Origin of the sequence: Paenibacillus sp. OK003 (genome assembly GCF_900109515.1) — a bacterium.
Lineage (GTDB): Bacteria > Bacillota > Bacilli > Paenibacillales > Paenibacillaceae > Paenibacillus > Paenibacillus marchantiae.
Genome location: NZ_FOBD01000011.1, coordinates 57,672 through 115,342, shown reverse-complemented (window position 1 = coordinate 115,342; position 57,671 = coordinate 57,672). Strand labels below are relative to the sequence as shown.

Genomic DNA, 57,671 nt, shown 5'->3' with positions numbered 1-57,671 from the left:
GCTGGAGATGCATGCCGAACCTGATTTACAGCGTGGTAGTGTGGTGAAACGCAGACTGGCAGAAGCTTTTGACCAGAAAGATCGGGGCATTGTGTTTTCGTTCCATTCCGGACTGGGACTGTTATGTAAAGAGCCTATTTTGACTGTACCATCTGCCCAGAGTTTATATGATGAGTTGGAAGGGCTGCTGGGAGAATGGAATATTCACATGTACGCGGCAGCAGGTCAACCTGTAAACTCCACAGCAGACATCGCACATTCCTATAATCAGGCCAACGGCGTATTGGGCGGACGTTTCCTGTTCGCGGAACGACGTATTATGTTATGGAACGAAGGCGAGAAGAGCAAAAGTGCTTCTGGGCCGGTTATTGCGCTGGATGAAGTTAGTGGTGAACCGGATGAAGCAGAATTGGCGGACAAGCTGTATTATGCGCTCGACATTCGGAGCAGCGAGTCCGTGATGCGTGTGCTGACCGAAATCGAGGAACGTCTGATCCCCCATCATCAGACAGAACAGGCGATTAAGACGGCGTTCTCCCAAGTGTTTTCATTGGCTATCAACAAACTTGCGGCAACGAATCAGCATATGCAATCCATTATGCAGGAGCATTCCGTTCTAATTACGGAGGTCTACCATCAATTAACGTTACTGGATCTCAAAGTAATGGCTGCTCAACACCTGAACCGGCTTATTCAGCGCATGGGTGGAGGAAGCAAGGATACGGTACTGAAACAAATGATTGAATTTATCCGTCGTAATCCCGGCGAAAATCTCAAGCTGGAGGTACTCGCTGAGGTATTTAACTACAATAGCAGTTATTTGGGCAAGCTGTTCAAAAACCATACCGGGGAATATTTCAATGCATTTCTCGATAAGGTTCGAATGGAGAAAGCGAAGGAACTTCTCGATGAAGGCTTAAAGGTGCACCAGGTTGCCGCGAGGGTGGGGTATGCCAACGTGGATTACTTCCACGGCAAATTCAAGAAGTATGTAGGGGAATCGCCTTCCGCTTATAAACATGCAAGAGAGCTTGCCAGATCACAGTCCAAGGATTCCTCAGGAGAGCCGGAACGGAAGTAGCCCATAATTTTCAGAGCGGAGTACTTCTGACGGTTGGCATTTCTCCCGATTAGTTTATTGTAAAACGTTTTCGAACTTATACTCTATTTGAAGGACCTTTGAGGTCCTTTTTTCTTTGTAGTTTTACATCAAGTAAACGATTTCTATAAAACGTTTTCGATCATTACCATTTTCAAAATAAATTCCCTTTTAATTTCATTAATTAATAATAGAAGGCGTCATTATCACTAATTTTATAGAAATAAAATCGGATTATATAGGGGGATATCTAATTTTCATATGATTTTCTCTAAAATCCAGCTGGTATTTTGAAAACGCTCTATCAGGTATGATTATTTTATAAATTAGAGGAGGGGGAACGGAGATGGAAACGCTAACAGAAAAATCCGCTTCCGCGAAAAAAAGCAGTGACCCCAATCCGTCAACACCAAAACGGCGGAACAGAATTTGGGACAGTATGAAACAGCAAAAGTATCTCTACCTCATGTCATTGCCATTCGTAGCTTGGGTTTTTGTATTTAACTATCTGCCACTATGGGGATGGACGATGGCTTTCCAAAATTATAAACCGGCCAGATCGTTCGGTGATCAACAGTGGGTTGGTTTTAAACACTTTGCAGAGCTGTTCAGTGATGATCGCTTCTATCTGGTACTTCGAAATACGCTTGCAATGAGCTTGATGGGACTGGTTGTCGGTTTTATCGTGCCGATTTTCTTCGCGATTCTCTTGAATGAGATGAAAGGTATGTTCTTCAAGCGCGCCGTGCAAACGGTATCATATCTGCCTCACTTTGTATCCTGGGTCGTAGTGGCAGGGATTATTACCAAGATGCTCTCCACTGATGGCGGGATTATCAATGACCTTTTGGTAAACCTAAACATTATCGATCAGCCGATCCAATTCATGGCTAAAGGGAACCTGTTCTGGTACATTGTAACCGCTTCAGATATGTGGAAGGAAACCGGTTGGAATGCCATTATCTATTTGGCGGCCATTACCGGTATTGACCAGGAGCTTTACGAAGCATCCCGGGTAGACGGAGCAAACCGCTGGAGACAAATGTGGCATATCACGTTGCCTGGCATACGGACCACGATTTCCGTACTTTTCATCATGTCGATCGGGCATCTGATCAGTATCGGTTTCGAGAAGCAATTTTTGCTGCAAAACAGTCTGGTGCTAGACTACTCGGAAGTGCTTGATCTATACGCGCTCAACTATGGTTTGAATATGGGACGATTCTCGTATGGTACAGCCATAGGCATATTCAACTCCGTTGTCAGTATCATCCTTCTGTTTACAGCGAACGGATTGTTCAAAAAATTCACCAAAGAAAGCATCATGTAGGGAGGGGACGACATTATGGCGAACAAAGCATTCAATGCTACTCGGGGCGATAAGCTGTTCGATATATTCAACATCCTCGCGATGACCCTGGTGCTGATTGTAACACTGTATCCATTCTTGAACGTACTGGCTATCTCACTTAATAACTCGACAGATACCGTACGTGGTGGAATTTACTTGTGGCCTCGTGATTTCACATTGCAAAACTACAAAACGATTTTCCAATACGAGGGATTGCTGCAAGGTTTGCAGGTATCCATTCTACGTACCATTGTAGGTACCGTGCTCGGCTTGATCAGTTCCTCAATGATCGCATTTACACTGAGTCGTCCTGACTTCAAGTTGAGAAAGTTTGTTTCTACAACACTTGCACTCACGATGTATTTCTCCGGTGGTCTGATTCCGGTGTACATCCTGATGCGTGACCTGAACCTGATCGGTACATTCTGGGTATATGTATTGCCAGGTATGATCAGTGCGTTTAACGTGTTCATCATTCGTTCCTTCATTGACGGCTTGCCGTATGCCTTGCAGGAATCAGCGAAGCTGGATGGTGCGAATGACTTTAAGATCTATTACAAAATCATTTTGCCACTCTGTAAACCGGTACTTGCAACCATCGCGTTGTTCCTGGCTGTAGGCCAGTGGAATGCCTGGTTCGATACGTATCTGTATAATGGTTCGAAGGCTCATCTGACCACGCTCCAGTACGAGCTGATGAAAGTACTGCAAAGTACACAGCAAGGCTCGGGAGCTGGACGTAACGCCAATGACATGGCACAGCAAATGACACAGATTTCACCGGAATCCATCAAAATGGCGATCACGATCGTTGTTACGGTTCCTATTCTGATTGTGTATCCATTCCTGCAAAAGTATTTTGTGGGTGGTATGACATTGGGTGCAGTAAAAGCTTAAGCAAGTTTATACAGGCCGCCACATAGATAGAGCGGCCGTATAATAAAAGAAGCATCAGGATGCCCGAAGCGCAGCCATACGGCCTGCGCTTCACCGTATAGGGCTGCGGAGTGGCATTCATGAAGCTATAGACAGGGACAAAAAAGTCCCGGATAGACAGACATATGAAACGGGAGGATTACCATTATGGCAAGAAACAAAATGAAGATTGCACTGGCTCCAGTGCTTGCGATGTCTTTGCTCGCAGGTTGCGGTGGAGGAAACAGCGGCGAAACGTCGTTTAAGGACACTAGCGGTGATACGTCTCCGATTACTTTTGACTTTTTTAGCGTCGATCCCAGTCCGAACTGGAACGGTATGAAGGATGAAGTGGGGAAAGTCCTTACAGAGAAAACAGGAGTAACCCTTAACGGTGAATTTGCCGTCAGTGGTGGTCAGGATAAAGTATCCTTGATGGCAGCAAGCGGAGAATATCCGGATATCGTGTCACCCAAAGGAGAGCTGAGCAAGCTCGTGGATGCTGGGGCAATGGTCGATCTGACTGATCTGATCGAGCAATATGCCCCCAATCTGAAGAAGCTGTATGGTAATTACATGGACCGGCTGAAATATAGCAACGAAGATCAAGGAATTTATGTACTGCCTACGTATTATGCGGTAGATCAGAAGTATTTTGATGCAGGCGGCGGATTTGGGATTCAGCAGCGTGTATTGAAAGAGCTGGGATATCCTGAAGTGCGTACACTGCAAGATTATGAGAAGGTACTGAAGGCATACAAAGAGAAACATCCAACGATTGATGGTCAGCCGACAATCCCGTTAACATTGGACGCAGATGACTGGAGAATCATGATTACGGTGACAAATCCGGCATTCTTCGCAACAGGCGCTCCGGATGACGGTGAGTACTATATTGATCCTGAGACCTATGAGGCAAGTCTGCATTACAAACGTCCGGAAGAGAAAGAGTATTTCCGTTGGCTGAACCATATGTATGCGGAAGGACTGCTTGATCAGGACAGCTTCGTACAGAAAACGGATCAATACAAATCCAAAATTGCAAGTGGTCGTGTTCTGGGCGTCATTGACCAGGATTGGGGTTATTCCGATGCGGAAAACGCATTGAAAGCAGCGGGCAAAGATGAAGCGACCTATTCACACTTCCCGGTAACTCTGTCTAAAGATATCAAGGATCATTCCTTCCAGGACCCTGGTTTTGTATCAGGATGGGGTGTAGGGATTACAACATCGAATCCGGACCCGGTTCGCACAATTAAATTCTTTGATTACCTGGCCTCTGATGAAGGTCAAGTGCTGATGAACTGGGGTATTGAAGGCAAGCAGTACGAAGTGAAAGATGGCAAACGTGTGATTCCTGCCGATGTGCTGGACCAAAAAACGAATAATGCTGCCGTATTCCAGAAAGAAACAGGGATTGGCCTCTATACCAATATGTCTGGTCACTATGGCGATGGTGTCAAGGATTCCACGGATAACTATTACACAACGAATTTCCCTGAACAGATTGTAGCGGCCTATTCCGATGCGGAGAAAGAGACACTCAAAGCATACGGCGCAACAACGTGGAAAGATCTGTTCCCAAGTGAAGATGAGTTCCCGGTCAAACCATGGGGAGCAGCGTACAATATGCCGACTCCAGGAGACTCGGATTACAACGTTATTTTCCAAAAAACACAGGATATTATCCGTAAACGGATTCCAGAAGCGATCCTTAGTTCCCCTGAACAATTCGATGCCATTTATGATGGGATGATTGCCGAGCTGAATAAAGCCGGAGCAGAGGACATGGAAAAACAATACACTGAACTGGTGCAAAGCCGTGTTCAATTGTGGAGCGGTGAAGCGAGCAACTAATACGTTTCAGCAGACTATTTTTTCGAGAAAAAGGGCCCAGGGAACTGGGTTCTTTTTTATACCTAAAACGTTTTCCAAAAAACGTTTTCAATTTTGTATATTCACTATTGACAAGGACTTTTGGAGGGATTATTATTCAAATATGAAAGCACTTTCATTTATGATTTACCAAGGCGTATACACGAATCTCTTCAGTCAGAAAGAGTATAGATCGGTTGCTCAAAATGCTGAGAAGAGTGAGTGTTTTTCACTACATTTAGAAAACGCTTTTTATGTTATAAAATCAAACGTTTCACAATGAGAATCACCCGAATACGGTATGTGCAGGTCAGCCTGTTCTACAATAGATAGCTTCATTTTATCCATAAGGGGGATTACACATGAAGGGCAAAACACCAAAAACATTCGCGATGCTTCTGTTAGCCAGCGCTCTTGCCATTACAGCAGGATGCAGCGGTAGCGGAGGAGGAACTACGGCTTCAGAGACACCAACGGACACAGGGGATACGACCAGTCCAATCACCTTTACGTTCTTTGGTGCTGACGCAAGTCCTAACTGGAACAACATGAAGGACGCAGTTGGCCAAGAAATTACGAAACAAACAGGTGTTACAATTGAAGCCGAGTATGATGTGAATAATGGTGGCGACCAGAAGATACCTTTGATGGCTGCCAGCGGTGAATACCCTGATATTATCTATCCTAAAGGTAACTTGTCTAAGCTTGTGGATGCAGGCGCGATGCTTGACCTGACAGATCTGATTGACAAATATGCACCAAACCTGAAGAAAATTTATGGGGACCAGATGAACCGTCTGAAATACAGTTTGGAAGATCAGTCCATATACACGATCCCAACGAACATGGGTGTAGATAATGTTGCATTTGATGCTACAGGCGGATTCGAGATTCAGCAAAAGGTATTGAAAGAACTCGGCTACCCAGAAGTGAAAACGCTTGAGGATTACGAGAAAGTGCTAAAAGAATATTATGCTAAACATCCAACCATTGACGGACAGCCGACCATTCCGCTGACGCTGAATGCAGATGACTGGAAGATTATGATTACGGTAACGAATCCAGCCTTCCAGGCAACTGGAGCACCGGATGATGGTGAATATTATATTAACCCTGAAACGTATGAAGCGATGTTGCACTATAAACGTCCAGAGGAGAAAGAATACTTCCGCTGGTTGAACAAAATGTACAATGAAGGCATTCTTGACAAAGATACATTTGTGCAGAAGGATGACCAATACAAATCCAAAATTGCAAGCGGTCGGGTACTGGGGCTGATTGACCAGGAATGGAACTATGGTGAAGCTGAGAATGCTTTGAAATCAGTTAACAATGGCGAGAATACGTACGCTCATTTCTCTGTATCCCTCAACAAGGATATTGTGGATCATACGTTCCAACCAACCGGATTCGATGGATATGGCATCGGAATTTCCAAAACTGCAAAAGACCCTGTACGTATTATCAAATTTATGGATTGGCTCGCTTCGGATGAAGGCCAGGTGCTGAGAAACTGGGGGATTGAAGGCCAACAATACAAAGTGGAAAATGGCCAACGTATCATTCCTCAGGATGTACAGGACCGCAAGACCAATGACAACTCTGCATTCACCAAAGAAACAGGAGTCGGTATGTACAACATCTTCAGCGCTAGATATGGCGATGGTGTGAAAGATTCCACAGGTAACTACTACACAACGAACTTCCCTGAGCAGATCCAGGCAGGTTATACTGCGGCAGAGAAGGAAACATTGAAAGCCTATGGCATTACAACGTGGAAAGATTTCTATCCTTCTGAAGACGACTTGAAGCTGAAAGATTGGGGCGCAGCATATAACATGCCTGTACCTTCAGATACGGATTATAACGTAACGTTCCAGAAAACGCAGGACATTATCCGCAAACGTATTCCTGAAGCCATCCTTGCCAAACCTGAGAAATTCGACCAAGTGTATGATGATCTCCTGGCAGAGCTTGATAAAGCAGGTGCGGTAGACATGGAGAAACAATATACCGTTTGGGTCAAGGAACGTGTATCACTCTGGACAGGTAAAGACGTGAAATAATACTGAAAATAAGCATGATAATTAAGCATTTTCAAAGCAAAAGAGGTCCCCGGAAAGGGCCTTTTTTGTTGTTGACGAAAGGGTGAGGATAACATATAATCGTTAATGTAAGCACTTTCAGTAAGCGTTTTAAACTATTTATCGAAAACGTTTTACGGATGTTAGAAGAGAGTTTTAGTATTGATAAAAAAGAGTACAAATTTAATTTTTAGTAAGCGCATACAGAAATGTATCTTCCAGTGGTATCCTCAGGCCTAAAGCCTGTTATACAGATAAAACCTTCATAATAATAGGGGGACTAGACAATGAGAGGCAAAATGAAAGGCAATACACCTAAGACGTTTGCAATGTTGATGCTCGCAAGTGCGTTGTTGGTTACAGCTGGCTGCGGAAATTCGGGAAGCAAAGATGCTACACCTACCGAAGGCTCGGATGATACAAAACCGATAACACTGTCTTTCTTCGGTGCGGATGCCAGTCCGAACTGGGCGAATATGAAAGATGATATTGGTCAGGCCATTATTGAAAAAACAGGTGTTACTATTAATGCGGAATATGCTGTATCCGGTGGGAATGACAAGATATCCTTGATGGCTGCCAGCGGTGAAGTTCCGGATATGATTTATGCCAAAGGAGACATTAACAAGCTGGTGGATGCAGGTAATATGGTCGATTTGACAGACCTTATTGATAAATACGGTCCCAATTTGAAGAAAGTATATGGCGATTACATGGATCGACTCAAATACAGTAATGAGGATCAAGCAATATATGTATTGCCAACCGTTGGTGCAGTGGACCAACAAACATTTGATGCGGGCGGTGGCTTTGAAATTCAGCAGAGAGTTTTGGAAGAGCTCGGTTACCCAGAAGTAAAGACACTCAATGATTATGAGAAAGTGTTAAAAGAATATTACGCTAAACATCCAACAACAGATGGTCAACCGACGATTCCATTGACATTGGACGCTGATGACTGGCGTATTATGATAACAGTAACTAATCCTGCTTTTCAGGCAACAGGAGCACCTGATGACGGCGAATATTACATTGATCCTGAAACGTATGAAGCCCAGTTGCATTACAAGCGTCCGGAGGAGAAGGAATACTTCCGTTGGCTGAACAAAATGTACAATGAAGGACTGCTCGACAAGGATGCCTTTGTTCAAAAAAGTGATCAGTATAAATCTAAAATCGCCAGTGGTCGTGTTCTTGGTCTGATTGATCAGGAATGGGGTTATAGCGATGCGGAAAATGCTCTGAAGGGGGAAGGCAAGGATGACTATACGTATGCTCACTTCCCGGTTACTTTGAACAAGGATATTAAGGATCACTCCATGCAAGATACCGGTTTTATGAGTGGATGGGGTATTGGCATTACAACCAGCAATCCGGATCCGGTACGTACGATTAAATTCCTCGATTGGTTGGCCTCTGATGAAGGACAGGTTTTAAGAAACTGGGGTGTAGAAGGGAAACAATATAATGTGGAAGATGGCAAGCGTGTAATCCCGGCCGATGTTCAGAAGCGTAAAAATGATGATAATGCTTCGTTTACTAAGGAAAGCGGAGTTGGCCTGTATAATATCTTTAGTGCGCACTACGGGGATGGAGTGAAAGATTCAACAGATAATTATTACACTACCAATTTCCCTGATCAGATTGTTGCAGGATACTCTGATGCGGAGAAGAAAACGTTGAAAGCTTATGGTGCAACAACATGGCTGGACCTATTTCCAAAAGCAGACGAATTCCCGGTGAAACCATGGGGAGCAGCTTGGAACATCTCTGTGCCTTCTGATAGTGATTACAACGTAGTTTTCCAGAAAACTCAGGACATCATTCGTAAGAGTATTCCAAAAGCTGTCCTAACCCCTGCTGACCAATTCGACAGTGTGTATGATAACATGCTTGCTGAACTTGATAAAGCTGGTGCAGTAAAAATGGAGCAGGAGTACACAGGTTACGTTCAAGCACGAGTGGAATTGTGGAATGGACAAAACACAAAATAATAACTTTTAAATGGAGGATTTCCCGGAAGGGAGGTCCTTCTTTTTTATATTGACATTCATTATAAATGAAAAGGTAAATGTGAGGATATACGTTGACGCACTGATAAAAATCCAATATAATTTTTTGTAATATTGTAAGCACTTTCAGGTAAAATGATACAGATCAAAAGACAGATATCAGAGTGTATATTTCATTCTGGAATGCGAGAAAAAACATCTTTTTACTTATTACCGAAAACGTTTTAGAATTATGCAAAATAGCTGATTCAGGAATAGGAGTAATCTATGTCCCCATTTAATGAGAGAACACAAGAAAACCGTCTGTGGTATCGTCAGCCGGCTACTCGCTGGGAAGAGGCGTTGCCCATCGGCAATGGTCGCCTTGGCGGTATGGTGTATGGCGGAGCGGCGTATGAACAAATTCAGTTAAATGAAGATACATTGTGGTCCGGATTTCCACGTGACACCATCCAGTACAGCAGTCAGCGATACCTGAAGCAGACCCGGGAACTGATCATGTCAGGGCAATACAGCGAAGCTGAACAATTGCTGAACCGCGAGATGCTGGGACGTGATGTGGAAGCTTATCAGCCGATGGGTCACTTTAAGTTGCAGCACACTGAACTGGGTGGGATCCCGTACGATGAATTTGAGCGTGAGCTTGATCTCCCCAGCGGGATTACAACGACGAAGTATTCGTATAAAGGCATTCGTTATGTACGTGAAGTATACGCCAGTGCGCCGGATGATCTCATGGTATGTACCATCACTGCTGATCGTGAGGGAGCTGTAAACGTCAGTGTTACATTAGACAGTCCACATCCTTATAAAGTTCAGGCTTCGGGCGATGCACTTACCTTATTCAGTCGCTGTCCGAGTCACGTTGAATCGAATTATTTCAGGGATCATCCGGAGTCCGTCATTTACGAGGAAGATCGGGGAACGGCTTATGCTGTGCGACTGGCCACGACTGCGATGGGCAAGAATGCCGAAGTTTCAGTTATGGACGGAAGACTTCATATACAGGGAGCCGACCAGGTTATTTTTTATCTGACAGCGGCGACCGCCTTTGAAGGCTATGATGTGGTACCTGTTAAGGATGGTGTGATTCTGGATCAGGAGTGCAGGGAGGTAATCACTAAAGCGATGGCTCATGGCATGAAGGCTCTTCGCGAGCGGCATGTGATGGATCATGGGACTTTATTTTCAAGAGTATCTATTGATCTCGGCACATCAGCGAATGAAGCATTGCCTACAGATGAGCGGCTGCAAGCGTACCAGGCTGGAGCCCATGATCCCGGCCTGGAGGCACTCTATTTTCAATATGGCAGATATCTGTTAATGGGTAGTTCACGTAAAGGAAGCCAGCCAGCCAATCTGCAGGGAATCTGGAATCATCAGGTGGAGCCGCCCTGGCATAGTGATTACACGATTAATATCAATACCGAGATGAATTACTGGCCGGCAGAAGTATGCAACCTGAGTGAATGCCATGAGCCGCTGTTTGGCTTGTTGGAGGATCTGAGCGATACAGGGAGAAGGACAGCACGTATTTTGTACGGGGCGCGCGGCTGGACAGCCCATCATAATGTGGATATTTGGAGGACATCCACGCCTACAGGTGGAGATGCAAGCTGGGCGTTCTGGCCAATGGGTGGCGTGTGGTTGACTTCACATCTATGGGAGCATTATCTGTTTACCCGTGATCAGCAATTCCTCGCGGAACGCGCGTATCCAATCATGAAGGAAGCGGCGCTCTTCTGTCTTGACTGGTTGGTGGAGGGACCAGACGGATATCTGGTTACCGCTCCTTCAACCTCTCCAGAGAACAAGTTCCTCACTGAGAAAGGAGAGGCTCGCAGCATCTCCATGGCTTCGACGATGGATATGACATTGATTCGTGAGTTGTTCGATCGATGCATTGAAGCAACGAAGCAGCTGGATGTGGATCAACAGCTGGCGAAGGAGTGGAGCGAAGCACGCAGCAAGCTCTATCCATTCAAGATCGGAAGCGAGGGGCAGCTGCAGGAATGGTTCAAAGATTTTGCCGAATCCGAACCGGGGCATCGTCACGTCTCCCATCTGTATGGTCTGTATCCGGGGGAGCAGATCAACCGACTGGATACGCCGGAACTGGTGGAAGCAGCACGAGTGTCACTTGAACGTCGTATCTCACAAGGTGGCGGGCATACAGGTTGGAGCTGTGCCTGGTTGATCAATCTGTATGCGAGGCTGCTGGATAGCAAGCTTGCACATCAGTTTGTCCGTACGCTGCTGGCTCGTTCCACGCATCCCAATCTGTTTGATGATCATCCGCCGTTCCAGATCGATGGCAATTTTGGTGGCACTGCCGGTATTGCCGAGATGCTGTTACAGAGTCATTTGGGTGAATTACATCTGCTGCCAGCACTGCCTTCACACTGGGCCAGTGGCAGTGTGAAGGGGCTTCGGGCACGTGGTGGATATAGGGTGGCAATCGAGTGGACAGAGGGCAGACTCTCAAGCGCCGAAATTAAGGCTGATCACGCTGGTTCGATAACCATTCGCAGTGCATACCCACTGGAAGGAAACGATCAGGCCAAAGCGCAGCTTACACCTCAGGGTGATTATGTAGTTATTTTAACCATGACCGCAGGACAGACGATCCGCGTGTCATCATGAGACGGAGGAGTAAACGATGACGATTTTTCAATTTCCACAAGATTTCTGCTGGGGAACAGCAACAGCTTCCTATCAAATCGAAGGGGCAGCGCAGGAAGGCGGACGCGGGGTATCCATCTGGGATACGTTTGCCCGTACGCCCGGCAAAGTATTCAATGGAGATAATGGTGATGTCGCATGTGACAGTTACCATCGCTATGAGGAAGACATCGAGCTGATGAAAAAGCTTGGGATCAACACCTACCGATTCTCGATCGCCTGGCCGCGTATTATTCCTGATGGAGATGGCGAGATCAATCGGGAAGGCTTGGACTTCTATCATCGATTCGTGGATAAGCTGCTTGAAGCGGGAATCGAACCTTTCTGTACGCTGTATCATTGGGACTTGCCTCAGACGCTGGAGGATATCGGAGGTTGGGGCAATCGCAGGACGGTGGATGCATTTGTAAAATATGCTGAAGTCATCTTCAAGGAGTTTTCCGGTAAAATTAATTTTTGGCTAACTTTCAACGAACCATGGTGCATTGCGTTTCTGTCAAACCTGCTTGGCATTCATGCGCCAGGAAATAAGGACCTGCAAACATCCATTAATGTTGCTCATGGACTGCTCGTTGCTCACGGTAAAGCCGTTCAATCGTTCCGTCGCTTGGGTACAACAGGACAGATTGGTATTGCACCCAATGTATGCTGGGCTGAGCCTTACAGCAAATCTCCAGAAGATCAGGCAGCCTGTGATCGGGCAATTGCTCTGAACACCGATTGGTTCCTAGACCCGATCTACAAAGGATCGTATCCACAATTTATGGTGGAATGGTTCGCAGAAGCTGGAGCTACAGTACCCATTCAGGAAGGCGATATGGAGATCATCTCGCAACCCATTGACTTGCTTGGCATTAACTATTACACCATGGGAATCAATCGTTTCAATCCAGAGGCGGGTGCATTGCAATCCGAAGAGGTGGATATGGGACTTACCAAAACGGATATTGGCTGGCCTGTTGAATCACGCGGACTGTATGAGTTCATGCATTACTTGCAAAAATACGGAAATGTGGATGTCTACATCACAGAAAATGGTGCATGCATCAATGATGATTTGGAAAATGGCAAAATCAATGATGATCGCCGGATTGCATACTATGAGCAGCATTTGGCTCAAATTCATCGGATTATCAACGACGGAATCAACCTGAAAGGCTACATGGCTTGGTCTTTGATGGATAACTTTGAGTGGGCGGAAGGATACCGTATGCGCTTTGGACTTGTGCATGTGGATTACCGTTCATTGGTCAGAACACCTAAAGAAAGCTTTTACTGGTATCAGAATGTGATCAAAAATAATTGGTTGGAAACACGAATTTAAGCTTTAATTTCAATATTCCAGGAAGAAGTGCTCAGAACCTGACATAACTAAGTAATTACGTTATTTCAATTGTTAAATGCAGGGACATACGTGTTCATCAGAAAAAAGACGGTGGTTCGGTAATCCGAAGCACCGTCTTTTTTTATTGTTTTATTTTCACCCCGAACTCACATGTTCATGAAGGTTTCATAAGGTCTGGGCTGTTTCATGTTATGAGGAGGGCATTTTTGGGTTATAAGAAGTAAGAAGAAGTGATCTAGCCCTTGTCAACAGTTAAAATACAAATAAAGTGTCCAAATTGCGAAAGAAATTTGAACATTTGTTGACTAAAAATCATACTGATGTGGTATATTGGTATAAGGAAAGCACTTACAAAAAGGGAAAAGGAAGTGTTTACTATGGCATCGAAGACAGCAATGGTAAGCCAATTGGAGCGCAAAGATAAAAATATGCGGCGTGCAGTGTTAACGATGACAGTTCTGGCTTGGATTGCCCTTATTACGGGAGTAATCATGTGCCTGATCAACCTGAATGATTTTAATGATCGCAACCTGGGATTAATGGTGGGGATCGGTTTCTTGGTGGGTAGTGTATTTATTTATGTAATTGCCAAATCGATTGGACTAGTTCATACACGCCGGGAAGACGAAGGCGCCGATTAAATAATCTTGCGTTAATTCGTTCATAATAAGACTGGATGAGCACCCGGAATCCCAGTCAATAAAGCCCTTTGCGGATTCGTTGATACTGTTCAACGGGACTGCAAAGGGTTTTATTTTGTGACTTGAAGTGTAAAGATTACGATGAGGAAATATCAAGTGTGCAAGCGATTTGTGAGAAAAAATTCACACATTTAAGGTGCAAAATCGACAAATTTGTTAACATGAACAAAAAAGTTGCTCATTTCTGATATCTTTAGAAGGAAGAGAGTAGTATACTGTTTTTTCAGTATGAGCGAATTTAAGGAGAGGGGATCAAGATGAACAAGAAACCTAGGTCGCTAATTCGGATAATCATTCCGGTTGTCCTGACGTTGGTTACAATTGCATTGATTGTCTGGCCAATGCTGGCAGGCGGGCAGTACGTTGTTCTGGATCCGAAAGGGCCTGTTGGCGCTTCGCAGAGAGATTTGATTGTCATTTCGACAATTCTGTGTGCAGTCGTTATTGTGCCTGTATTGATTTTGTCTGCTGTAATTGTATGGCGTTACCGCGACAAACCGGACAATAAATCTGCTTATGAGCCGAACTGGTCTCATAGCACTAAAGCGGAGGCTATCTGGTGGACCGTTCCGATTATTATTATTGGGTTGCTGGCGGTTGTAACAATCCGCTACACCTATGATCTGGAACCTTCGAAGCCATTGGCATCCGAGAAAGCACCGGTGACCATTCAAGTATCTTCACTGGACTGGAAATGGTTGTTTATGTATCCGGAGCAAGGTATTGCAACGGTCAATACGTTGAATATTCCGGCAGACCGGCCCGTAAAATTTGAGCTCACCGCGGATTCACCGATGAACTCGTTCTGGATTCCGCAGCTTGGTGGACAGATTTATACAATGTCGGGTATGGCGATGACCTTGTACTTGCAAGCTGATCATGAAGGTCAATATTGGGGTTCAGGTGCCAACTTTACCGGGGAACACTTCGCCCAAATGCGTTTTGATGTGAATGCTACATCGGAGGAAGACTTCGACAAATGGGTTACTGAAGTGAAACAACAATCCCAACCGCTGACGCAAGAAACGTATAAAACATTGGCGGAACCGGGAACAAGCAATGTAGCTTATTATTCTTCCTTCCCTGAAGGACTGTTCCAAGACATCGTGACCAAGTATGTTGTTGACGGTCAAAGCGCTCACAGCAAGCACGGTGAGGCTTCAGGTGCCAAAGAGATTACTACGCAAGGCGTGGACAAGAGTGCTAACTAAAGATTCGAAAGGAGGCCCCCAATGTTAGAGAGACTTAAGGAGTTTGCATCGGAGTTTTTCGTTACCGGTGATCCGCTGATTTATGGTGCGGACGTGGCGATCGGGATTACGATGATTACCATCGTAGCGGTGCTGACTTATTTCAAAAAATGGGGCTGGCTCTGGCGTAACTGGTTAACTACCGTCGATCACAAAAAGATCGGTATTATGTATATTATTGCTTCCATTATCATGCTCTTCCGTGGTGGTGTGGATGCACTCATGATGCGTCTTCAGCTAGCTATGCCTAACATGGATTTCTTACATCCCGAGCATTATAATCAGGTCTTTACGACTCATGGTACGATCATGATCTTGTTCATGGCGATGCCGTTTATGTTCGGTTTATTTAATGTTATTGTACCGCTTCAAATCGGGGCAAGGGACGTTGCGTTCCCATTCCTGAATGCACTAAGCTTCTGGTTATTCTTCCTGGGAGCAATGCTGTTCAACCTGTCCTTCGTTATCGGTGGTTCACCGGACGCAGGCTGGCTCAGTTATCCGCCTTTATCGGAGCTATCGCATAGCCCGGGGGTGGGACAAAACTTCTATATATGGGGTATTCAGATTTCGGGTATCGGTTCCCTGGCTACCGGTATCAACTTCCTGGTTACCATCATTAAAATGCGTGCGCCAGGCATGAAATGGATGAAAATGCCGATGTTTACATGGTCGGTATTCTCCACTTGTATTATCATTCTGTTTGCATTCCCAATCTTGACAGTGACACTTGCGTTGCTTTTCCTCGACAGGTTCGCGGGGGCGCATTTCTTCACACTTGATTTGGGCGGTAATCCGATGATGTATATCAACTTGATCTGGATGTGGGGTCACCCTGAGGTATATATCGTTGTCTTGCCGGCATTCGGTGTGTTCTCCGAGATTGTAAGTACATTCTCGAAGAAAAAATTGTTTGGTTATAAATCAATGGTATTTGCGATGCTGATCATTAGCTTCCTGTCCTTCTTTACATGGGCGCATCACTTCTTCACGATGGGTTCGGGAGCAGACGTTAATGCATTCTTCGCCGTAACCACGATGTTGATAGCCATACCAACAGGGGTTAAAATCTTTAACTGGCTGTTTACCATGTTCCGGGGAAGGATACGCATGGATACCCCGATGCTATGGACACTTGCATTTATTCCATGCTTTATCGTCGGGGGGATGACGGGGGTTATGTTATCCGTTGCACCTGCTGACTTCCAGTTCCACAACAGTTACTTCCTGATTGCTCACTTCCACCAAGTCTTGATCGGTGGTGTAGTATTCGGATACTTTGCAGGTCTGTACTACTGGTGGCCTAAAATGTTTGGATTCCAACTGCCAGAAAAACTGGGTAAATGGGCTTTCTGGACTTGGAATATCGGTTTCTATGTCTGCTTCATGCCGCAGTACGCTGTCGGTTTGATGGGTATGACACGTCGTCTGAGCACCTATGGCTGGGATACCGGCTGGTGGGAACTGAACTTTGTATCCACAATCGGGGCATTCCTGATGGGTGTCGGATTCTTGTTCCAGGTTGCACAAATTGCAGACGGCATTCGGAAATACAAAACACTCAAAGCTTCTGGCGACCCTTGGGGTGGTCGTACGCTCGAGTGGTCGATTCCTTCACCTGCTCCTGAATATAACTTCGCCATTACACCGCGCGGAGATGATATTGATGAGTGGTGGGAAGAGAAGGAACGTCGTGCCAAAGGCATCTATCCACCTGAACAGCCGCTTGAGCCGATTCATATGCCTAAAAATTCCGCAATTCCGTTCATTATGTCTATATTCTGGTTCATTGCCGGTTTCGGCTTTGTATTCGGATGGCTGTGGATGGCGATTCTCGGACTCGCTGGCGTAGGGATTTGCATGATCGCTCGTTCATTCTCATACGATACGGATTATTATATTCCGGTTGACGAAATTAAGCGTACCGAAGCGTCGTTAAGGGGGTCGGTATAAATGGCTCAAGCAGCCGCAAAGCACGGTCATGCTCATGACCATGGTCACCATGACCCGCAAGAATTAAAAATACTCGGATTCTGGTTCTTCCTGATTTCCGACGTTATCCTGTTCTCCGTATTGTTCGCAACCTTTATTGTGTTGCGTGACAATTCGGCGGGCGGACCTGTATTGTCTGAATTGATTAAAATGCCTGGCGTTATTGCCGAGACATTTATCTTGCTCACAAGTTCATTCACAAGTGGACTTGCGGTTCTGGCCATGAATCAGGGCAAGGTGAAGCAATTGATCAGCTGGCTGGCAGTTACAGCTGTTCTGGGTGCGAGCTTTATCGCCCTGGAGGTATCGGAGTTTATTGAGTTGATTCATGAAGGGTTCAGTTATACAACGAGTGCATCTTCCGGTGCATTCTTCACCCTTGTGGGTACTCACGGACTTCACGTATCGCTCGGTCTGATCTGGATGATCGGATTGATGCTGCAACTGAAAAAACGTGGAATTACCGATGTCACTCGCGGTAAAATTAACGTAATCAGCTTGTACTGGCACTTCTTGGACGTCGTCTGGATTTTCCTCCTGTCGATTGTCTATCTGATGGGGGTGATGTAGATGGCAGAGCATAACTCACATGAATCCCATGGCCACGAACAGCATGGTTCACTTAAGTCTTATGTCATCGGCTTCATTCTGTCCGTTGTCCTGACCATTGTCCCTTTGGTAGTGGTTCTGAATGACATGATGGGCAGAACAGCAACGCTGAGTGTCGTTCTGGTAACAGCAGCACTTCAGTTTGTGGTTCAACTCTTCTTCTTCATGCATATCCGTGAATCGGAGAAGCCGCGTTGGAATGTGATGGCTTTGATCTTTGGTCTGTTGATCATGATGACCATCGTTATTGGTTCCATCTGGATCATGTTGAACAATACAGTTGCACATTAAGTTTTATATGTTCAGGGATCTCCCGACTTTATTTAAAAGTCGGGAGATCTTTTTTTTATCCTTTTTCCATCCTGAATGAGGGCAGAATAAGGGAAGGGACGCATGAGATACAAAAATTCGAAAATATTGTCGAAAAAAGTTCTTGATTTTTTTTCGCTAATCCGTATACTCAGAAATATAAGTAATCCGAAACGTTTTGGAGGAAAGCAATTGGCTACAATTAAAGACATATCACAAATGACGGGATTTTCGATAACGACCGTATCCAGAGCTCTGAATGGGTACTCGGACGTCAGCGATAGTACGCGCAAACGGATTAAAGAAGCCGCCGAAACCCTGAACTATAGTCCAAATGGTCTAGCGAGAGGCCTGGTCATGAAGGAAACCAAAACGCTGGGGTTGCTCGTATCAGGCATGACGTACAAAAACATCGATAACAACTTTGTATTTGAAGTGCTTTGCGGTATTAATGATAGCGCTGCCAATTCGGATTATGATCTGATTTTGTTCAGCACCAATACAGCGAAGCAAAAGATGAAAACGTACACACAGCTGTGCAGGGAACGTAAGGTGGATGGCGTCATTCTTCAGGGTGTGAAGACGGATGATCCGTATTTGCAGGAAGTACTGGATAGTGATATCCCTTGTGTATTGATTGATATTCCCATCCATAGTGAGTATGTTGGTTTTGTATCAACGAATCACAAACAAAGTGCACAGACGGCTGTAGAGCACCTTATTGGTTTGGGTCATCGGCAGATTGCCATGGTGAACGGTTACCCGGAGGCTTTTGTTTCCAAGGAACGCTATGAAGGATATTCCGATGCACTGCAAAATGTTGGATTGAGCTTGAAGCCTGAATGGATCGTAAACGGGAACTTCACGGAAGAGGAAGCACAGCAACAAGCTGCTGAGTTGTTGAAAACTTATCCGGAAATTACCGCAGTCTTTTGCGCAAGCGACATGATGGCTCTGGGTGTAATGAAGGCTGCGAATGAACTGGGCATCTCGATACCGGATGAATTGTCGGTAGTGGGATTTGACGACATTCCAACCGCCGCCTATTTTCAACCACCACTCACCACCATCGGCCAGAACATGTACCAGTTGGGACATGAAGCTGCAAACCTGCTGATGGGCATGCTGAAATCGGAAGACAGTCCCAAATTTAATATTTTGCAAAATGAATTGGTTTTGAGATCCTCGACAGCCAAACCAGGTCACTGAGTTTAGCTGAGAATACGGTTCGCGAGGAATTGCAAAATGAACGAGATGAAGAGAGCACCGAAATGTTTTATGAAATCCGAAACGTTTCGGTATTATTTTCACTCAAATCCAAAACGTTTCGGATACAACATAAGATAGACATAGGGGGAATACAAATTGCTGAAATACGATGCAGGACAAGGAGAATGGAGTAACTGGCTGGTAACTGAAACCGGGTTTGATCCGGCTCATCAAGGGAAAGGCGAAGCTGTGCTCTCACTTGGAAACGGCTACATGGGACTTCGCTCCGCAACGGACGAAAATTATGTTGGGCAGGTGCGGAACTGGTTCGTAGCTGGAACCTTTAATAAGTTTGACGAGCATGAAGTAACAGAACTCCCCAATACAGCAGATGTGACGGAGCTTTCAATCACCCTGAATGGGGAAACCTTCAGCTTGGAAAAAGGAAGAACGATCAGCTACAGTCGTCAACTGAATCTCAAAAACGGTGAGCTGACTCGTAACGTAGTATGGCAGAGCCCAACTGGAGAAAGCTTTGAACTTCAATTCCGTCGCTTTGTTTCCTTGAGCAACCGTCATCTGGTGGGTTCATCCGTAAGTATCAAGCCACTGGATGGTCAGGCACGTGTTCACATTGCATCCGGTATTAATGGACAATGGACGAACTCGGGTGCACAGCATTTCACGGAAGGCGAAAAACGGATATTTGAAAAGACTTATATTCAAATGACATCAACGACGACACAATCGGCTGTTGATTTTGTAACCAATACGGTGCACCACTGGCAGCTGAATGGTGAAAAGGTTGAGCCGGAATTGCGTCAAACGATGGGACGCCGCAAGGTTGGCATCGAAGGCACAGTAACCGTGGAAGCCGGACAATTGGTAACACTGGAAAAAATCTCGAATGTGCATACCAGCCGCGATCTGGTGTACAGCCACGGTGGATATTTACTGGAGCATATGCGTGAATCGGCGCTGACAGAGCTGAAGCAAGAGTCGCAAAAAGGGTATGATCAGCTGTTTTGTGAAAGCGCTAACGCTTGGGCGGATACTTGGTCCACGTACAACATTGAAGTGGACAGCACAAGCGGGTATGACCAGCTTGCCATCCGTTTCGCCATCTATCACCTCGTCATTATGACACCTGCTCATGATAATCGCATGGGAATCGGGGCGAAGGGATTAAGTGGTGAAGGGTACAAGGGACATTCCTTTTGGGATACGGAAATCTTCATCCTGCCTTTCTTCATCTACAGCAATCCCAAGATCGCAAGATCCTTGCTGGAATATCGATATCAGGGATTGGATGGAGCTAGAAGAAAGGCCAAGGAGAACGGATTCGAGGGTGCCATGTATCCGTGGGAAGCTGCCTGGATCGAAGATGGCGAAGTTACACCGGTATGGGGAGATGTAGATATCGTAACCGGAGAACAGACGAAGATCTGGTCCGGCTTCATTGAACAGCACATTACCTCTGACATCGCTTATGCCGTTTGGCATTATGTCCAGTCTACAGGCGATGAGGCGTTCATGGATCAATATGGCTACGAAATCATTTTCGATACAGCAACGTTCTGGGCCAGCCGTCTGGAGTGGGATGAGGCGAAGGGCCGCTATCACATCAATGAGGTTGTTGGACCGGATGAGTATAAGGAGCATGTGGACAACAATGCATTCACCAACCATATGGCTCACTTCAATATGGAACTGGCCATTCAATATTATGAAAAGCTTCAGCAGGAGAAACCTGAGTTGCTCAAGGCATTGTCTGCGAAGCTTGACCTGACATCTGCTCGGGAAGCATGGAACAAGCTGGATCAAATGTATCTGCCAGGGCCAAATGAACAAGGACTTATTCCGCAAGATGATACCTACTTGCAGAAGAAAGTCATTGATCTTACCCCTTACAAAAATCAGACCAAAGTCGCCAGCATCTTCAATGACTACAACCTCGATCAGGTTGGTGAAATGCAAATTTCGAAGCAGGCTGACATCATGATGCTGTTCTTTCTGCTTGAGAATAAATTCGAACCCGATATCAAACGCGCCAACTACGATTACTATGAGGAGAAAACTTTGCATGATTCCTCCTTGTCCCTGTCGACGCACAGTATCCTTGCCAGTGACTTCGGTGATCGCCCGCTTGCTTATGATCTGTTCCGCCGGGCGTCCGAGATTGATCTGGGACCGCATATGCACTCTTCGGATGCAGGCATCCACTCCGCTTCTCTGGGCGGAATATGGAAATGTGTCGTGATGGGATTTGCCGGAGTTCGCATGTTGGATGGCCAGCTTCATCTCGATCCAAAGCTGCCTGAATCCTGGAGCAGTCTGAAATTCCCGCTCTACTGGCAAAACCAGCTGTTGCATATCACAATCACGTCCGAGGGTATTCTAATCGAGAGTGATGCAGAGGAAGAAATTTCTCTCCTTCTGTCCGGTCAGCAAGTTACTTTCAGCAAACGGTTTCAAACCTTGGTTTAATATAAATCCATGTGGAGGTCATTCAAATGAAAAAAGGGTCCGCAAGTTTGGTCATGATGCTGATTTTGGTATTCGTATTATCCGCGTGTTCTTCAGGTGGAAGCAACAGCGCGGAAGGCGGAAAAGGAGAAAAAGTTAAACTCACCTTCTCTGTATGGGGAGATGTCAACTCCGGTGCGGATGAAGTGAAGCTTGCGGAAGAGTTCAATGCTGCACACCCGGATATCGAAGTAAAGTTTGAGCCTATTCCAAGTGAAGGTTATGGAACAAAACTCACCACATCCCTGGCAGCAGGTCAGGCACCAGACGTATTCCTGGTTGGTGAAGGAGATTACTACAAATACGTTGATAAAGGTGTAATTGAGCCACTTGACGATTATTTGAGCAAAGATACTTCGTTTAATCTGGATATTTTCCAAAAGGATCTCATTGAAAATATGAAAATCGAAGGCAAACAGTACTACTTGCCTAAAGATTTCAATCCACTTGCTCTGTGGTACAACAAACGCATGTTTGATGAAGCTGGAATTCCTTATCCAACAGATGAATGGACTTGGGATGACATGATTGCAACTGCACAAAAACTGACTAAAAAAGATGGCAATAAATATACTCAATTCGGATTCAACGCAGGCAAATGGGAATATCCGATCTATACGTACCTGTGGGATAACGGTACAGACATCGCGAATGAGGATGGAACAGCTGCGGAAGGCTACATGAACAGTGAAAAAACGATAGCGGCAATGGATAAATATGTATCCTGGTCTCAAGGAGATAGCCGTGTATCCCCGACGCCACTGGATTCCGAGACACTTGGCGGAGATTCATCGATGTTCATGACAGACAAGCTCGCGATGATGATTACAGGTCGTTGGATCAAAGGTGATCTCGACAAATCCGATGTTCAATATGGTTCTGCACTGATTCCACAAAATACGGACGGTACTCGTTCAAGCATTATCGCAAGTGCAGGTTGGGCGATCAACGCAGCCGGTAAAAATAAAGAAGCGGCTTATGAACTGGTGAAATGGCTCTCGGGTACAGATGCACAGAAGCTTCGTTCTGCGAACGGTAAAGTACTGCCAGCGACTGTGAAAGAACTGGACGAAGTCAAAGCCAAAGAAGTAGCAGACAAACCGGTCATCGAAATGATGGATTATGCTAAAAAACCGGTAACCATGCGTTCTACAAACGGACCTGTGTTTGTTGAAGAATTCACCAAGGCGCTGGAAAAAGTGCTGCTTGGCAAACAGGATGTCAAAGGCGCTCTGGATGAAGCTGCGAAGAACGTTGACAGCAAAATCAAGTAAAAACCATGCGGGTGAGTCGGCGGCCATGCTGATTCACCCTCTTCATCAAGGAGGCTGCTATGCGTAATTCTAAATCCGAGCGTGCCGGGTATTGGTTCATATTGCCCTGGCTTATAGGCTTGTTGCTCTTTACCATTGGTCCAATGTTATTCTCCCTGCTGCTGGCATTTAGTAAATGGGATATTATCACCGGCGTACAATCGATTGAATGGGTCGGTTTGGATAACTTCAAAACGATGTTTCATGATGAGCTTTTCTATCAATCGTTGAAAGTTACCTTTATCTTCGCTCTGGTATCCGTACCACTATATCAAGTGGCATCACTGCTGATTGCCTTGCTGCTGAATATGCGGAATAAAGGGATGAAATTTTTCCGATTGATCTATTTCATGCCATCCGTCATTCCAGCTGTAGCGGCATCAATGATGTGGATTATGATTTTCAATCCGGAATACGGTATTCTGAACCGGGCGCTTGCCTTTTTCGGCGTACAGGGGCCAGCTTGGCTTCAAGATCCGAGCTATGCGCTGGGCGCACTGATTGTCATGGGTTTGTGGGGCGTCGGTAATACGATCATCATTTATTTGTCCGGCTTGCAGGGCGTTCCTGAAGAGCTGTATGAAGCTGCCAATCTGGATGGAGCGGGACCGTTTCAACGGTTTTTCAACATTACATTGCCTATGATTTCCCCAACGGTGTTCTTCAACGTTATTATGGGTATCATCGGTGGATTCCAGTATTTTACACAAGCATTTGTTATGACCAACGGGGGACCGCTTAACTCGACCTTGTTCTATAACTTGTATCTGTACAATAAAGCTTTTACCGATTTTGAAATGGGTTATGCTTCGGCACTCTCCTGGGTATTGTTCATCATCATTCTGGCGTTTACGTTGCTGGTCATCCGCAGCTCTTCGATGTGGGTCTATTACCAGGGCGATAACGAAAAGGATTGAGAGGAGGACAAATGATGAATCAAGCAACGACACGGAAACCGGTCTACTCGAAACTATTCTCTATGCTCATGCTTATCGCTGGTGCAGCCGTCGTGCTGATCCCGCTGTTATGGACGTTTGCAACGTCTCTTAAAACACCTGCCGAGGTGTTCAAAGATGATTTTTTCCCGGCTGTATGGATGTGGTCCAACTATAAAAATGCCGTCTTGGCCATCCCGTTTTTTACATTTTTGAAAAATACGCTGATTATTCTGATTCCGGTATTAGTCGGTACCGTATTCTCGTCTGCCCTATGTGCGTATGGTTTCGCCCGGTTTAACTTCCGCGGCAAACGCACGCTGTTCCTGGTGCTATTGGCGACGATGATGCTGCCTTCGCAGGTAACGATGATCCCGATGTTCATCATGTTCAAGGAAATCGGCTGGGTTGATACATTTTTACCACTCATTATCCCTGCATTTTTCGGGGGCGGAGCGTTTAACATCTTCCTGATTCGCCAGTTCATGCGCGGTATTCCGCGTGATCTCGATGAGTCTGCTTTTGTTGACGGAGCCAATAAAATGCAGATTTTCACTAAAATCATGCTGCCACTTTCCATGCCGCCACTGATTGCCGTATCGATCTTTACCTTTATGGGCGTATGGAATGACTTCCAAGGACCACTCATTTATTTGAACTCCAGTGAGAAGTATACGCTGGCTCTCGGATTGTCCATGTTCAAAGGGCTGTATAACGTGGAATGGAACATGTTAATGGCTGCAACGATGCTGATTATGCTTCCGCCACTCCTTGTATTCTTTGTTGCACAAAAATACTTTATTGAAGGCATTTCCATCTCTTCTGCAATCAAGGGCTAATCGTCCGTATGAATAGAAGCGATGAGCGGTAAGCCAAACCGCAGAGGAGGACTACTATGGCCACATTAACAAGCAGACATCCTTTTAATTTGTATTATAACGCAGGTGAATATGTAAAGATTTGCGGTACCCAGGACGGATACTTTCCCGACTTTGGGCATCATATGGCTAACGAAATGGGCGGTGTATGGCTGCATCCGATCAAGCTGCTGGACGGCTTCTGGCTGAAGGTAACCGATCTGGATCGCAACATTGCGGTATGGGCAAGGGCAGACGGATTCACAAGTGAATCCTGGGGCGGAAGCCGGTTCGATTATGATCACGGATTGAGCCACATTCCGGTATCCATTGAACGCAACCAGTTTGCCCCCGATTATGAAAAAGGCATGGTCGCAGAATATGAGATCAGCGCTTACGGCAAAGGAACAACCCGGCTCAAGCTGGAGCTGCTGTCACGTACCGATCTCCGTCCAGTGTGGTATTCCGATGAGATTGGAATTATCCCAGGAGCGGGTGAAACGGCAGAAGCCATTTCTTCGCGCAAAGTCATCGTCAAAGATGATGCCCAAGACTGGTATGCCATGATCGGAAGTGACCTGCCTGGAACGGAAATGACAGTTGGTCCTGAGATTTACGGACCAGAACTGACGGCAGGCAAGGGCACAGGCATTTCTTTTGTAACCGAATGCACGCTGGAGGAGAAGGATGTGTTCCGCTTCCGGTTATTTGTTGCCGGTTCGGAGTCGTCCCGTGAAGCCTGTGAGCAGACTTATGCCGTCATCGAACGTGACTACGTCAGCTTGAAAGAGCAGAAACAACAACTCTACGACAAGTTGGATCAGCGAGCAGTACTGACCATTGAAGGCGAAGATGAGCTGAACGAGCAATTTGCCTGGGTGAAGCGCAATAATCAGTGGTTGGTGCAGCAAGTAGACGGCATTGGTCGTGGATTGACGGCAGGTGGACCCACATATCCGTGGTGGTTCGGCTGTGACAGTACGTATGCGCTTCAGGGTGTGCTTGCTACGGGAGACCATCAACTGGTGCGGGATACGCTTAATTTGTTGCTGGAGAAGTCCAAGGAAGCGAACGGCAATGGACGTTTTGTGCATGAAGTGACCACCATGGGAGCGGTATCTAATCGCGGCAACACGCAGGAAACGGCACACTATATCGCCTTTGTATGGGAAATGTTCCTGTGGACCGGAGACCATGCACTTCTGCGCGAGCATTATGACTACTGTGTCCAGGGAATCGATTGGCTGCTGGGTGAGATGGACCCGGATGGAGACCTGTTCCCTTCCGGTTACGGCATCATCGAGATTGCTGGATTGAATATGGAGCTAATTGATAGTGCCGTATATACTGCGAAGGCTCTTCAGGCGCTGGAGCACATGAGTCTCTATTTGGGTGAAACGAAGCGGCACCAGACCTATCAAAAACTGGCCGAACAAGCGGTACGCGCGGTGAATGATGTATATTGGTCTGAAAAAGACAGCCTGTATGCAGATGCCGTTGCACCTGTTTCTGATATTGTGCCCAAGGTGGATTACATGGTTTCTCTCGCTGAAAAGCAAGGGATCACAGACTACCGGGCGTACGTGGAAGGATTATTGGCTGATGCCGGTGAGGATCAGAAAGATCGCGGTTGGCTGCTGAACAAAAACTGGGTCATTGTCACCCCGATGGAAGCAGGAATTGCCGATCAGGACAAAGCACAGCGTGCGCTGGAAACGATGCGAAATCGCGACTTCATTGGTGAATACGGTACTTATCTTGCGGCCATGTACCAACAGGGCACGATGACAATCTCTACCGGAGCACATGCGGTTGCAGAGGCGGCGTACGGGCACCCGGATCATGCACTGGATTTACTGCGTCGGATGGGGAAAAGCTTCTCACGTGTAGTGCCAGGTTCATTCTCGGAGATGTCCCCGGACTACGGCTGTGTCGTGCAGGCGTGGACCATCTATGCTCTAGCTGTACCAGTCGTACGACATTTCTTCGGCGTTCAACCGGAAGCACAGCATCGCCGTTTAACCGTATCACCTGATATGCCGCAGGCATGGGAAAACAAAACATGCAGTCTGGAGCAACTGATGGTAGGCGATGCAGAGTTCGATATTCATTTTGAATCCCGTGAGGGCAAACGTTATGCGAGCATTTCCAATGCATCAGGCTGGACGGTTGTTCTGGACTGGAAAGGCGAGAAACGTGAAAGCAACGAGAAACGAATTGAATGGCAACTATAATGTTCAACTAAACATTTACACGATAACGGAGAGGGCAGAAAAAACCTGAAGAAACGCAGTGTTCGCCTTTATTCCCGGATTTTCCCTTCTGAAAAGGATATCAAAAAAAATCTGGGGATAACAGCGATCGGAAGGTTGTTCTGTCATCGGAGTGACCAGTGTAAATATCTTTTAGTTGAACTCAACTAGAGCAATGGCATGGGGAGGAACGGGTAAATGAAAGGGAACGGAGCACTTCAAGCCGTTATTTTTGATTTGGATGGTGTCATTACTGACACAGCGGAGTATCATTATGTTGCATGGAAGCAGCTTGGAGAAGAGCTGGACATCCCGTTTGATCGTGAGTTCAACGAGCAGTTGAAGGGCATTAGCCGCGGAGAGTCACTGGCGCGCATTTTGCGTCTTGGTGGCAAGGAAGAGGCATTTTCGGCTGAGGAAAAGGAAGAATTCGCACAGCGTAAAAACGAACATTACGTCTCGTTGCTGGACTCGCTGACACCTGAGCATACTTATCCTGGAATTCGGGAGTTGCTGCTTGAGCTGCAAGCCGCAGGCATTCCTGCGGTGATCGCCTCGGCCAGCAAAAATGCGCCTCAAATTCTGAAGGCACTGGAGTTGGACTCACTGTTCCGCTATGTGGTTCATCCGGATTCCGTACCTCACGGCAAGCCAGCACCTGATCTGTTCCTGCGTGGAGCGGAAGAAGTGGGTGCTGACGTTAAAGCCTGCATCGGCATCGAGGATGCGCAGGCGGGTATTGAGGCCATCAAAGCCGCAGGCATGATCGCCGTGGGTATTGGGGAAGAAGCGGTACTGAAAGGTTCCGGAGCGGACGTGGTGCTGAACGATACGAAACAGCTCACGCTGTCATTCCTGGAGCGTACGTTGCAGGAGCATAGCCATTAAGCGGGAAAGGGGAGATGCAGCATGAACCGGGCATGGTGGAAAGAAGCTGTGGTATATCAAATCTACTGGCGGAGCTTCCTGGATGCGAATGGGGACGGCATCGGGGATTTGGAGGGCTTGATGCTCAAGCTCGACTATATCAAAAGTCTGGGGATAGATGTCATCTGGCTCAATCCCATTTATGAATCGCCAGATAAAGACAACGGATACGATATCGCGGATTATTACCGCATCATGGCAAAAGCCGGAACGATGGAGCAGTTCAGGCAATTGCTGGACAAGGTCCATGCACTGGGCATGAAGCTCATTATGGATCTGGTGGTGAATCATACATCAGAGCAGCATGCATGGTTCGAAGAATCGCGTTCATCCGTCGATAATCCGAAACGCAACTGGTATATATGGAAGCCGGGGAAACAGGATAGCCCGCCGAACAACTGGCGCTCCTATTTTGAACCATCGACCTGGACCTACGACGAGCGAACGGGGGAGTATTATTTCCATTCCTTTGCCAAGGAGCAGCCTGATCTGAATTGGGAAAATGCTGAACTGCGTCAGGAGATCTATCGGATGATGCGTTTTTGGCTGGATCAGGGCATTGACGGCTTCCGTATGGATGTCATTAACCTGCTCGCCAAGCTGGAAGGTTTCCCGGATGCGGAGCACCCGGAGAGCATTGATTATCTGGGCAATAATCCCGGCATTCATGAATACTTGCAGGAAATGAACCGGGAGGTTCTCCAGCATTATGACATCATGACTGTGGGAGAGATTCCGTTTGTCACACCTGAGGATGGTCTCTTATATGTGGGCGACAACCGGAAAGAGCTGCATACGTTATTCCATTTCCAGGTGGCGGATGACATGCCTACTTGGGATCTGGCACGGTACAAGGAAATTCAGGAGAGCTGGTATGAGGCGTTCCGTAATGAAGGTTGGAACTCCCAGTTCCTGAACAATCACGATCACACAAGGCAGGTTTCGAGGTACGGCAATGATGGACAATACCGTGTGCAATCGGCCAAACAACTGGCGACCATGATTCATACTCTTCCGGGAACACCGTATGTATTCCAGGGAGAGGAGATCGGCATGACGGGTGTCCGGTTCTCTTCCATTGATGAATATCACGATATTGCCATGAAGAACAAATATAAGGAAGAAATCAGTAAAGGCCGTGCGCCAGATGAAGTCCTCCACGGTCTCCAGCCGCTGAGTCGGGATAATTCCCGTACGCCGATGCAGTGGGACAGCAGCAAGCATGCCGGGTTTACCGAAGGGCAGCCGTGGATGCAGGTGAATCCCAACTATGAAGAGATTAATGTGGAGCGGGATTTAGCCGCGGAGGACTCCATATTTGCATATTATCAGCAGCTGATTGCGCTGCGTAAAACGAACGCGGTTATGGTCTATGGAGATTATCGTGACCAATCAGCAGGGGAAGAGCATGTATATGCATATAGCCGCAGTCTGGATGGAGAGACATGGCTTGTTATGCTCAATCATTCGGACCAGGAGCAGTCCTATCGTCTGCCTGCTTCATTCGCTGATCGAGCCACGAATGCCCGCTTGGTTATTGGCAATCTGGATCGGTCAACCTCGGGTGAGGTTAGAAACGGCACCGTTCGTTTGCGTCCTTATGAGGCGCTTATTTACTCCATATAAACCATCGCAAGTTATCTGAGCCTGGCGGGGATTTTCCCGTCGGGTTCTTTCATTTATCCCAACATGGGGGGCACTAATGTTATATTCTATCTAAGAAAAATGATTTTAGGAGATGCAACAATGAAGACTAAGGTTATACGTTATTATCGTTTCGGAGAGCCGAGCGAAGTGCTGTGCATAGAGGAGAAGCAGTTAGTGCCTCCTGGTCCCGGTGAATTAGTTGTGAGGATGTGCGCTCGGCCTATTAATCCTTCAGATGTCATTCCCGTTCGAGGCGCATATCCGCATCGGACGGCATTGCCCGCTGTACCTGGGTTCGAGGGAGTGGGGATCGTGGAAGCAGTAGGGCCGGGAGTATCCAATCAACTGTTAGGGCGGCGCGTCCTGCCGTTGAGAGGTGAAAACACATGGCAAGAGATGGTGAGGACTTTGGATCGACATGCGATCATTGTGCCTGATGATATTAATGATCAATCGGCAAGTCAGCTCTACATTAACCCGATAACAGCATGGTTAATTTGTACGGATATGCTTCATCTTACGTACGGAGATACCTTAATTGTCAATGCTGGTGGTTCCGCAATCGGTCGAATATTTGCACAATTATCGAAGATTCTGGGATTTCGTATGATTGCGCTCACAAGAAATGATCGACATACTGCTGAGTTATATGGCCTTGGGGCAGCTGCTGTCGTGAATACGATGGAAGAGCTGCTACAGGAGAGAAGTGCAGAATTAACGGAGGGGCTCGGCGCTAATGCGGCCGTCGACTGCATCGGAGGGGCAGACGGAGAGCAGCTCGTGAGTTGTTTAAGGCCGAATGGAACGGTAATAAGCGTCGGGCTGCTCTCGGGCATCACGCCTTTATGGCATGAGATGACCCGAGGAACGCAAGTTAACGTTAAACTCTTTTGGCTAAAGCATTGGGTAGAGAGATGTTCGCAAGAACGATGGGAACAGGTATTCAATGAAGTGATTAAGTTAGTTCGGGAAGGGCGGCTATTGATGGCAAACATTGGGGCGACGTTTGGATTGGAAAATGTGAAACAGGCCATTGCAGCCTCTGAATCGAGCATCAAGGGAAAGGTTCTTCTATTAAGTTAACAGTCCATTATTTTACTTTATATATTTAATATAACAAAATTAATATGTCACTGTTCGGCAGTGTAGCGAAGACTAAGCCTATCGACTATGAGACGAATAATAATGAAATACTAAGTAACCTAGAGAATTATAAGCAGTAATAATAGACGTGCTCGAAGATTCGGTTAGCGGGCTTCTTTTGTTTGTTTAAAGACTTGATTCGTGGATGTGAACATATATGTATATGGATGCGGAAAAATAGACTTGCATGGACAGATCAACTCTGTGCAAATCTATTTTCTAGCCATAAAATGATGACAATTTGAAGTCGTTAGTCTTCATTCCTATCCTAGTTCTCCACCCAAATATGGGCTGGGCTGTCTAGTCAAAGATATCCAGTTCAATATGAAACAGTTTCTTTCTCATTTCGTCAAAAAAAGTAGTAATCATATATTATATTACAAAACAATACAAAATAAGTGTTTATACGACATTATTAGCTATTTGAATTCAAATAATTTCCATGTATAATTATGGATTATTTTGATTAGCTGGCCAGCTTTCAAATTAAATTAATAGAGAATAGGAGAAAATTTCATGAGAATAACTAAAAAAGTAATTAAAGCTCTGGCAATTACAGCAATATTGGGTTCCATTGCTTCCTCTGCTTATGCAGCCAAACCATTCGGTGTTGGAGGAGGTTGGGTAGAAGGTGAAGGCTACTTCACCAACGCCAGTCCAAACAGAGGAATAACAACACAGGAAGTAAAATTATATCCTGATTCCCATGAAGGGTATTCTGAGTATAGTACAACAGATAGTAAATTAAAACGTGCTGTTGCAAAAACGGTTTGGCCAGGTCAGCGCCATTACTCTAGAGCTCAGATGGAGTGGATATGGGTTAGAGAAGATAGTGGGAGACAATGGGGGACCGGTACTACAAAAGCGCAAACAAATTATGCTAGTTTTGACCTGATTTCTAAAACATATTGGGGAACCGAAGAATAATTCTATTGTGAGTTTATTTAGTACTTAAATAATAAAGCGGCAAGATTTCTTGAAAAAAGAGAACTTGCCGCTATTTATGAAAGGTAATGGACTGGATGAGCGATCTGTTTAAGAAAATTAATAGAGGTGGGGTTTTTCATATTTGCTTGCTTTACATCTTGCTGAGCATCATGATCGTTTCCATGAGTTACTATGAAATTAAAAAGAGTGAAATGGATACATTAGGAAGAGGTCTCTATAATGAAAATAGTATCTTTTTTATACCTGATGAATCCGTATTATGGAATTGGCGCGATATAAACATTGGTCAGCAGTTTACATTGTTTAAGGAACTTCAAACGGGATCAAGAAATATTCGAGCCATATACTTTGATAATCAGACTTATGTACCGCCGATTGTAGACGGTAGATTTTTTCGAAAAGAGGACTTTTACGATAACGGGAGATTTGCAGTTGTAGGAAAAGAAATTCAGAGATCAGAGCTCAAATATAAAAATGGGAAGTTATACTATATTTATAAAAACAATGAGTTTGAAGTTATTGGGACAATGGGCGCCTCTCATCTAACTGAAATAGATAAAACAATAATACTGTCCATGAATGGATTGAGTGGGGAGGAAAATAGAGAATCGGGTATTTTTGTATTAAATGCCTCGGATTTAAGTTCCATTACCAAAAGTAAAATGCTGGATGTGGGAGGCATTAAAGTGCCTGTTCACTTGTTTGAACGAGGAGAATATGGAGCACAAAGCTATGCAAATTCCGATATCTATAATGTTATTTTGAAAATTATAGTGTTTATTTTGGTATCCCTTTCCAGTATTGTTTTTACAGTGAGTTGGATCAAGAAACAGTGGTCCGAGATTCGTGTACTTTGGATTTTGGGATTTCAACCTATATATCCGTTATTTAGATATGTGATTAAATATTTTACGATTACCTCATTTACTTATGTTTTAGTAGCCGGCGGTAGTTTTGCTATTCTAAATATTAATCCAGAATTTTACAATGAATATTTTCTTCATATTTGCTTTGGTTTTCTAGTTATAGTTCTCACATCTTTTTTATCCTTGAGAATGTCTATGAAAAGCTTGAGCAAGAGGCTAAAGTAGAATCATTTTTTATCATAAGAAAGGATTTTTCTATGTACGAACGAATATACACGGAAGTGTTTGAAAGTATCCGTAAAAATAAAATGGTTACGATTCTAATCATAGTTGAGATCCTCTTCCTGTTTTTTTTAGCTATGGTTGTATTTCTAGGTTTAAATAGCCTTGAGAAAAAATCAAATCAAATTAATCTTCTTGAAGATATGAAAAGCTACCAACTTTCTGATACATTGCTTGATGGGGATCAATTATCAAGTTTAATGAAACAAGTACATTTTCTTGAAACCATTAAAAAGTTCTATAGTTATTTGGAAACGGATTTAAATGAAAAGTATATTTATATATTCACTCAGCCCATTGAGTTACTCGACTTCACTAAGTCAGAGAAAGAAAAATTCACCAGAGATTATGAAATGGGTTTCGTAAGTGAACCTTTTGATATTGATGGAGAGGGCCCATATAATGCTATCAAAGCAGTACAATTAAATAAGCAGGCGGTAGATATGTTTTCGGTTAGTGCAGTCGATGGTGAGAGTTTCGCAGAAAATGATTATATGGGAAATGCGGATGATCGGATACCCGTACTATTAGGTCATGAGTATAAAAATTTCTATAATCCAGGGGATACAATAAAAGGACAATATTTATTTAAGAAATTTAACTTGGTTGTAAAAGGCTTTCTTAAGCCCAATTCCCTGATCTTTAGCTCTAATGAACCGGAGTTATATTTGGATCGTTATATTGTAATGCCCGCACAACAATTTGTATCTGCCCCACAAAGCGAGGAGGATTTCAGTTTTCAACAAAAGCATTATCTCCAACTGATTAACGGCTCAGTATATAGTGCTTCTGGAGATTTTATTGTAAATAAGAAACTAGAGGAAGCTAAAGAAAGGACGGGCTTTGTTGATACTAGATTTTTAGGAGCTAGCGCTATACCTTTTGGTTTTGTTCTATCAGCCCTGAAGGAAAATAGATTTCTCCTCAGCATAATAGGAATTACGATAATGTTAATCGTTGTATTGACAATGTGGATTTTTTTCAAAAATAAATTTGAAGATAACCTTAAAGCGTGGTCAATTCATTTGATATCAGGAGCTGTACCTAATCAAATATTTCTCTATTATGTAGTTGAGATTGGAATTGTAGTGTTATCACCCGCAATCATCAGTTTGATACTGTATGGAATGTTTATTGGCCATAATATGGTTGCCTATCTATTCATTTTGCTGACTCTTTCAGCCACAATCATACTGTCTGTTCTTATTCCCTTATATAGGCGCATCCAAAACGAAAATATGGGTTCTTTGCTAAAAAGAATGGAGTGATCTTATTGATTGAGATTAACGACTTGCATAAATGCTATGAAACTGGAGCTAAAAAGAATGAAGTATTGAGAGGTCTGAGCCTCACTTTAGAAGAGGGCTCAATGACTGCAATTATGGGAAGAAGTGGCTCAGGTAAATCTACGTTACTAAATATAATGGCTGGGTTAGAGAAGGTTGATTCTGGAATATACAAATATATGGATCAGGATGTACTATCCAAAACATCAGCTGAGTCCGCTATCTTCCGCAGGAAAGTGATAGGTTTTATTGTACAAAATTATGCGTTAATCGAAGCTAAAAATGTATTTGAAAACGTGGCTTTGCCTTTAAGATACAGCAAAGTACCAAAATCAGTTATAAATAAAAAAGTTAAAGAGACACTGTCGTCTTTAGAAATAAACCATTTATCCGAGGAGGCTGTGAATAATCTTTCAGGCGGAGAAATGCAACGAGTCGCTATTGCGAGAGCAATAGTCCAAGATCCCTCTATTATTTTGGCTGATGAACCGACAGGTTCACTTGACGAGAAGACAGAGCAATCAATATTAAGCATTTTTAAAGAATTGCACCGAAGAGGCAAGACCATTGTCATTGTCACACATGATCATCAGGTAGCCGATGTCTGCGACAGAATTATCTATATTAAAGAGGGGACAGTTGTTTAGGGCGTTTATTAGTCATACTGGCGCCATATAAATAGATCGTGTTAGTCGAAATTCATATATACTCTAGCGTCTGGATGGGTCTCCAGACGCTTTTTTTGAACAAACGTGTATAAGAGACAGGTATATCTGAAAATCAAATTTTTTTAAAAAAAGGTACACAAAAGATATTAAATGAACTAAAATGAACTTATATGAACATTATCTGACTCACGAAAGGAATGGATTAAAGATGCAAAACCGTTATGCTGCACACCCAAATGAGGTAAAAACGTATGATACGGCCCGTCTGCGCGAGGAATTCTTGATGGAGCAATTGTTTGCCACAGATGAATTGGTGACGGTATATTCCCATGTAGATCGTTATATTGTAGGAACGGCTGTACCTCAAAGCAAGGATATTGCACTTGAAGTGAACCTGAAGGATATCGGAACGAACTTTTTCCTGGAGCGTCGTGAAATCGGTATCATTAATGTTGGAGGTCATGGAACGGTGACAGCTGACGGTCAAGGATACGAGATTGGTGCGAAGGAATGCCTGTACATCGGCAGAGGTGTAAAAGAAGTTGTGTTCAAGAGCAGCGGCAACGATCAGCCGGCTCAGTTTTATTTTGTATCCACACCAGCTCACCACACATATCCAACAGTAAAAGCAACGCAAGAACAAGCTCAGCCGAACCATCTCGGCAGCATTGAAGGCTCGAATGAACGGACGATCTATCGCTACATCCACCAGGGAGAAGGCGGAATCCAGAGCTGTCAGCTGGTAATGGGCATTACGGAACTCGACAAGGGCAACATGTGGAACACCATGCCTGCACATACCCACAACCGCCGTTCCGAAGTATACTTGTATTTCAACCTGCCGGAAGATGGCGTTGTATTCCATATGATGGGCGAGCCAAACGAAACACGGCATCTGGTTGTGCGTGACCGTCAGGCCATCATCTCTCCTAGCTGGTCCATCCACAGTGGTGTCGGTACGAGCAGCTATACCTTCTGCTGGGCAATGGCTGGTGAAAACCAGACGTTCGAGGATATGGACGGCGTGGCGATGAAGGACCTGAAATAGGCACGTAAATTCCAAAGAAACAGGAAGTTGATCTGTGATGAATCCATTGAAAAGACATGAAAAAATTATGGAGGCTCTGCTGGAGCGGCAGGAAGTCACCGTCAGTGATTTGAGTGAACTGTTACAGGTCACAGGCAAGACCGTGCGGGAGGATCTCGATAAGCTGGAAGGCATGGGATTACTCGTGCGTGTCCACGGGGGTGCGATGCTGGCTCAGAACGACCAGTATGGCATCCTGACGAGTCGCGGGGCTACGGAAAAGCATCATTCGGAGAAAACGGAGATTGCCGAGCGAGCCCTTGCATATATCCGACCAGGAGATATTGTTGCGCTGGATGGTGGGAGCACTACGTTGGAGATGGCGAAGCGAATGGACAATCAGCCCATTACGGTGGTTACCAATGATCTGTTCATTATTGCCGAGCTGACCAAAAAGGAGCAGGTGCGACTGGTTGTGCCTGGCGGAGCAAGGGTGCGCAATATGCTGGTGGGAGACGACACGGCGGCCTTCATATCAGGTCTCAACATTCACAAAGCATTTATCTCAACGACGGCACTTCATCCGGAATTTGGACTTTCCATATATACAGGAGATCTGGTGCCATTAAAAAAAGCAATGATCTCTGCTTCACAGCAGGTCTATGGCGTCGTGGATCATTATAAATTTGGACAATTTGCCCTTCGGACCTTTGCACACTGTTCGGAGCTGGACTGTATCATCAGCGACAGTCGCTTGGATGAGGAGACAGCAGCCCTGTACAGGCAAAATGGTATCGAAGTGGATTATCAGAGCTGACCTTCAGTTCCACAGTGGTTACTTGACTACCGAGGCTGAAGGACACGGTTTGCAACCCAATAACCATGCGGAGGAATCATTCATGAACCCATTTGATTTAAGCGGACAAGTTGCACTTGTCACTGGTACATCAGGAGGTCTTGGACAAGGAATGGCGATTGGCCTTGCTGAAGCCGGGGCGGATGTTGTGCTGGTGTCTTACTCCAATCCAGCGGAGACAGCGAAAGCCATTGAGGCTCTCGGACGAAAAGCGCATGTGATTGAAGCTGATTTGAGTCGTGAGGATGAACTGACCGGGGTGTTTGAAAAGGCATTAGCCTTTCAGGCGAGAATTGATATTCTGGTCAATAATGCGGGAATTATTCGTCGTACACCTGCAGCGGATCACGGTCAACAGGACTGGCATGATGTCATTGGTCTTAACCTGAATACGGTATTTTTCCTGAGTCAGTTGGCTGGCAGACATATGATTGAACGGGGAAGCGGCAAGATCATTAACATTGCCTCGATGCTGTCTTATCAGGGTGGAATTAACGTACCAGGATACACGGCCAGTAAACATGGGGTTGCCGGTTTAACGAAAGCACTCGCGAATGAATGGGCAGGCAAAGGTGTTCAAATCAACGGGATTGCACCAGGCTATATGGAAACAGACAATACGACTCAGATTCGCGCCGATGAAAATCGGTACCGTGACATCACGGCACGGATTCCGGCCGGACGCTGGGGAACACCTGAGGATCTGAAAGGTCCGGTTGTTTTCCTGGCATCGGCGGCTTCGGACTATTTGAATGGTCACATACTGAATGTGGATGGCGGCTGGATGGCTCGTTAATCCTGTCAGTGATCGATGGCAAAGGAGGCAGTGACATGAAACTTGGTATTCTTGCGCATACGTTTGGCAAACAGCCTACAGCGCAGCTTGCACAGACTATCGCGGATAACGGATTCAATTCGGTACAGTTGGCATTAGCCAAGGCGTTATCGGATGTGGACTCTTCCAATGGCAAGCTGAGCCCTGGACTGGCGAATGAGATCGGAGATCAATTTGCACAGCGCGGAGTCAAGATTGCGGTACTAGGCTGCTATATTAACCCGATTGATCCTGATCCTGTGGCCCGTCGTGCAGACATTAATCGATTCAAGGAGCATCTGCGTTATGCCCGGGATTTCGGTTGCAGTATGGTGGCAACGGAGACGGGGGGCCTGGATACGTATCGGGATACTCATGCGAACGGATATGAAGAAAAGGCGTGGACTGTGCTGCGGGAGACGGTAGAGGAACTGGCGGAAGAGGCGGAGAAGTGGGGCGTTCATGCGGCGATTGAGCCTGTATCTACCCATACACTTCATACGCGTGAACATATGATCCGCCTGTTCGAAGAAATCCCTTCATCCAATCTGGGCATGCTGTTCGATCCTTGTAATCTGATCAAACAGCCGCATGTGGCTGACCAGTCTGCCTTCCTGCGTGAAGTGATGGAAACGCTGTATCAGCGCATCATTGTCATTCATGCCAAAGACGTTGCTTTCAATGCACAGGGTGAGAAGTTCAATCCGGTGCCGGGTGAGGGCATTCTGGATTATCCGTTATTTTTTGAACTATTGAAGACGTATAAACCACATATCGATATTTCACTAGAAGGGGTAACGGCGGAGGAAGCTGTCCCAGCGGCCAAGCATTTACGTGAGATATGGAGTGGCGTTCGGGTATAAACGGTAAAGAGTCGGCAGCAGCCTGGCAGTTGAATCGTTGCAAAAAAATCCTTAAAACCTTTGCGAGAGCAAAGGTTTTTTTTGTATAGCGGTCTTCGTAACACATAATAAATATTTCTTATCGGAAAAATCGGAAATACTTCTTTTCAAAACCGACATCTTGTGAGAGAATATGTAAAACATACGCCACCATGTCATGACATCTAGGGATTTGCCAAACGTATAAGTTAAGGGAGGAAACAGATTTATGTCAAACGAACGTGAGCTTTCATTTGAAACATTGGCAATTCATGCCGGCCAGGAGATTGATCCGACCACCCATGCACGTGCTGTACCGTTGTACCAAACAACATCCTACGGATTCCGTGATACGGAGCATGCAGCCAATCTGTTTGGATTGAAAGAGTTTGGCAATATCTATACACGTCTGATGAATCCGACCACGGATGTGTTCGAACAACGTATTGCTGCACTTGAGGGAGGCGCTGGTGCACTGGCTACGGCTTCCGGTCAGGCAGCGATTACGTTCTCCCTCTTAAACATCGCAGGTGCGGGAGATGAGATTGTTTCCGCAGCGAGTCTGTATGGCGGAACGTACAATCTGTTCTCAACCACACTACCGAAACTTGGCCTGGATGTAAAGTTTGTAGATTCCAGTGATCCTGAAAATTTCCGGGCGGCGATTACGGACAAAACCAAAGCATTGTACGCTGAAACGATTGGTAATCCGCAAGGCAACGTACTGGATATTGAAGCTGTGGCAGCGATCGCCCATGAACATGGCATTCCTTTGATTGTAGACAATACATTCCCAAGTCCATATCTGCTTCGTCCAATCGAGCATGGAGCTGATATTGTCGTTCATTCGGCTACCAAATTTATTGGCGGTCACGGTACTTCCATTGGTGGTGTTATTGTGGACAGCGGCAAATTTGACTGGAAAGCGAGTGGCAAGTTCCCGGGACTGACCGAGCCGGATTCCAGCTATCATGGTGTCGTATATACGGAAGCGGTTGGACCGATTGCTTATATTATCAAAGCTCGTGTGCAATTGCTGCGTGACTTTGGTGCAACGATCTCACCTTTCAATTCATGGTTGCTCATTCAAGGGCTGGAGACACTGCATCTGCGTGTAGAACGTCATAGCAGCAACGCACTGGCTGTGGCGCAATATCTCGAGAAGCATGCGGATGTGGACTGGGTAAGCTACGCAGGTTTGCCGAGTCACCCTTCTTATGAACTGGCACAGAAGTATTTGCCGAAAGGCCAGGGAGCCATTCTGACCTTTGGTATTAAAGGCGGCATAGATGCAGGACGCAAACTGATTGAAAGTGTGAAGCTGTTTTCCCACCTTGCGAACGTAGGTGACTCCAAGTCACTGATCATTCACCCGGCTAGTACAACGCACCAACAACTGACAGAAGATGAGCAGACCGCAGCAGGCGTTAATCCTGAGCTAATCCGTCTATCTATCGGTACAGAGAATATTCAGGATATCCTCTACGATCTGGAGCAAGCCATTAAGGCTAGTCAGCAATCAAGCGTTAGTGTTTAATTCATAACGTTAATAAATTAAATTCACACGAGCCGCTTGTCCTTATGGACGAGTGGCTTTTTTAATTTTACACCGGCTAAGGTGAAAAACCCATTTACAAATGCAGAGCACAGGCATATAATGAAGCAAAAGTTGTATTGGGTAAAAATAATTGCATAAGCACAAAAATGATTATCATTCTCATTCAAAATGATTTGAAAATCATTCAACAACCATTCAATAACCATGCTGCTGCGGGATTCCCGCAGCAGCATGTGTCATTTTTAGGGTATTAACAATGGCTCTCATTCTCAATACGACTTCAATACACGGGACATGGATGCAGCAAAATGCACTCCACAACCCGACATTCAGAAAGGATTGTGATTCATATGCAAGCGATACACCAACCCATTCAAACCCAAGCAAAAGCTGAACAGCGTTCCGCCAATACACCTGGCCCAGGCCGAGGGCGCAAACCAGACTTTCGGGCTATGCTGAGCAACAAGGAAATGCAAGCTGCTCTGGGCAGTGGACTTTTGATGCTTATTGCCTGGGCGACGGCATCATGGTCTAACCAGTTATCCGTACTGCTGTATATTGTTGCTTATGCCATAGGTGGATGGACTAAAGCCAAAGAAGGCATAGAGACACTGGTCAAGGATCGTGATCTCGATGTGAATCTGCTCATGATTGCAGCATCGTTGGGAGCGGCAGCTATTGGCTACTGGAATGAAGGGGCCATGCTGATTTTTATTTTTGCGTTAAGCGGTGCACTGGAGAGCTATGCAACGGAGCGCAGCCACAAGGATATTTCATCACTGCTGGCGCTCAAACCGGAAACGGCGCTGCGTATCGAGGACGGGAAGATGAATCGTGTATCCATCAATGATTTGCAACCGGGGGATCTGTTGCTGGTCAAACCAGGGGAACTGGTTCCGGCGGATGGTGTCGTGTACCGGGGCAGCTCTTTTATCAATCAGGCCTCGATTACAGGCGAATCCTTACCTGTAGACAAAGTCGCTGGCGACGAAGTATATGCAGGTACCGTGAACGGTGAAGGTGCTCTATACGTGGAGGTGACCAAATCCGCTGAAGGATCGTTGTTTGGCAAAATCATTAAACTGGTGGAAGAAGCACAGACGGAAATGCCGGATTCCCAACGCTTTATTGAGCGTTTCGAGGGGATCTACGCCCGTATTGTTGTCGCCGTAACGGTGCTGGTTATTGTGGCAACACCGCTATTGCTTGGTTGGACATGGAATGATGCGTTTTACAAAGCAATGGTCTTTCTGGTTGTAGCTTCACCTTGTGCCCTGGTTTCTTCCATTATGCCGGTCATGTTATCAGCGATGTCTAGCAGTGCACGTCGCGGTATTCTCTTCAAGGGTGGCGCTCATGTGGAGAACATGGCCCAGACCCGGGTGGTTGCTTTTGATAAAACAGGAACATTGACGATGGGTACACCACAGGTGACCGATATTATAACGGCAGACGGATATGACCGTACACAGTTGTTGGGTGCGGTAGCTGCCATTGAGAACCTTTCGATGCACCCACTGGCTCGGGCTATTGTGGAGCGGGCCGCCAAGGAGGACATCAACCTCCCGATTGCAGAACAGGTTCAAGCTCTGACAGGCTGGGGGATTGAGGGGAAAGTAAACGACGTGCTCTGGAAAATTGGCAAAACGGATGAGTTGGATACGCATCATATGAGCAGTGGGATAAATAATGCAAATGATACAGAAGGGCAATGGGGTGCTTCTGATATGAAGGATTTGGCTGTGTGGCATGGCATACGTGCCCAACTTGAGGGAGAAGGTAAAACCGTGTCTGCCATAACAGCGAACGGGGAGATGGCTGGACTGATCGCGATGAGGGACACCGTGCGCCCACAAGCGGCCGCAGCGGTGAAAAAGCTGGAAGCGATGGGTGTGAAAGTGGCTATGCTGACAGGTGATCGTCCCGAATCGGCAGCAGTGATCGCCCGTGAGACAGGTGTGAGCCTGGTATATGCAGGTCTGCTACCCGAAGATAAAGTGAAGCAGGTGCATCTGCTTCGTGAACAGTACGGGCAAGTGCTGATGGTTGGGGATGGTGTGAATGATGCGCCTGCACTTGCAGCGGCAACGGTGGGTATGGGCATGGGTGTATCAGGTAGCGGCACGGCACTGGAAGTAGCGGATGTTGTACTGATGAATGACAATATTGAAGAAATCGCCTGGGTGATCAGGCAGGCTCGCCGGGCACAGCGGACGGTGAAGCAGAATATGTTTTTTGCCATCACGGTAATTCTGGCTCTAATCGCAGGTAACTTTTTACAAGATGTTGCATTGCCCTTGGGCGTGGTAGGCCATGAAGGCAGCACGATCCTGGTTATTTTGAATGGACTAAGACTGCTGCGATAACGATATCCATTTGAAAAAGACGGCGTTTGAACCTTGGGTCAGCGGGTAATGAATCGAAGAGATGATTCTAGAGAAACGTTCCAAACGGAATATGACTCATGGAACGTTGTTATTGAAGCATTACCATGCAGTTCGCAATTTGCCGCTGCAGCGACATGACAATAAAGGGAGCTGTGAAATATGGGACGTTACGTACAAGTGGAACCGAATGTGAGTGTATTTGTTGAAGATATTGGCCAAGGAACACCGGTTGTCTTTTTGCACGGCTGGCCTGTCAATTATAAAATGTTTGAATATCAATTAAATGTATAGCCGAATCATGGCATACGTACCATTGCCATAGATTTCAGAGGGTATGGCAAGTCGGACGCACCGTCCACAGGCTATGACTACGACCGGATGGCGGACGATGTTCGTGCCGTGATTGATGATCTGGAGTTGACCGACGTTGTACTTGCGGGCTTTTCCATGGGTGGAGCGATTGCCGTGCATTATATGGCCCGCCATGCAGGACATGGTGTATCCAAGCTGGCGCTATTGTCTGCGGCGGCGCCGGTGTTCACCCAGCGTGAGAGTTATCCGTATGGATTGACTCCAGCGCAGCTTACTGAGCAGATTATTGAGCCGATCTTCGCAGATCGTCCAAAGCTGCTGGAGACGTTTGGCGGCATGTTTTTCGCGAAGCAGCATAGCCAGCCGTTTATGGATTGGTTCCATGCACTCGGTATGGAGGCTTCGTCGTACAGTACGATCTCCAGTGCAATTGCACTGCGAGATGAGGATTTGCGAGGTGACCTGAGTTCGATTCAGGTGCCTACAGCCATTTTGCACGGGAAGAAGGATGAGATATGTCCATTTGAGTTTGCCGAGGAGATGAACAAAGGCATTGCGGGTTCTCAATTGATTGCTTTTGAGGAGAGCGGTCACGGGGCATTTTATGATGAATTGGAAAAATTCAATGCCGAACTGATTCGATTTATCAAATCCGGATTGTAATCGTCCAACGACCTTTACAGATCATTTCATTCAATCTTCATTTGTGAACAAAAAAAGAACCTGGAAGTTCAGCGAGCCGCTGTGCTTTCAGGTTTTTTGCCGTCCATCATTGTGTTCATGTGAGGGCTGTTCTTACTTCTTTCCATTAAAAGAGTTCAGTCAGCCCAATCATCGTGATCAGTCCGAGCAAAAAGGAAACCGTTGCCGCCCGTGCATTGCCGTCGCCGTGGCTTTCGGGAATCAGTTCCTTGTACACGATGAACATCATCGCACCCGCTGCAAAGGCAAGACCATAAGGGACCAGACCGGACACCAGACTACTGAGTGTGTAACCAATCATGGCTGTAACAATTTCAACTGCGCCAGTCAGCGTGGCGATACCGAGCGCCTTGAAGCGACCGATGTTCTGATTGACGAGGAAGAGGGCGACCAGGAATCCTTCCGGCGCATTCTGCAATCCAATGGAAAAGGCAATCAGATTGCCAAGTCCTGCGTCACTGCTCGCGTAGCTGACACCTACCGATAGCCCTTCGGGCAGGTTATGCATAGTGATGGCTGCAATGATCATGAAGGCTTTGGCTTCAATTTTGAAAGGCATCTTCTCGGGATTTTCCAGATCCACATGGGGAATCTTCATCTCCAGCACAAGCAGAACCATGCTGCCCAGCATAATACCAAGGGCAAGTACAAACAGATTGGATTGCCCGAGCGCTTCCGGAATGAGATTGTACACCGAGGCAGAGGTCATGATGCCTGCTGCGTAGGCAAGCAAAATATCACGCAGACGGTGAGTTACTTTGCGCATAAATAGAATAGGTATGGCCCCAAGGCCGGTAGACATGGCTGAGATAAAGCTGCCAATGAGTGCATCGTTCATGCTTCCATTTTCCCTCCTGATGAAGACTTCTTCATAATCGCTGCCGAGCATTGACACCGTACATAAAAGAGATCATAATGAACAACAGATTAGAATGATTATAAATTAGAATTCCGTTTCTGCATAGGTTAATTGTCATAACGGGCAGGTCATGTGGACATGATGTAGGCTTTCGTTCTAGTGTATGCAAAAGCATTTGCTTTTGATGCCGGAGTGCCTGACCTTTTTGCAGAACCCGGGGGAGGAACTATACATGTATAAATCAATTATTATTGGAACAGGCCCTGCAGGGCTGACAGCAGCAATCTATCTGGCACGTGCCAACTTGAACCCTCTTGTTATTGAAGGACCGCAACCTGGTGGTCAACTGACAACAACAACAGAAGTGGAGAACTTCCCAGGTTTCCCTGATGGCATTTTGGGTCCTGAACTGATGGACAATATGCGCAAACAAGCAGAACGCTTCGGTGCAGAATTCCGTACAGGCTGGGTAAACAACATCGATATGAGCGAGCGTCCATTCAAAATTCAGGTTGAAGGCATGGGGGAACTCGTATCCGAAACCTTGATCCTGTCTACAGGCGCATCTGCTAAATATCTTGGTATTCCTGGAGAAGAAACGAATGTGGGCCGTGGTGTCAGCACTTGTGCGACATGTGACGGATTCTTCTTCCGCAACAAAGAAATCATCGTTATTGGCGGTGGCGACTCCGCGCTGGAGGAAGCGAGCTTCCTGTCCCGTTTTGGTTCCAAAGTAACCCTGGTACACCGTCGTGAAGAACTGCGTGGTTCCAAAATCATGCAGGATCGTGCACGCAGCAATGAGAAAGTAGAAATGGCATTGAATCGTACCCCTCTTGAAGTGCTGGCTGGCGACAATGGCGTAACTGGATTGAAAGTACTGAACAACGAAACAGGTGAAGAAGAAATCATTCCTGCTAGTGGTGTGTTCGTAGCGATTGGTCACACACCAAACACTGGATTCCTGGGCGGACAGATCACAACCGACGAGCACGGTTATATTCTGACTACACCGGGCACATCCGAAACCAATATCCCAGGCGTATTCGCTTGTGGTGACGTACAGGATACCCGTTACAAACAAGCGATCACAGCAGCAGGTAGTGGATGTATGGCTGCGATGGATACAGAGAAATATATTGAGAGCTTGGAACACAGCGCAGTAGTCCTGTAAGGGAAGAGCTGTTTTGTTCCATAGATTAGTCTATTAAAAAACAATATGAGGTGAATAAACATGGAAAACGTAATTGTATACACATCAACCAACTGTCCAAACTGCAAATCGGTAAAAAGCTTCTTGGCTGACAAAGGCATCTCTTATGAAGAGCGCAACATCGAGACAAGCGATGAGTTCGCACAACAAGTATGGGATATGGGCGTACGTGCCGTACCTCTGACTGTCATTGGTGAACACCGCATTCTGGGTATGAACAAAACTCAATTTGCTAAAGCGCTGGACGCTTAATTTCCCCTGTATAGGGCAAGTTCAAGTCACATGCAGCTATTCCGGTTCGCGCGAGCCGTTTGAATATATATTGGAGAAGCCTTAGTCCGCATCAGGACTGAGGCTTCTTTTATTTTGAAATGCCAACACACTGAGTTGTCCAGTAATTCCAACTGTTTTGCAACATGAAAAATCCCTTTTCACAGCTACAACAGAGCACATATTTCATGAACTCTTTTGTGGATGTAAAAAGGGATTTGACGTTAAAATCAATCATATTTTATCTAAAAAAAGATACTCATAAAGGTCTGAAATACTACATACACCAGTAAGCCTGACAGCATGTACATGAAACCAGCCTTCTTTTTGCTCTGAAACAATCGAAGTATGCCAAGGCTGAACAGCGGCGCAAGCACGATCAGGAACAGGAGTACGGTGACAAACATTTGCGCCGAGATATCTGAAGTATCCACGTAGGTCACGAATTTTCACTCCGTTTCGTCATCGGAATTAACACGGCGACATTCATGCCGCCATGACAAAAATCACATAACCCTATTATACCTCTGGATTTCTTTAACAAAAAGGGAGGAAATGGGGCAAAATGATGTCAATTTTCAACGGTTATTAGACGGACACTCTTATTTTACCTAGAAATTGGGAAATTGCTGAGTAAGCGGCACCCACACGTGTGGACCGACTGCCCAGGGCAGCCCATTCAATCTGCAAACTGCGGCGATGATAGGGCAACGTACGTTCCTCCACCACTTGTTTCAGCGCCGTTTCAATCCATGGTCTGGCTTCAGAGAGAGGGCCGCCAATAATGATGCGCTCAGGATTGAAGCTGTTGACGATATTGGTGATGCCAACTCCCAGTTTGCGGCCGATTTCCTGGTATAGCTTCAATACATCTTCATGGCCTTGCTGTGCATATTCAATCAATTCCCGTGTCGTATGTGCCGGCAAAAGCAATTGATGATCCGGGTGCTCATAAGCTTTCTCCGAAGCATATAACTCCCAGCAGCCACGATTGCCACAGGAGCAAGGTCTGCCCTCTGCTTCAATGGACATATGGCCTGTTTCTCCGGCATATCCCCAGGCACCTTTGTACAGCTCACCGTCCACCATAATACCTGAACCAATCCCGATGCCTGCACTAATATAGATCAGATGACGTACACCGATGCCTGCACCAAAATTCAACTCTCCGTGAGCTCCTGCATTCGCTTCATTATCGATGGTCACGGGCAGTTCGAACACTTCTTCCAGCATGGCACGCAGGGGAACCTTCTCCCACCCTAAGTTGGGTGCAAACAGCACCGTTCCTTCCTCGTCCACCATACCCGGCACCCCGATCCCAATGCCAATTACCCCGTGTGGGGAGGGAGGGGCTGCATGAATCAGATGTTCTGCCGCAAGTTTCAACTGTTCAAATACAGAGGACACATCATGATGTTCCAGCTTAACGGCATATTCTGTGATGATATGACCTTCCAGATCGGTAAGCACACCCTTTAAGTGGGTCACGCTGAGCTCCAAACCTACGGCATATCCCGATGTACCGCGAAACAGCAACATTAGAGGTTTACGTCCACCACTGGATTCTCCGGGGCCAATTTCTTGCAAGAGTTCATCATTGATCAGATCGGCAACCAGATTGGATACCGTTGCTTTATTCAGCCCTGTAATCTCGGATACCCGTGCACGGGAGAGGGGGGCATGACGCCGAATCGTATCGAGGACGATCGACTTGTTTATTTTTTTGACCAGCATCTGGTCTCCGGTAATTTTCATATCCATAAGGCACTCCTATTCTTCTATAAAAGGGTTCAGACCCGCAATCCGTAAACAAGCTATTCGACTATTATAGCGTAAACAAACGTGCAAAAAACATTTTTATTTTTACTTTGTTTAACCAATAGACAAAGTATAACCGATGTGTTAGGATAACGTTGTAAACGATTACTTTCAAAACTATTGAGGAGGCATTTACCATGGCCTATTTTGAATCCGTTAATAAAATTTCATTCGAAGGTAAAGATTCCACGAATCCATTTGCTTTTAAACATTATAATCCGGAAGAAGTTGTAGCCGGCAAATCGATGGAAGAGCACTTCCGTTTCGGCATGGCTTACTGGCATACATTAACAGCGGGCGGTAGTGACCCGTTTGGTGCGGAAACTGCTGTTCGTTCTTGGGATAAATACTCCGGTCTGGACCTCGCGAAAGTACGCGTGGAAGCAGCATTTGAATTTTTGGAAAAAATGAATCTCCCGTTCTTCTGTTTCCACGATGTGGACATCGCACCAGAAGGCAACAGCCTGCGTGAGTTCTACAGCAACATTGATACAATCGTTGACCTGATTGAAGGTCACATGAAATCCAGCGGCAAAAAACTGCTCTGGAATACAGCGAACATGTTCTCCAACCCACGCTTCATGTTTGGTGCAGCTTCCACTTGCAACGCAGATGTGTACGCTCATGCTGCAGCGCAAATCAAAAAAGGTCTGGAAGTGGGTAAACGTCTGGGCGCAGAAAACTATGTGTTCTGGGGCGGTCGTGAAGGTTATGACACATTGCTCAACACAGACATGCAGCTGGAACAAGACAACATTGCCCGTATGTTCCACATGGCAGTAGACTACGCGAAGGAAATTGGCTTCGATGCACAATTCCTGATCGAGCCTAAACCGAAAGAGCCAACGAAGCACCAATACGACTATGATGCAGCAACTTCCATTGCCTTCCTGCAAAAATACGGTTTGGACAAACACTTCAAACTGAACCTGGAAGCTAACCATGCTACACTGGCTGGTCACACATTCGATCACGAGATCCGCGTTGCCCGTACAAACGGCATGCTCGGTTCCCTCGATGCCAACCAAGGCGACATGCTGATCGGTTGGGATACGGATGAGTTCCCGGTTGATATGTACGATGCTACATTGACAATGTACGAAGTATTGAAAAACGGCGGTATCGGCCGTGGTGGTGTGAACTTCGACGCCAAAGTACGTCGTGGTTCCTTCGAAGCAGACGATCTGTTCCTCGCACACATCGCTGGTATGGATACGTATGCTAAAGGTCTGAAAGTGGCAGCAAAATTGATTGAAGATCGTGTATTCGATGACTTCATCGAAAAACGTTACAGCAGCTTCAGCGAAGGTATCGGTGCAGATGTGGTTGCAGGTAAAGCAACACTGGCTTCCCTTGCAGAGTACGCGCTGAACAACGAAAGCCCACGCAAAAACCAATCTGGACGTCAGGAATTGCTGAGAGCAAAACTCAACCAATACATCCTGGCTGACTAATATCAGTTAGGCTTTGGGTATGGAAGATTGTGAACCAACGAATACGTTTTGCCTGTAGTGACGCTTGTACACTTGTACAGGAGTATAACAAAGTGTGCACGCCAGCATAGCCTAAGCTTGTACCACGGAACGCCTGAACAAGCATGACATTCGGACCGTCCCCGACTTTCCCCTGGGAAGGCGGGGACGGTTTTTTGATTTAAACAAACAACGCGGTTTTTGAATTTTTGATACAAATGAATAATTTGCATGCAGAACGGAGTGAGCAGAAAGGACCCGAGGAAACGGTAGTGTTCGCATTTATCCCCGGATTTTCCCCTTGGAAAAGGGAATGAGAAAAATCTGGGGGTAACGGCGATCCGAGGGTTTTCTGATCACGGAGTGGCTTCATGCTCAATTGAATTCTATTTATCAACCATGAAAGAAACGAGGGATATCTATGAGTTACGTAATTGGTGTCGATCTGGGAACCAGCGCAGTGAAAACGGTGCTGGTTAACCGTGAAGGGAAAGTAGCGTTTGAAGCATCCGAGGCTTATCCGCTGTACCAACCCAAAGCTGGATACAGTGAACAGAACCCGGAAGATTGGGTAGAGCAGACAATTGTTTCGCTGTGCAAATTGCTGGAGGTGTCCGGCGTACATCCTTCGGAAATTGAAGGACTGAGCTTCTCCGGACAGATGCATGGATTGGTGCTGGTAGATGCCGAGGGTAAACCGCTGCGCAATGCGATCCTGTGGAACGATACCCGGACAACGGCTCAGTGCCGCCGTATTGAGAAGGTGCTGGATGGCACATTGTTAAGCATTGCCCGCAACCGTGCGCTCGAAGGTTTTACCCTGCCGAAAATCCTGTGGGTACAGGAGAACGAGCCGGAATTGCTGCAACAGGCGGCCTTGTTCCTGTTGCCGAAGGACTATGTGCGGTATCGCCTGACAGGTGATTATGCCATGGATTATTCGGATGCAGCAGGCACATTGCTGCTGGACGTTGCTGGCAAGCAGTGGAGCAAGAAAATCGCGGAAGCTTTTGAACTACCTTTATCCTTGTGCCCACGTCTTGTGGAGTCATTTGAGGAAGTGGGCACATTGCTGCCTGAGATTGCGGATCAAACCGGACTTGCAGCCGCAACGAAAGTATATGCAGGTGGTGCAGACAATGCGTGTGGTGCCATTGGCGCAGGCATTCTGAGTGAAGGACAGACGATGTGCAGCATTGGAACGTCCGGGGTAGTGCTTTCCTATGAAGAGCGTAAAGATCTCGATTTCGAAGGGAAAGTGCACTTTTTTAACCATGGCGAGAAAGATGCCTTCTATATTATGGGGGTAACACTTGCGGCAGGATACAGCCTGTCCTGGTTCAAGGATACTTTTGCAGCTGACAAATCATTCGATGTGCTCTTGCAGGGCATTGATGCGATTCCAGCGGGAAGCAACGGGTTGTTGTTCACCCCTTATATCGTCGGCGAGCGTACACCGCACCCGGATGCGAACATTCGTGGCAGCTTTATCGGCATGGATGCCGGACATAAGCTGGAGCATTTTGGACGTGCTGTGATGGAGGGCATTACGTTCTCGCTGCGTGAGTCCATTGATATTTTGCGTGATGCAGGCAAAACCGTGAATGAAGTGATCTCCATTGGTGGCGGCGCCAAAAATGAAGCCTGGCTGCAAATGCAGGCCGATGTCTTCAATGCAACCATTGTGAAGTTGGAAAGTGAGCAAGGTCCAGCAATGGGCGCGGCGATGCTTGCAGCTTATGGCTGTGGCTGGTTCCCTTCCTTGCAAGAATGTGCAGCAGCGTTCATTCGCCCTGCCAAATCCTATGCGCCTAACCCGGAAGCGGTTGAGGTGTATGACGGACTGTTCGCGCTGTATCAGGATGTGTACGGGCAAACACGCAGCCTGAATGACCGTCTGGCAGCATATCGTTGATTATTGAGACCTTTTCTATAGCAAGATCGCAATAGGTCATTAAATATTAACCCAATGAAATATTACATTAAGGAGGCACCTGCAAAAGCGGGTGCTTTTTTTGTCGTTGTTCAAGAAAGAAGGACATATCATATTTTAAGGTTTCTAAACGGCATGAAAGGTTCCCCTGTCAGACATAACCGTGTTCCAGACGTGCATAGATTAGATATTGAGGTTAATAGAGGTTCAGCCAATTCATCATTCATATCACATCGGTTATTACGCGTGACAGACTCAGCCTGGAGGTGGGGATTTGGAAGATCGTGAAGAAACCACGAGGCCGCATGTCACCTTGTCCATGATTGTTCGCAATGAGGAGCACAGGTATCTTAGACAGGCGTTGGAGACTCACCGGCCATGGATTGATTGTGCGGTAATCATTGACGACGGAAGTACGGACCATACCGTCGCTTTATGCCAGGAAATGCTGGAGGGAATTCCGCTTACGTTGATTGTGAACCCGGCCTCCATGTTTGCAGATGAGGTAAGTTTACGCAAGCAGCAGTGGGAGACAACGGTGGCTACCGGACCGGAATGGATTTTAAATCTGGACGCGGATGAAATTCTGACGTCGGATTTTGGTATTGCTCGGGATCAACTGTTGGGTGGAACGGAGGACGCCATTTATTTCAGGCTGTTTGATATGTGGAGCGAGACACATTACCGAGAAGATCAATACTGGCAGGCTCATGCGTATTATCGGCCATTTCTGGTCCGATACCGTCCAGAATGGAGCTATGAATGGAAGGAAACCCCGCAGCACTGCGGCCGTTTTCCGCTAACGATTCAGCATTTTGCCTATGGATGCCACGCTCCCCGGGTGAAGCATTATGGTTGGGCACGTGCAGAGGACCGGATTCGTAAATACGAGCGCTATCAGGCACTGGACCCGGATGCGAGATATGGCTGGAAGGAACAGTACGAATCCATTTTGGATGCAGAGCCAAGACTCCTGCAATGGTTGGAATAAGGGAAGGAGGACAATAGATTTGAAGAAGGAAAAAGAAAAAGGTAAAGAAGAGCCAAGGGAAAAGATTCTTATCGCAAGCCCTGTTCGGCAGACGGCAGCAGTACTCCATGAATTTCTCCAGTCCCTGGAATCGCTTGAGCGAACGACGGTAACAACAGACTATCTGTTTGTGGACGACAACGAAGAAGAAGCGGCATCCAATATGCTCCATGAGTTTGTCCTTCGGCACGAAGGTAACCTTATGGATGCCAATGTAGATAAAGCAGATCCCAATCAGGGAAAAGGAACATACAACAAGGACGAGGGAGGGCACTATTGGCGCGACGAACAGATCTGGCGGGTAGCGGGACTGAAAAATCGTATTTTGGCATATGCCCGTGACCAGAAGTACGATGCCGTATTCCTGATTGATTCCGATCTCGTCCTACATCCACGCACATTGGAACAGCTCGTATCGAACAGGAAGGATATTGTCTCCAACATCTTCTGGACACGATGGCAGCCGGGCACAAGGGAAATGCCACAAGTCTGGTTGCAGGATGAGTATGCCCTGTTTCGCAAGGGAGGCAAACGCAATACAGGGGAGGAAGCAGAGGACGAAGGTAGACAAACGGATGCATTCCTAAGGCAATTGCGTACCCCGGGCTGTTATGAAGTGGGGGGACTTGGGGCGTGTACCCTTATTCGCAGGAGCGTATTGGAGTCAGGGGTTTCCTATGACCAGATTCCGAATGTGTCTTTCTGGGGAGAAGATCGCCATTTTTGCATCCGTGCTCAAGCATTGGGATTTCGATTATACGTGGATACACATTTTCCGGCCTATCATATCTACCGACTATCGGAATTGCCGGGAGTAGCTGCTTATAATCGCAGAGCCAAACGCGGAGAGGAATCAATCAGCATTTCGCTGTGTATGATTGTGAAAAATGAAGAGGCTTCCCTTGCCAGATGTCTGGACTCGGTTAACGGGATCGCTGACGAGATTGTAATCGTAGATACAGGTTCGACGGACCAGACGCGTCAGATTGCCGCTCGTTATACGGAACGTATTATCGATTTTGAGTGGGTGGATGATTTTGCGGCGGCAAGGAACTTTGCCTTTGAACAAGCAACAAGTGAATATATATTATGGCTGGATGCAGATGATGTGTTTGAACCGGATGATCGTGTGAAGCTCATTGAACTGAAGCGGTCCCTGGACCCTGCTGTGGATAGTGTCACGATGGATTATCATCTGTCCTTTACGGCGGAGGGGAAGGTGGCATATAGTCTGAGGCGGAACCGACTGGTACGCCGGGATCGAAATTTTCGCTGGATTGGTGCAGTACATGAATATTTGGAAGTGGCCGGTCATCTGCTGCATAGTGACGTGGCAGTCACGCATAAGAAAGATAAGGAATACACGGATCGCAATCTGAAGATTTATCGCAAACGCGAACAGGCAGGGGAGGAATTCTCTCCGCGTGATTTATATTATTTTGGCAATGAATTGAAAGACCACGGGCATCTTGAAGATGCGGTGCAGTACTATGGAAAATTTCTGGACACCGGGCTGGGATGGGTGGAGGATCAGATCGCAGCATGCCAGAAAATAGCTGATTGCGAGGTATCACTTGAACGTTCGGAAAAGGAAGTCTCGGCATTGTTGAGATCCTTTGCCTTTGATTTGCCGAGGGCAGAGATCTGCTGCCGATTGGGTGGATATTTTGCCGACCGTGCCGATTACCGCAAAGCCTTATACTGGTATGAACAGGCGACCCGCGCCGTACGCCCGACAGATCCAATGGTCGTATTGAACGAAGCTGCATGGACATGGATGCCGCATTTACAATTGTGTGTGTGTTATGACCGGATGGGCAATCGGGCAAAAGCCAAAGAGCACAATGACATTGCTTTGATGTACCATCCAACACATCCGAGCATGTTGTATAATGATAAGTATTTTAAGGATCTGGAGAAAGATAATGTGCTGGAAAAAGCTTAAAACAAACCTCTCTAATGGAACAAAGTGGATGAATAATCCCTTTTTCCATGGAGAGGTTTTTGTGTTCCTATTTAACTTTATACCGGAGACATGGATGCACACACTCTCACAAGAAATTGGATCAAATGATTTCATCCAGGGGACGATATGCTTTACAATAGTGAATAACGGAAAAGCGGTGATAACGAATACTTGTCTTCGGCTGCCGAATCTATGAAACAAGGGGAAGTTGGCATGAATCTGACGGAAGTATTATTGGAATCGAGACTGGTGGCTATTGTTCGTGGTATTAGCCGTGAATCTGCTCAGGCAGCAGGGCAGGGAATGACTGATGGTGGAATCCGACTGATGGAAGTGACGCTGAACACACCTGGGGCACACGATATTATTGCAGACTGGCGTGCAAGGCATGAGGGGAAGGCTTATATCGGGGCGGGCACGGTACTCAATGTGCAGATGGCCAAAGAAGCCGTCGCAGCGGGTGCTCAATTTCTCGTGTCTCCGAATGTCGATCTGTCTGTTATTGAATATGCTGTAGAACATGGAGTCGAGATCTGGCCCGGTGCGATGACGCCAACGGAGATTGTGGCTGCCTATGAAGCAGGAGCAAGAGTGGTGAAGCTGTTCCCCATGGCGAGTCTGGGTATTCCGTATTTACGTGAAATTAAGGCTCCACTGAATCATATTCCACTGCTTGCAACAGGAGGAGCCACCCTGGATAACATTGCAGATTATTATGCAGCGGGTGCAGCGGCAGTGGGACTTGGAAGTGCACTTTTGCCACGAGAAGCACTTGCAGCAGGGAATGATGAGCAGATTGCCGCCTGCACACGTGCATTTGTGGAAATAGCGAAAATCGAGGACTGAACGATGAAACCAACGGAAGTTAACCAGATACATCGGGGTAATATATAAGGAGAGCTTTTGTACCATTAGATAATATAAGAAGTGATATGGATTAACGTCCTGTTAACCTTGTTGTCGTATGATGGAGTTAGGCGAGAAAACGGAGAGGAGTGACACCAGTGAAAGCTAAAACGATGATTGGCGGGATGATTGCGGTTGCCGCGGTAACTGCGGGTGGGTTATGGAAGGCAGCGGTGAAGAGTCAGACCCCCAAAAAGATTCCGATTACGCTCACACCGCCCATGCCATTTGAGGATATAACCTTCGAGAGTGGAGGCGGGCGAGTGCATGGCTGGTTCATTCCGGCTGGAGCTCATATCCAGAAGCCTTGGCCTTTGGTTATTATTGCACATGGATGGGGCTCCAACCGATCACGTGTCCTCCGTTATGCTCGTCCCATTTGGGAAGCAGGTTATGCGCTCTTTATGTACGATGTTCGAAGCCATGGAGCCAGTGATCCAGTTAAAGCGGCTTCAGCTTACCTGTTCCGCGACGATTTGCTATCAGCATTGCAATATACGTCCTCACGGCCGGAAATTGATCCAGCAGCAATCGGTGTGCTTGGGCACTCCTTGGGCGGGCTAGGCACGATCCTCGCTGTGACGGAGGGCATTCCTGTATCAGCGGTGATCACGGACTCCATGCCATCCCAATTCGAGGTTATCGTAAGTTCCGAGCTGAGACGGCGACGTCTGCCTCTGTTTCCGCTGGCCCAGCTGATTCCGCGAATCTGGTTCTGGCGGCTTGGTGAATCTCTGAAAACGTATCGCCAGCGCGATCCCGTTATGCTGCTGAACGAACGGCGCAAAGGCATGCAGCTGCCGATGCTTATGGTGCATTCCAAAGGTGATAACTTTATTCCACCAAGCGAACTTGAATATTTTATGTCCAAAGCGGATCCACCTGTAGAGCATCTATGGGTCAATAGCGGAGGCCATAGCTGTTCAGAAGAAGATCCTGCGTTCTGGAATACGGTCATTCCTTTCTTGAAAAATCATGTACAGGTGCAGGCTCAGTCTAATGAATCTGTTATGCTGAACGTCAATAAAGAGAAAATTCAGCCCATTTAATGTTCAAGCTGATCGTTAAAACGCCAACCCAGTTGGCTTTTTTTTGCTGTTTCTATAGAATATGCAGAAATTCACATTTGTAAAATTGTTGGGAAAATGACGATTAAAAAGGAAGCTTATGGTATCATAGAATAGACTGGCAATATTCATGCGAGGTTATTTTGCATGCATCCTTGTATGAAATTGAAGGGAGAGGTCCAGATTTGAGTTTTAATTGGAATTTTAATGTACGATTCAAAATGTTTACAGCCAAAGCGGCTACAGCAGCCATGGCAACTTTGCTTCTGGCATCACAGACACCAGGGTTTGCAGGCAGCGCGTCGGCAGCGACAGGGGAACAGGTAACAGAAGCCGCAGCGGGAGAAACGGAACAACCACTTGGATTAACAGACAACGAGGTGCCTGAAGGAGCCAAAATCTCCTCCAAGCAAGCCAGCGAGAATATACTAAAATTATTTCCATTGTTGAAAAAGGCGACGATTTCATTCGCAAAATTTGATTCACCGAACTCTTTTCCACCACCAGATTACAAGGCGTGGGATATCGGATTTGAACTGCGTGAAGGCAACCGATCCACTGGATTCAACGCAACAGTACATGCGGTTACAGGGGAAGTGCTAAGTGTACATTTGCCTTCTGAGTTGCTGGAAAAGCAGATTTCGGATTCAGAGACGAAATTAACGAAAACGGAAGCAAGAAAGCAGGCAGATGAGTTTCTGTATAAGGCAATTCCGAATCTGAAGGAAGGTGGTTTTGTTGCCGTTGATGAACGGTATATCAACAACGCGCAGCAATCCCTATTTGGCCGAACAGAATATACTTACAGCTACCAGCTGAAGCATGAAGGGTTGGTATCTGAGGCGGAAACAGCCTACATAAGTGTGGATCAGAGCGGTTTAGTGACGGGATATTCGCGAACTACGATTGGAGCTGAATATCCATCATCGAAGGCAGCCATTTCAGCGGATCAGGCTCAGCAGAAGTTCGAGGAACAGTTCGATGTTCAGCTGGCTTATATTAGCGAAGAACAGTTTTCTTCTCGCAAAGGCCAGAAGTATTACTTAGGGTACACGCCGAAGAACTCAAGTGTTATTCCACTAGATGCGGATACAATGGATCGAATCAACAGCGTGACAGGTAAAGCCCTTGCCCAGGAAGTTTCCCAGGAGGACAAACCTCTTAGAGGCAGTGTAGCTGCTTTCACACCGAATACTGGATCGAAATTGAATGCTCAGCAGGCAGAGAAGCTGGTTAAAAAGAATTTTGATATACCGGAAGGCTATCAAATGGATTATAGCCAGTTAACCAAAGGCAGTTTTGCAAGTCCAAACAATCAGGTCTGGAGCCTGAGCTGGAGCAACCGCAATGCAAGTGTGTCTTATATGTTTATGAGAGACATTTCGGCACAGGTTGATGCGGCAACCGGACAGATCTACAGTGTGAACATTTATCAGCGCATGATGCCGGGCATCGAGCAGGAGAAGCCGGAGACGGAAGTGAAAGGCAAGACCATGACCAAATCTCAGGCGGAGAAA

At 46.3% G+C, this 57,671-nt stretch carries 44 protein-coding genes and 1 pseudogene (2 of these 45 cut by a window edge); 42 read left to right on the top strand and 3 right to left on the bottom strand.

The features are described 5' to 3' along the window. The 33 genes and pseudogenes from BMW94_RS18485 to BMW94_RS18325 form a co-directional block, all read left to right on the top strand. Positions 1 to 1,081 carry the 3' portion of a response regulator transcription factor gene (locus tag BMW94_RS18485; RefSeq protein WP_091000456.1) on the top strand. The gene continues 524 nt to the left of window position 1, outside the view, so 1,081 of the gene's 1,605 nt are visible here — the last part of the coding sequence; its start codon lies off the left edge, out of view; the stop codon is at positions 1,079 to 1,081. A 364-nt stretch (positions 1,082 to 1,445) separates the two neighbouring features. Beyond that, complete coding sequence (locus BMW94_RS18480; protein WP_091000455.1) at positions 1,446 to 2,429, top strand: ABC transporter permease; 984 nt, start codon at positions 1,446 to 1,448, stop codon at positions 2,427 to 2,429. A 15-nt stretch (positions 2,430 to 2,444) separates the two neighbouring features. Then, a complete protein-coding gene (locus tag BMW94_RS18475) occupies positions 2,445 to 3,347 on the top strand; it encodes a carbohydrate ABC transporter permease (protein WP_091000454.1) in 903 nt (300 codons plus the stop codon). 186 nt (positions 3,348 to 3,533) lie between these two features. Continuing rightward, complete coding sequence (locus tag BMW94_RS18470) at positions 3,534 to 5,222, top strand: ABC transporter substrate-binding protein (RefSeq protein ID WP_091000453.1); 1,689 nt, start codon at positions 3,534 to 3,536, stop codon at positions 5,220 to 5,222. 380 nt (positions 5,223 to 5,602) lie between these two features. Further along, positions 5,603 to 7,306, top strand: a complete 1,704-nt coding sequence (locus tag BMW94_RS18465; RefSeq protein WP_091000452.1) for an ABC transporter substrate-binding protein — start codon at positions 5,603 to 5,605, stop codon at positions 7,304 to 7,306. A gap of 317 nt (positions 7,307 to 7,623) precedes the next feature. Beyond that, complete coding sequence (locus tag BMW94_RS18460; protein WP_091000533.1) at positions 7,624 to 9,318, top strand: ABC transporter substrate-binding protein; 1,695 nt, start codon at positions 7,624 to 7,626, stop codon at positions 9,316 to 9,318. Positions 9,319 to 9,603: 285 nt separating this feature from the next. Continuing rightward, positions 9,604 to 11,979 (top strand): glycoside hydrolase family 95 protein, encoded by a 2,376-nt coding sequence (locus BMW94_RS18455; protein ID WP_091000451.1) that lies wholly within the window; start codon positions 9,604 to 9,606, stop codon positions 11,977 to 11,979. A gap of 16 nt (positions 11,980 to 11,995) precedes the next feature. Next, on the top strand, positions 11,996 to 13,342 hold the full coding sequence (locus tag BMW94_RS18450) for a GH1 family beta-glucosidase (protein ID WP_091000450.1): 1,347 nt from the start codon (positions 11,996 to 11,998) through the stop codon (positions 13,340 to 13,342). Positions 13,343 to 13,740: 398 nt separating this feature from the next. After that, on the top strand, positions 13,741 to 14,004 hold the full coding sequence (locus tag BMW94_RS18445; protein WP_091000449.1) for a hypothetical protein: 264 nt from the start codon (positions 13,741 to 13,743) through the stop codon (positions 14,002 to 14,004). A gap of 317 nt (positions 14,005 to 14,321) precedes the next feature. Next, positions 14,322 to 15,275, top strand: a complete 954-nt coding sequence (gene cyoA / locus BMW94_RS18440) for a ubiquinol oxidase subunit II (protein WP_091000448.1) — start codon at positions 14,322 to 14,324, stop codon at positions 15,273 to 15,275. A 21-nt stretch (positions 15,276 to 15,296) separates the two neighbouring features. Then, positions 15,297 to 17,267 (top strand): cbb3-type cytochrome c oxidase subunit I, encoded by a 1,971-nt coding sequence (locus BMW94_RS18435; protein ID WP_091000447.1) that lies wholly within the window; start codon positions 15,297 to 15,299, stop codon positions 17,265 to 17,267. Then, on the top strand, positions 17,268 to 17,876 hold the full coding sequence (gene cyoC / locus BMW94_RS18430; protein WP_091000446.1) for a cytochrome o ubiquinol oxidase subunit III: 609 nt from the start codon (positions 17,268 to 17,270) through the stop codon (positions 17,874 to 17,876). It begins immediately after the preceding gene. Further along, complete coding sequence (gene cyoD / locus BMW94_RS18425) at positions 17,877 to 18,206, top strand: cytochrome o ubiquinol oxidase subunit IV (RefSeq protein ID WP_063566561.1); 330 nt, start codon at positions 17,877 to 17,879, stop codon at positions 18,204 to 18,206. 210 nt (positions 18,207 to 18,416) lie between these two features. Continuing rightward, positions 18,417 to 19,433, top strand: a complete 1,017-nt coding sequence (locus BMW94_RS18420) for a LacI family DNA-binding transcriptional regulator (protein WP_091000445.1) — start codon at positions 18,417 to 18,419, stop codon at positions 19,431 to 19,433. Positions 19,434 to 19,589: 156 nt separating this feature from the next. Continuing rightward, a complete protein-coding gene (locus tag BMW94_RS18415; protein WP_091000444.1) occupies positions 19,590 to 21,920 on the top strand; it encodes a glycoside hydrolase family 65 protein in 2,331 nt (776 codons plus the stop codon). Positions 21,921 to 21,946: 26 nt separating this feature from the next. Then, entirely contained in the window at positions 21,947 to 23,233 is a 1,287-nt protein-coding gene (locus BMW94_RS18410; protein ID WP_091000443.1) for an ABC transporter substrate-binding protein, read from the top strand. A gap of 59 nt (positions 23,234 to 23,292) precedes the next feature. Continuing rightward, positions 23,293 to 24,189 carry a carbohydrate ABC transporter permease gene (locus BMW94_RS18405; protein ID WP_091000442.1) on the top strand — a complete coding sequence of 299 codons (897 nt, stop codon included), beginning with the start codon at positions 23,293 to 23,295 and terminating at the stop codon, positions 24,187 to 24,189. Positions 24,190 to 24,203: 14 nt separating this feature from the next. After that, entirely contained in the window at positions 24,204 to 25,046 is an 843-nt protein-coding gene (locus BMW94_RS18400; protein ID WP_063566566.1) for a carbohydrate ABC transporter permease, read from the top strand. Between the two features lie 56 nt (positions 25,047 to 25,102). Continuing rightward, entirely contained in the window at positions 25,103 to 27,298 is a 2,196-nt protein-coding gene (locus tag BMW94_RS18395; RefSeq protein ID WP_091000441.1) for an alpha-L-rhamnosidase-related protein, read from the top strand. 216 nt (positions 27,299 to 27,514) lie between these two features. Continuing rightward, positions 27,515 to 28,204 carry a beta-phosphoglucomutase gene (gene pgmB, locus BMW94_RS18390; RefSeq protein ID WP_091000440.1) on the top strand — a complete coding sequence of 230 codons (690 nt, stop codon included), beginning with the start codon at positions 27,515 to 27,517 and terminating at the stop codon, positions 28,202 to 28,204. 21 nt (positions 28,205 to 28,225) lie between these two features. Next, positions 28,226 to 29,869: a glycoside hydrolase family 13 protein gene (locus BMW94_RS18385; RefSeq protein WP_091000439.1), complete on the top strand. Its 1,644-nt coding sequence runs from the start codon at positions 28,226 to 28,228 to the stop codon at positions 29,867 to 29,869. Positions 29,870 to 29,989: 120 nt separating this feature from the next. Then, positions 29,990 to 30,973 (top strand): zinc-dependent alcohol dehydrogenase family protein, encoded by a 984-nt coding sequence (locus BMW94_RS18380; protein WP_091000438.1) that lies wholly within the window; start codon positions 29,990 to 29,992, stop codon positions 30,971 to 30,973. A 576-nt stretch (positions 30,974 to 31,549) separates the two neighbouring features. Continuing rightward, positions 31,550 to 31,960 (top strand): hypothetical protein, encoded by a 411-nt coding sequence (locus tag BMW94_RS18375; RefSeq protein WP_091000437.1) that lies wholly within the window; start codon positions 31,550 to 31,552, stop codon positions 31,958 to 31,960. Between the two features lie 95 nt (positions 31,961 to 32,055). Then, entirely contained in the window at positions 32,056 to 33,072 is a 1,017-nt protein-coding gene (locus tag BMW94_RS18370; RefSeq protein ID WP_175480755.1) for a hypothetical protein, read from the top strand. Positions 33,073 to 33,104: 32 nt separating this feature from the next. Then, the gene (locus BMW94_RS18365) at positions 33,105 to 34,397 is read left to right on the top strand and encodes a hypothetical protein (RefSeq protein ID WP_091000435.1); all 1,293 of its coding nucleotides are present in this window, start codon (positions 33,105 to 33,107) and stop codon (positions 34,395 to 34,397) included. Then, positions 34,394 to 35,062: an ABC transporter ATP-binding protein gene (locus BMW94_RS18360; protein ID WP_368086921.1), complete on the top strand. Its 669-nt coding sequence runs from the start codon at positions 34,394 to 34,396 to the stop codon at positions 35,060 to 35,062. The genes BMW94_RS18365 and BMW94_RS18360 overlap by 4 nt, the downstream gene beginning before the upstream one ends. A 229-nt stretch (positions 35,063 to 35,291) precedes the next feature. After that, on the top strand, positions 35,292 to 36,131 hold the full coding sequence (kduI, locus tag BMW94_RS18355; RefSeq protein WP_091000433.1) for a 5-dehydro-4-deoxy-D-glucuronate isomerase: 840 nt from the start codon (positions 35,292 to 35,294) through the stop codon (positions 36,129 to 36,131). Between the two features lie 37 nt (positions 36,132 to 36,168). Further along, on the top strand, positions 36,169 to 36,927 hold the full coding sequence (locus BMW94_RS18350) for a DeoR/GlpR family DNA-binding transcription regulator (protein ID WP_167434846.1): 759 nt from the start codon (positions 36,169 to 36,171) through the stop codon (positions 36,925 to 36,927). A gap of 82 nt (positions 36,928 to 37,009) precedes the next feature. Beyond that, a complete protein-coding gene (gene kduD, locus BMW94_RS18345; RefSeq protein WP_091000532.1) occupies positions 37,010 to 37,762 on the top strand; it encodes a 2-dehydro-3-deoxy-D-gluconate 5-dehydrogenase KduD in 753 nt (250 codons plus the stop codon). A gap of 35 nt (positions 37,763 to 37,797) precedes the next feature. Beyond that, on the top strand, positions 37,798 to 38,643 hold the full coding sequence (locus tag BMW94_RS18340) for a sugar phosphate isomerase/epimerase family protein (protein WP_091000432.1): 846 nt from the start codon (positions 37,798 to 37,800) through the stop codon (positions 38,641 to 38,643). A 247-nt stretch (positions 38,644 to 38,890) separates the two neighbouring features. Next, positions 38,891 to 40,198 carry a homocysteine synthase gene (locus tag BMW94_RS18335; protein ID WP_091000431.1) on the top strand — a complete coding sequence of 436 codons (1,308 nt, stop codon included), beginning with the start codon at positions 38,891 to 38,893 and terminating at the stop codon, positions 40,196 to 40,198. A 371-nt stretch (positions 40,199 to 40,569) separates the two neighbouring features. Then, the gene (locus BMW94_RS18330; protein WP_091000531.1) at positions 40,570 to 42,585 is read left to right on the top strand and encodes a heavy metal translocating P-type ATPase; all 2,016 of its coding nucleotides are present in this window, start codon (positions 40,570 to 40,572) and stop codon (positions 42,583 to 42,585) included. Positions 42,586 to 42,765: 180 nt separating this feature from the next. Then, positions 42,766 to 43,581, top strand: a pseudogene (locus BMW94_RS18325) (alpha/beta fold hydrolase). A gap of 145 nt (positions 43,582 to 43,726) precedes the next feature. On the opposite strand, the gene BMW94_RS18320 reads toward BMW94_RS18325, so the two are convergent. Beyond that, positions 43,727 to 44,458, bottom strand: a complete 732-nt coding sequence (locus BMW94_RS18320) for a ZIP family metal transporter (RefSeq protein WP_053779008.1) — start codon at positions 44,456 to 44,458, stop codon at positions 43,727 to 43,729. A gap of 253 nt (positions 44,459 to 44,711) precedes the next feature. On the opposite strand from BMW94_RS18320, the gene trxB reads away from it, so the two are divergent. Both trxB and BMW94_RS18310 read left to right on the top strand, forming a co-directional pair. Beyond that, positions 44,712 to 45,653: a thioredoxin-disulfide reductase gene (gene trxB, locus BMW94_RS18315; protein WP_091000430.1), complete on the top strand. Its 942-nt coding sequence runs from the start codon at positions 44,712 to 44,714 to the stop codon at positions 45,651 to 45,653. 60 nt (positions 45,654 to 45,713) lie between these two features. Next, the gene (locus tag BMW94_RS18310; protein ID WP_024631391.1) at positions 45,714 to 45,944 is read left to right on the top strand and encodes a glutaredoxin family protein; all 231 of its coding nucleotides are present in this window, start codon (positions 45,714 to 45,716) and stop codon (positions 45,942 to 45,944) included. 263 nt (positions 45,945 to 46,207) lie between these two features. On the opposite strand, the gene BMW94_RS18305 is transcribed toward BMW94_RS18310, so the two are convergent. Together BMW94_RS18305 and BMW94_RS18300 are read right to left on the bottom strand one after the other, a co-directional pair. Continuing rightward, positions 46,208 to 46,405, bottom strand: coding sequence for a hypothetical protein (locus BMW94_RS18305; RefSeq protein ID WP_017692236.1), 198 nt, complete (start codon positions 46,403 to 46,405; stop codon positions 46,208 to 46,210). Positions 46,406 to 46,550: 145 nt separating this feature from the next. Beyond that, a complete protein-coding gene (locus BMW94_RS18300) occupies positions 46,551 to 47,717 on the bottom strand; it encodes an ROK family protein (RefSeq protein ID WP_091000530.1) in 1,167 nt (388 codons plus the stop codon). Between the two features lie 200 nt (positions 47,718 to 47,917). On the opposite strand from BMW94_RS18300, the gene xylA reads away from it, so the two are divergent. From xylA to BMW94_RS18260, 7 genes are all read left to right on the top strand, one after another. Further along, complete coding sequence (gene xylA, locus BMW94_RS18295; RefSeq protein WP_063566575.1) at positions 47,918 to 49,234, top strand: xylose isomerase; 1,317 nt, start codon at positions 47,918 to 47,920, stop codon at positions 49,232 to 49,234. Positions 49,235 to 49,673: 439 nt separating this feature from the next. Then, positions 49,674 to 51,167 carry a xylulokinase gene (xylB, locus tag BMW94_RS18290; protein ID WP_091000429.1) on the top strand — a complete coding sequence of 498 codons (1,494 nt, stop codon included), beginning with the start codon at positions 49,674 to 49,676 and terminating at the stop codon, positions 51,165 to 51,167. 292 nt (positions 51,168 to 51,459) lie between these two features. Continuing rightward, positions 51,460 to 52,176, top strand: a complete 717-nt coding sequence (locus BMW94_RS18285) for a glycosyltransferase family 2 protein (protein WP_254790286.1) — start codon at positions 51,460 to 51,462, stop codon at positions 52,174 to 52,176. Positions 52,177 to 52,195: 19 nt separating this feature from the next. Further along, a complete protein-coding gene (locus BMW94_RS18280; RefSeq protein WP_254790285.1) occupies positions 52,196 to 54,160 on the top strand; it encodes a glycosyltransferase in 1,965 nt (654 codons plus the stop codon). 234 nt (positions 54,161 to 54,394) lie between these two features. Beyond that, complete coding sequence (locus tag BMW94_RS18270) at positions 54,395 to 55,027, top strand: bifunctional 4-hydroxy-2-oxoglutarate aldolase/2-dehydro-3-deoxy-phosphogluconate aldolase (RefSeq protein ID WP_091000426.1); 633 nt, start codon at positions 54,395 to 54,397, stop codon at positions 55,025 to 55,027. A 158-nt stretch (positions 55,028 to 55,185) separates the two neighbouring features. Continuing rightward, on the top strand, positions 55,186 to 56,136 hold the full coding sequence (locus BMW94_RS18265) for an alpha/beta hydrolase (protein WP_254790284.1): 951 nt from the start codon (positions 55,186 to 55,188) through the stop codon (positions 56,134 to 56,136). Positions 56,137 to 56,339: 203 nt separating this feature from the next. Next, a protein-coding gene (locus BMW94_RS18260) for a YcdB/YcdC domain-containing protein (protein ID WP_091000425.1) crosses the window boundary here: on the top strand, positions 56,340 to 57,671 show its 5' portion. Its footprint extends 1,068 nt past the window's final position; the window shows 1,332 of its 2,400 coding nt (coding positions 1–1,332); the start codon lies at positions 56,340 to 56,342; its stop codon lies beyond the right edge, outside the window.

What these genes read in the sequence shown, in the direction of transcription:
- BMW94_RS18375 (WP_091000437.1), top strand. Translation starts at nt 31,550, where the DNA reads ATGAGAATAACTAAAAAAGTAATTAAAGCTCTGGCAATTACAGCAATA.
- BMW94_RS18385 (WP_091000439.1), top strand. Translation starts at nt 28,226, where the DNA reads ATGAACCGGGCATGGTGGAAAGAAGCTGTGGTATATCAAATCTACTGG.
- cyoD (WP_063566561.1), top strand. Translation starts at nt 17,877, where the DNA reads ATGGCAGAGCATAACTCACATGAATCCCATGGCCACGAACAGCATGGT.
- kduD (WP_091000532.1), top strand. Translation starts at nt 37,010, where the DNA reads ATGAACCCATTTGATTTAAGCGGACAAGTTGCACTTGTCACTGGTACA.
- xylB (WP_091000429.1), top strand. Translation starts at nt 49,674, where the DNA reads ATGAGTTACGTAATTGGTGTCGATCTGGGAACCAGCGCAGTGAAAACG.
- trxB (WP_091000430.1), top strand. Translation starts at nt 44,712, where the DNA reads ATGTATAAATCAATTATTATTGGAACAGGCCCTGCAGGGCTGACAGCA.
- BMW94_RS18310 (WP_024631391.1), top strand. Translation starts at nt 45,714, where the DNA reads ATGGAAAACGTAATTGTATACACATCAACCAACTGTCCAAACTGCAAA.
- BMW94_RS18365 (WP_091000435.1), top strand. Translation starts at nt 33,105, where the DNA reads ATGTACGAACGAATATACACGGAAGTGTTTGAAAGTATCCGTAAAAAT.
- kduI (WP_091000433.1), top strand. Translation starts at nt 35,292, where the DNA reads ATGCAAAACCGTTATGCTGCACACCCAAATGAGGTAAAAACGTATGAT.
- BMW94_RS18455 (WP_091000451.1), top strand. Translation starts at nt 9,604, where the DNA reads ATGTCCCCATTTAATGAGAGAACACAAGAAAACCGTCTGTGGTATCGT.
- cyoA (WP_091000448.1), top strand. Translation starts at nt 14,322, where the DNA reads ATGAACAAGAAACCTAGGTCGCTAATTCGGATAATCATTCCGGTTGTC.
- BMW94_RS18480 (WP_091000455.1), top strand. Translation starts at nt 1,446, where the DNA reads ATGGAAACGCTAACAGAAAAATCCGCTTCCGCGAAAAAAAGCAGTGAC.
- BMW94_RS18300 (WP_091000530.1), bottom strand. Translation starts at nt 47,717, where the DNA reads ATGAAAATTACCGGAGACCAGATGCTGGTCAAAAAAATAAACAAGTCG.
- BMW94_RS18380 (WP_091000438.1), top strand. Translation starts at nt 29,990, where the DNA reads ATGAAGACTAAGGTTATACGTTATTATCGTTTCGGAGAGCCGAGCGAA.
- BMW94_RS18475 (WP_091000454.1), top strand. Translation starts at nt 2,445, where the DNA reads ATGGCGAACAAAGCATTCAATGCTACTCGGGGCGATAAGCTGTTCGAT.
- BMW94_RS18340 (WP_091000432.1), top strand. Translation starts at nt 37,798, where the DNA reads ATGAAACTTGGTATTCTTGCGCATACGTTTGGCAAACAGCCTACAGCG.
- BMW94_RS18465 (WP_091000452.1), top strand. Translation starts at nt 5,603, where the DNA reads ATGAAGGGCAAAACACCAAAAACATTCGCGATGCTTCTGTTAGCCAGC.
- BMW94_RS18335 (WP_091000431.1), top strand. Translation starts at nt 38,891, where the DNA reads ATGTCAAACGAACGTGAGCTTTCATTTGAAACATTGGCAATTCATGCC.
- BMW94_RS18330 (WP_091000531.1), top strand. Translation starts at nt 40,570, where the DNA reads ATGCAAGCGATACACCAACCCATTCAAACCCAAGCAAAAGCTGAACAG.
- BMW94_RS18400 (WP_063566566.1), top strand. Translation starts at nt 24,204, where the DNA reads ATGAATCAAGCAACGACACGGAAACCGGTCTACTCGAAACTATTCTCT.
- BMW94_RS18270 (WP_091000426.1), top strand. Translation starts at nt 54,395, where the DNA reads ATGAATCTGACGGAAGTATTATTGGAATCGAGACTGGTGGCTATTGTT.
- BMW94_RS18320 (WP_053779008.1), bottom strand. Translation starts at nt 44,458, where the DNA reads ATGAACGATGCACTCATTGGCAGCTTTATCTCAGCCATGTCTACCGGC.
- BMW94_RS18350 (WP_167434846.1), top strand. Translation starts at nt 36,169, where the DNA reads ATGAATCCATTGAAAAGACATGAAAAAATTATGGAGGCTCTGCTGGAG.
- BMW94_RS18370 (WP_175480755.1), top strand. Translation starts at nt 32,056, where the DNA reads ATGAGCGATCTGTTTAAGAAAATTAATAGAGGTGGGGTTTTTCATATT.
- cyoC (WP_091000446.1), top strand. Translation starts at nt 17,268, where the DNA reads ATGGCTCAAGCAGCCGCAAAGCACGGTCATGCTCATGACCATGGTCAC.
- BMW94_RS18405 (WP_091000442.1), top strand. Translation starts at nt 23,293, where the DNA reads ATGCGTAATTCTAAATCCGAGCGTGCCGGGTATTGGTTCATATTGCCC.
- BMW94_RS18445 (WP_091000449.1), top strand. Translation starts at nt 13,741, where the DNA reads ATGGCATCGAAGACAGCAATGGTAAGCCAATTGGAGCGCAAAGATAAA.
- BMW94_RS18470 (WP_091000453.1), top strand. Translation starts at nt 3,534, where the DNA reads ATGGCAAGAAACAAAATGAAGATTGCACTGGCTCCAGTGCTTGCGATG.
- BMW94_RS18395 (WP_091000441.1), top strand. Translation starts at nt 25,103, where the DNA reads ATGGCCACATTAACAAGCAGACATCCTTTTAATTTGTATTATAACGCA.
- BMW94_RS18460 (WP_091000533.1), top strand. Translation starts at nt 7,624, where the DNA reads ATGAAAGGCAATACACCTAAGACGTTTGCAATGTTGATGCTCGCAAGT.
- BMW94_RS18450 (WP_091000450.1), top strand. Translation starts at nt 11,996, where the DNA reads ATGACGATTTTTCAATTTCCACAAGATTTCTGCTGGGGAACAGCAACA.
- xylA (WP_063566575.1), top strand. Translation starts at nt 47,918, where the DNA reads ATGGCCTATTTTGAATCCGTTAATAAAATTTCATTCGAAGGTAAAGAT.
- pgmB (WP_091000440.1), top strand. Translation starts at nt 27,515, where the DNA reads ATGAAAGGGAACGGAGCACTTCAAGCCGTTATTTTTGATTTGGATGGT.
- BMW94_RS18410 (WP_091000443.1), top strand. Translation starts at nt 21,947, where the DNA reads ATGAAAAAAGGGTCCGCAAGTTTGGTCATGATGCTGATTTTGGTATTC.
- BMW94_RS18435 (WP_091000447.1), top strand. Translation starts at nt 15,297, where the DNA reads ATGTTAGAGAGACTTAAGGAGTTTGCATCGGAGTTTTTCGTTACCGGT.